The organism is Synechococcus sp. PCC 6717 (assembly GCF_022698185.1).
GTDB lineage: Bacteria > Cyanobacteriota > Cyanobacteriia > Thermosynechococcales > Thermosynechococcaceae > Thermosynechococcus > Thermosynechococcus lividus.
Genome location: NZ_JAKLTV010000005.1, coordinates 1 through 57,671 on the forward strand (window position 1 = coordinate 1; position 57,671 = coordinate 57,671).

At 53.0% G+C, this 57,671-nt stretch carries 56 protein-coding genes and 1 tRNA gene (1 of these 57 running past the window's edge); 26 read left to right on the forward strand and 31 right to left on the reverse strand.

What is annotated here, in order from left to right; genetic code table 11:
* Nucleotides 1-331: 331 nt before the first annotated feature.
* Together L5470_RS05245 and L5470_RS05250 are read right to left on the reverse strand one after the other, a co-directional pair.
* Nucleotides 332-1,495, reverse strand: a complete 1,164-nt coding sequence (locus L5470_RS05245) for a glycosyltransferase family 4 protein (RefSeq protein WP_499498615.1) — start codon at nucleotides 1,493-1,495, stop codon at nucleotides 332-334.
* A gap of 248 nt (nucleotides 1,496-1,743) precedes the next feature.
* Nucleotides 1,744-3,036, reverse strand: coding sequence for an efflux RND transporter periplasmic adaptor subunit (locus L5470_RS05250; RefSeq protein WP_099797659.1), 1,293 nt, complete (start codon nucleotides 3,034-3,036; stop codon nucleotides 1,744-1,746).
* 139 nt (nucleotides 3,037-3,175) lie between these two features.
* Between L5470_RS05250 and L5470_RS05255 the strand changes: the two genes are divergently transcribed.
* The 8 genes from L5470_RS05255 (at nucleotide 3,176) to L5470_RS05290 (ending at nucleotide 12,527) form a co-directional block, all read left to right on the forward strand.
* A tRNA-Val gene (locus L5470_RS05255) sits at nucleotides 3,176-3,249 on the forward strand.
* A 320-nt stretch (nucleotides 3,250-3,569) separates the two neighbouring features.
* Nucleotides 3,570-3,896, forward strand: coding sequence for a 2Fe-2S iron-sulfur cluster-binding protein (locus L5470_RS05260; protein ID WP_099797660.1), 327 nt, complete (start codon nucleotides 3,570-3,572; stop codon nucleotides 3,894-3,896).
* A gap of 303 nt (nucleotides 3,897-4,199) precedes the next feature.
* Nucleotides 4,200-5,435 (forward strand): response regulator, encoded by a 1,236-nt coding sequence (locus L5470_RS05265; protein WP_099797661.1) that lies wholly within the window; start codon nucleotides 4,200-4,202, stop codon nucleotides 5,433-5,435.
* Between the two features lie 78 nt (nucleotides 5,436-5,513).
* Nucleotides 5,514-5,876, forward strand: a complete 363-nt coding sequence (locus L5470_RS05270; RefSeq protein WP_448533551.1) for a response regulator — start codon at nucleotides 5,514-5,516, stop codon at nucleotides 5,874-5,876.
* Between the two features lie 2 nt (nucleotides 5,877-5,878).
* Nucleotides 5,879-6,385, forward strand: coding sequence for a chemotaxis protein CheW (locus tag L5470_RS05275; RefSeq protein WP_448513886.1), 507 nt, complete (start codon nucleotides 5,879-5,881; stop codon nucleotides 6,383-6,385).
* A gap of 31 nt (nucleotides 6,386-6,416) precedes the next feature.
* Nucleotides 6,417-9,227 carry a methyl-accepting chemotaxis protein gene (locus L5470_RS05280; protein ID WP_499498619.1) on the forward strand — a complete coding sequence of 937 codons (2,811 nt, stop codon included), beginning with the start codon at nucleotides 6,417-6,419 and terminating at the stop codon, nucleotides 9,225-9,227.
* 2 nt (nucleotides 9,228-9,229) lie between these two features.
* Nucleotides 9,230-12,037 carry a hybrid sensor histidine kinase/response regulator gene (locus L5470_RS05285; protein ID WP_499498621.1) on the forward strand — a complete coding sequence of 936 codons (2,808 nt, stop codon included), beginning with the start codon at nucleotides 9,230-9,232 and terminating at the stop codon, nucleotides 12,035-12,037.
* Nucleotides 12,027-12,527 carry a chemotaxis protein CheW gene (locus tag L5470_RS05290; protein WP_099797664.1) on the forward strand — a complete coding sequence of 167 codons (501 nt, stop codon included), beginning with the start codon at nucleotides 12,027-12,029 and terminating at the stop codon, nucleotides 12,525-12,527. Before L5470_RS05285 ends, L5470_RS05290 begins: the two co-directional genes overlap by 11 nt.
* A 17-nt stretch (nucleotides 12,528-12,544) precedes the next feature.
* Here the strand turns inward: L5470_RS05290 and rfbD are convergent, their stop codons facing one another.
* Genes rfbD through rfbB form a run of 4 tightly spaced genes read right to left on the reverse strand, consistent with a single transcriptional unit; the run spans nucleotide 12,545 to nucleotide 15,985 of the window.
* Entirely contained in the window at nucleotides 12,545-13,426 is an 882-nt protein-coding gene (gene rfbD, locus L5470_RS05295) for a dTDP-4-dehydrorhamnose reductase (RefSeq protein ID WP_499498623.1), read from the reverse strand.
* Nucleotides 13,427-13,434: 8 nt separating this feature from the next.
* Nucleotides 13,435-13,983, reverse strand: coding sequence for a dTDP-4-dehydrorhamnose 3,5-epimerase (rfbC, locus tag L5470_RS05300; protein ID WP_499498625.1), 549 nt, complete (start codon nucleotides 13,981-13,983; stop codon nucleotides 13,435-13,437).
* Nucleotides 13,976-14,863 (reverse strand): glucose-1-phosphate thymidylyltransferase RfbA, encoded by an 888-nt coding sequence (gene rfbA, locus L5470_RS05305; protein ID WP_099797667.1) that lies wholly within the window; start codon nucleotides 14,861-14,863, stop codon nucleotides 13,976-13,978. Before rfbA ends, rfbC begins: the two co-directional genes overlap by 8 nt.
* Nucleotides 14,864-14,905: 42 nt before the next feature.
* Nucleotides 14,906-15,985, reverse strand: coding sequence for a dTDP-glucose 4,6-dehydratase (gene rfbB, locus L5470_RS05310; protein ID WP_099797668.1), 1,080 nt, complete (start codon nucleotides 15,983-15,985; stop codon nucleotides 14,906-14,908).
* A 74-nt stretch (nucleotides 15,986-16,059) separates the two neighbouring features.
* Between rfbB and L5470_RS05315 the strand changes: the two genes are divergently transcribed.
* Nucleotides 16,060-16,530, forward strand: a complete 471-nt coding sequence (locus tag L5470_RS05315) for a nucleoside deaminase (RefSeq protein WP_499498627.1) — start codon at nucleotides 16,060-16,062, stop codon at nucleotides 16,528-16,530.
* A gap of 9 nt (nucleotides 16,531-16,539) precedes the next feature.
* Here L5470_RS05315 and L5470_RS05320 read toward each other — a convergent pair whose 3' ends face one another.
* The 4 genes from L5470_RS05320 to tyrS are packed head-to-tail and all read right to left on the reverse strand — an operon-like array spanning nucleotide 16,540 to nucleotide 21,616.
* A complete protein-coding gene (locus tag L5470_RS05320) occupies nucleotides 16,540-17,271 on the reverse strand; it encodes a cytochrome c biogenesis protein CcdA (RefSeq protein WP_448527428.1) in 732 nt (243 codons plus the stop codon).
* A 4-nt stretch (nucleotides 17,272-17,275) separates the two neighbouring features.
* Nucleotides 17,276-20,026, reverse strand: coding sequence for a M16 family metallopeptidase (locus tag L5470_RS05325; protein ID WP_499498630.1), 2,751 nt, complete (start codon nucleotides 20,024-20,026; stop codon nucleotides 17,276-17,278).
* Between the two features lie 12 nt (nucleotides 20,027-20,038).
* Nucleotides 20,039-20,347, reverse strand: coding sequence for a ssr2422 family thylakoid membrane protein (locus tag L5470_RS05330; protein WP_499498632.1), 309 nt, complete (start codon nucleotides 20,345-20,347; stop codon nucleotides 20,039-20,041).
* A 45-nt stretch (nucleotides 20,348-20,392) separates the two neighbouring features.
* Nucleotides 20,393-21,616, reverse strand: coding sequence for a tyrosine--tRNA ligase (tyrS, locus tag L5470_RS05335; RefSeq protein ID WP_099797672.1), 1,224 nt, complete (start codon nucleotides 21,614-21,616; stop codon nucleotides 20,393-20,395).
* A gap of 159 nt (nucleotides 21,617-21,775) precedes the next feature.
* Between tyrS and L5470_RS05340 the strand changes: the two genes are divergently transcribed.
* Complete coding sequence (locus tag L5470_RS05340; protein ID WP_499498634.1) at nucleotides 21,776-23,722, forward strand: transglycosylase domain-containing protein; 1,947 nt, start codon at nucleotides 21,776-21,778, stop codon at nucleotides 23,720-23,722.
* Between the two features lie 603 nt (nucleotides 23,723-24,325).
* Here L5470_RS05340 and L5470_RS05345 read toward each other — a convergent pair.
* The gene (locus L5470_RS05345; RefSeq protein ID WP_499498636.1) at nucleotides 24,326-26,143 is read right to left on the reverse strand and encodes an iron uptake porin; all 1,818 of its coding nucleotides are present in this window, start codon (nucleotides 26,141-26,143) and stop codon (nucleotides 24,326-24,328) included.
* A gap of 335 nt (nucleotides 26,144-26,478) precedes the next feature.
* Here L5470_RS05345 and radC point away from each other — a divergent pair, with 335 nt between their 5' ends.
* The 7 genes from radC to L5470_RS05380 all read left to right on the forward strand — a co-directional run bounded on the left by radC (nucleotide 26,479) and on the right by L5470_RS05380 (nucleotide 32,458).
* Complete coding sequence (gene radC, locus L5470_RS05350; protein WP_099799372.1) at nucleotides 26,479-27,225, forward strand: RadC family protein; 747 nt, start codon at nucleotides 26,479-26,481, stop codon at nucleotides 27,223-27,225.
* Between the two features lie 100 nt (nucleotides 27,226-27,325).
* Nucleotides 27,326-28,333, forward strand: coding sequence for a phosphodiester glycosidase family protein (locus L5470_RS05355; RefSeq protein ID WP_499498639.1), 1,008 nt, complete (start codon nucleotides 27,326-27,328; stop codon nucleotides 28,331-28,333).
* 72 nt (nucleotides 28,334-28,405) lie between these two features.
* Nucleotides 28,406-28,561 carry a photosystem II reaction center X protein gene (locus L5470_RS05360; protein ID WP_227517371.1) on the forward strand — a complete coding sequence of 52 codons (156 nt, stop codon included), beginning with the start codon at nucleotides 28,406-28,408 and terminating at the stop codon, nucleotides 28,559-28,561.
* A 125-nt stretch (nucleotides 28,562-28,686) separates the two neighbouring features.
* Nucleotides 28,687-29,538, forward strand: coding sequence for a Ycf66 family protein (locus tag L5470_RS05365; RefSeq protein WP_099799927.1), 852 nt, complete (start codon nucleotides 28,687-28,689; stop codon nucleotides 29,536-29,538).
* Nucleotides 29,539-29,608: 70 nt separating this feature from the next.
* Nucleotides 29,609-30,391, forward strand: coding sequence for a nuclear transport factor 2 family protein (locus tag L5470_RS05370; protein WP_499498641.1), 783 nt, complete (start codon nucleotides 29,609-29,611; stop codon nucleotides 30,389-30,391).
* A gap of 42 nt (nucleotides 30,392-30,433) precedes the next feature.
* On the forward strand, nucleotides 30,434-31,246 hold the full coding sequence (gene minC, locus L5470_RS05375; RefSeq protein ID WP_499498643.1) for a septum site-determining protein MinC: 813 nt from the start codon (nucleotides 30,434-30,436) through the stop codon (nucleotides 31,244-31,246).
* Between the two features lie 78 nt (nucleotides 31,247-31,324).
* Nucleotides 31,325-32,458 (forward strand): ABC transporter permease, encoded by a 1,134-nt coding sequence (locus L5470_RS05380; protein WP_499498645.1) that lies wholly within the window; start codon nucleotides 31,325-31,327, stop codon nucleotides 32,456-32,458.
* An 18-nt stretch (nucleotides 32,459-32,476) separates the two neighbouring features.
* Here L5470_RS05380 and L5470_RS05385 read toward each other — a convergent pair whose 3' ends face one another.
* Complete coding sequence (locus tag L5470_RS05385) at nucleotides 32,477-33,370, reverse strand: Sll0314/Alr1548 family TPR repeat-containing protein (protein ID WP_227517370.1); 894 nt, start codon at nucleotides 33,368-33,370, stop codon at nucleotides 32,477-32,479.
* A gap of 22 nt (nucleotides 33,371-33,392) precedes the next feature.
* Here L5470_RS05385 and L5470_RS05390 point away from each other — a divergent pair, with 22 nt between their 5' ends.
* Nucleotides 33,393-34,085 (forward strand): ABC transporter ATP-binding protein, encoded by a 693-nt coding sequence (locus tag L5470_RS05390; RefSeq protein WP_499498647.1) that lies wholly within the window; start codon nucleotides 33,393-33,395, stop codon nucleotides 34,083-34,085.
* 182 nt (nucleotides 34,086-34,267) lie between these two features.
* Here L5470_RS05390 and L5470_RS05395 read toward each other — a convergent pair whose 3' ends face one another.
* From L5470_RS05395 to L5470_RS05420, 6 genes are all read right to left on the reverse strand, one after another.
* On the reverse strand, nucleotides 34,268-34,486 hold the full coding sequence (locus tag L5470_RS05395) for a hypothetical protein (RefSeq protein WP_499498649.1): 219 nt from the start codon (nucleotides 34,484-34,486) through the stop codon (nucleotides 34,268-34,270).
* A 72-nt stretch (nucleotides 34,487-34,558) separates the two neighbouring features.
* On the reverse strand, nucleotides 34,559-35,191 hold the full coding sequence (locus tag L5470_RS05400; protein WP_499498651.1) for a Uma2 family endonuclease: 633 nt from the start codon (nucleotides 35,189-35,191) through the stop codon (nucleotides 34,559-34,561).
* 8 nt (nucleotides 35,192-35,199) lie between these two features.
* A complete protein-coding gene (locus tag L5470_RS05405) occupies nucleotides 35,200-35,781 on the reverse strand; it encodes a Uma2 family endonuclease (protein WP_499498653.1) in 582 nt (193 codons plus the stop codon).
* A gap of 33 nt (nucleotides 35,782-35,814) precedes the next feature.
* Nucleotides 35,815-36,039: a DUF2283 domain-containing protein gene (locus L5470_RS05410; RefSeq protein ID WP_247215636.1), complete on the reverse strand. Its 225-nt coding sequence runs from the start codon at nucleotides 36,037-36,039 to the stop codon at nucleotides 35,815-35,817.
* Entirely contained in the window at nucleotides 36,024-36,335 is a 312-nt protein-coding gene (locus L5470_RS05415; RefSeq protein ID WP_499498655.1) for a hypothetical protein, read from the reverse strand. The genes L5470_RS05410 and L5470_RS05415 overlap by 16 nt, the downstream gene beginning before the upstream one ends.
* A 4-nt stretch (nucleotides 36,336-36,339) precedes the next feature.
* Complete coding sequence (locus tag L5470_RS05420) at nucleotides 36,340-38,619, reverse strand: DNA methyltransferase (RefSeq protein WP_499498657.1); 2,280 nt, start codon at nucleotides 38,617-38,619, stop codon at nucleotides 36,340-36,342.
* Here L5470_RS05420 and L5470_RS05425 point away from each other — a divergent pair.
* Both L5470_RS05425 and L5470_RS05430 read left to right on the forward strand, forming a co-directional pair.
* Entirely contained in the window at nucleotides 38,603-38,809 is a 207-nt protein-coding gene (locus tag L5470_RS05425; protein WP_499498659.1) for a hypothetical protein, read from the forward strand. The genes L5470_RS05420 and L5470_RS05425 overlap by 17 nt on opposite strands.
* 9 nt (nucleotides 38,810-38,818) lie before the next feature.
* Nucleotides 38,819-39,178, forward strand: coding sequence for a transposase (locus L5470_RS05430; RefSeq protein ID WP_499498661.1), 360 nt, complete (start codon nucleotides 38,819-38,821; stop codon nucleotides 39,176-39,178).
* Between the two features lie 134 nt (nucleotides 39,179-39,312).
* On the opposite strand, the gene L5470_RS05435 is transcribed toward L5470_RS05430, so the two are convergent.
* From L5470_RS05435 to L5470_RS05485, 11 genes are all read right to left on the reverse strand, one after another.
* Complete coding sequence (locus L5470_RS05435; RefSeq protein WP_499498663.1) at nucleotides 39,313-42,465, reverse strand: type I restriction endonuclease subunit R; 3,153 nt, start codon at nucleotides 42,463-42,465, stop codon at nucleotides 39,313-39,315.
* 76 nt (nucleotides 42,466-42,541) lie between these two features.
* Nucleotides 42,542-42,796 carry a hypothetical protein gene (locus L5470_RS05440; RefSeq protein WP_099798621.1) on the reverse strand — a complete coding sequence of 85 codons (255 nt, stop codon included), beginning with the start codon at nucleotides 42,794-42,796 and terminating at the stop codon, nucleotides 42,542-42,544.
* Nucleotides 42,786-43,223 (reverse strand): type II toxin-antitoxin system VapC family toxin, encoded by a 438-nt coding sequence (locus tag L5470_RS05445; RefSeq protein WP_198406179.1) that lies wholly within the window; start codon nucleotides 43,221-43,223, stop codon nucleotides 42,786-42,788. The genes L5470_RS05440 and L5470_RS05445 overlap by 11 nt, the downstream gene beginning before the upstream one ends.
* Entirely contained in the window at nucleotides 43,223-44,542 is a 1,320-nt protein-coding gene (locus L5470_RS05450; RefSeq protein ID WP_499498666.1) for a restriction endonuclease subunit S, read from the reverse strand. Before L5470_RS05450 ends, L5470_RS05445 begins: the two co-directional genes overlap by 1 nt.
* A gap of 126 nt (nucleotides 44,543-44,668) precedes the next feature.
* Complete coding sequence (locus tag L5470_RS05455) at nucleotides 44,669-44,854, reverse strand: type II toxin-antitoxin system death-on-curing family toxin (RefSeq protein ID WP_499498669.1); 186 nt, start codon at nucleotides 44,852-44,854, stop codon at nucleotides 44,669-44,671.
* Nucleotides 44,841-45,032 (reverse strand): hypothetical protein, encoded by a 192-nt coding sequence (locus tag L5470_RS05460; RefSeq protein ID WP_499498670.1) that lies wholly within the window; start codon nucleotides 45,030-45,032, stop codon nucleotides 44,841-44,843. Before L5470_RS05460 ends, L5470_RS05455 begins: the two co-directional genes overlap by 14 nt.
* Nucleotides 45,033-45,047: 15 nt before the next feature.
* Nucleotides 45,048-45,659, reverse strand: a complete 612-nt coding sequence (locus L5470_RS05465; RefSeq protein ID WP_499498671.1) for a Uma2 family endonuclease — start codon at nucleotides 45,657-45,659, stop codon at nucleotides 45,048-45,050.
* A gap of 33 nt (nucleotides 45,660-45,692) precedes the next feature.
* Nucleotides 45,693-47,258 (reverse strand): class I SAM-dependent DNA methyltransferase, encoded by a 1,566-nt coding sequence (locus L5470_RS05470; RefSeq protein WP_499498673.1) that lies wholly within the window; start codon nucleotides 47,256-47,258, stop codon nucleotides 45,693-45,695.
* Nucleotides 47,259-47,391: 133 nt separating this feature from the next.
* Entirely contained in the window at nucleotides 47,392-49,443 is a 2,052-nt protein-coding gene (locus L5470_RS05475; protein WP_499498675.1) for a cation:proton antiporter domain-containing protein, read from the reverse strand.
* Nucleotides 49,444-49,507: 64 nt separating this feature from the next.
* On the reverse strand, nucleotides 49,508-50,746 hold the full coding sequence (gene trpB, locus L5470_RS05480; protein WP_499498677.1) for a tryptophan synthase subunit beta: 1,239 nt from the start codon (nucleotides 50,744-50,746) through the stop codon (nucleotides 49,508-49,510).
* A 53-nt stretch (nucleotides 50,747-50,799) separates the two neighbouring features.
* A complete protein-coding gene (locus L5470_RS05485) occupies nucleotides 50,800-51,576 on the reverse strand; it encodes a DUF1350 family protein (RefSeq protein ID WP_499498679.1) in 777 nt (258 codons plus the stop codon).
* A gap of 75 nt (nucleotides 51,577-51,651) precedes the next feature.
* Between L5470_RS05485 and L5470_RS05490 the strand changes: the two genes are divergently transcribed.
* Nucleotides 51,652-52,827, forward strand: a complete 1,176-nt coding sequence (locus tag L5470_RS05490; RefSeq protein ID WP_499498681.1) for a F420-0:Gamma-glutamyl ligase — start codon at nucleotides 51,652-51,654, stop codon at nucleotides 52,825-52,827.
* Here L5470_RS05490 and L5470_RS05495 read toward each other — a convergent pair.
* Nucleotides 52,811-54,181 carry a class I SAM-dependent methyltransferase gene (locus L5470_RS05495; RefSeq protein ID WP_499498683.1) on the reverse strand — a complete coding sequence of 457 codons (1,371 nt, stop codon included), beginning with the start codon at nucleotides 54,179-54,181 and terminating at the stop codon, nucleotides 52,811-52,813. The genes L5470_RS05490 and L5470_RS05495 overlap by 17 nt on opposite strands.
* A 336-nt stretch (nucleotides 54,182-54,517) precedes the next feature.
* Here L5470_RS05495 and L5470_RS05500 point away from each other — a divergent pair, with 336 nt between their 5' ends.
* Nucleotides 54,518-54,796 (forward strand): DUF7219 family protein, encoded by a 279-nt coding sequence (locus tag L5470_RS05500; RefSeq protein ID WP_227517602.1) that lies wholly within the window; start codon nucleotides 54,518-54,520, stop codon nucleotides 54,794-54,796.
* A gap of 1 nt (nucleotide 54,797) precedes the next feature.
* Nucleotides 54,798-54,974 (forward strand): hypothetical protein, encoded by a 177-nt coding sequence (locus L5470_RS05505; protein WP_198406176.1) that lies wholly within the window; start codon nucleotides 54,798-54,800, stop codon nucleotides 54,972-54,974.
* Here the strand turns inward: L5470_RS05505 and argC are convergent.
* Entirely contained in the window at nucleotides 54,971-56,023 is a 1,053-nt protein-coding gene (gene argC / locus L5470_RS05510; protein WP_099798611.1) for an N-acetyl-gamma-glutamyl-phosphate reductase, read from the reverse strand. The two genes, L5470_RS05505 and argC, sit on opposite strands and share 4 nt — an antisense overlap.
* Nucleotides 56,024-56,104: 81 nt before the next feature.
* Here argC and L5470_RS05515 point away from each other — a divergent pair, with 81 nt between their 5' ends.
* The 3 genes from L5470_RS05515 to L5470_RS05525 all read left to right on the forward strand — a co-directional run.
* Nucleotides 56,105-57,112: a hypothetical protein gene (locus L5470_RS05515; protein ID WP_499498685.1), complete on the forward strand. Its 1,008-nt coding sequence runs from the start codon at nucleotides 56,105-56,107 to the stop codon at nucleotides 57,110-57,112.
* 104 nt (nucleotides 57,113-57,216) lie between these two features.
* A complete protein-coding gene (gene psb27 / locus L5470_RS05520) occupies nucleotides 57,217-57,621 on the forward strand; it encodes a photosystem II protein Psb27 (protein ID WP_099799850.1) in 405 nt (134 codons plus the stop codon).
* A gap of 6 nt (nucleotides 57,622-57,627) precedes the next feature.
* Nucleotides 57,628-57,671 carry the 5' end (the start) of a M15 family metallopeptidase gene (locus L5470_RS05525; RefSeq protein WP_499498687.1) on the forward strand. Its footprint extends 670 nt past the window's final position, so 44 of the gene's 714 nt are visible here — the first part of the coding sequence; it begins with the start codon at nucleotides 57,628-57,630; its stop codon lies beyond the right edge, outside the window.

Genomic DNA, 57,671 nt, shown 5'->3' on the forward strand with positions numbered 1-57,671 from the left:
CGCCATTACAATCCGCGTTGAWAAACCTGATAGCTGGAAGTCATCGGGGAAGCGGACGAAGCGAGGCTTGTTCAGGACTGCTCAGAATTGGTACATCAACGCGGATTGTAATGGCGCTGCCAACATCCTGCGTAAAGTAGCGACGATGCTTGGATTGAGTCTGAGCGGAGTTGGTAGGGGGTCTTTGACTGCCCCCACCCGTATTAAGTTGTGGGTGACAGCTCAAGGGAAAAGCGAAGCAACGCGGCTTCAGCCCGTTGCGTAGCATCCTTTGGGAATCCCCTCTCTTTCAAGGAGGAGAGAAGTCAAGTCTAGTCTAGAGGGGCTTACTCTAAGCTGGCGATCGCGATGTTCCTACGGGATGCGCATAGGAATGCACAACCTCTTGATAGCACACCTCAAGGCGATCCAGATTGCGACTCAGGCTATAGCTTTCGAGCACTCGTTTCCGTGCTTTTTCCCCCAGTAGCCGGATCATCTCTGGATGGTGGTAAAACATGGGTAGTAAGGTTTGGAGTTGGGTCTTAACATACTGTGGATTCAGCACAATCCCTGCTCCCGTCAGAACTTCGCCATCAGCGCCTACATCCGTGGCCAAGCAAGCTAAACCACAGGCCATTGCCTCCAACAGCGACAGAGATAGCCCTTCAATTTGCGAAGGCAAAATAAAGACATCACAGCCGCGCAGGATCTCCAACCGTCGCTGATCGTCCACTACCGAGCCTAACCAGAGAATATTGTGTTCAGGACCATAATGTGCCATTAAGGATGGCATGAGGGAACCGCCACCTACCATCAGGAGTTTGCAATCCTCCGGCATATCTGCGGCGCACCACGATCGCAGGAGCGCCTCAACATTTTTTTCAATGGCGATTCTGCCCTGATAGACGTATAAATAGCGCGCCTTAAACTCGTCCTTGGCACCTGAATGTCCAGGGGTGTACTTGCAAGTATCCACGCCATTGGGAATGATCAGCAGCGTCTGCGCACCAACCCCAAGACGCATTAACAACTCTTTCTGTGCCTGCGAAAAAACGATTACACGGTCGTAATTAGCAAGAAACGGGGCATAGAGTTGATAGGTCATTAAGGCGGTGCCTGCCGAGAGGGTGCGATACTTTTCGCTATAGGCAGGGTGAAACGTTGCCACCAAAGGGATTTTTAACTCAGCACAAATATCCGGCAGAAAAAAGTCAAGGGGCGAGAGCGTTAACGAGGCATGGACAACATCCGGTTTGAGCTTTTTTAGGGAGTCTACCAATACCTTATTCGCCCGCAGAGACGGGAGCGTATAAACCTGTGACTTGTAGAGGCATGGCAGTGGAACATCGGGGCACTCGCCGTCTTGCTCCACTTCATTTTCATCCTCTTGGGCAAAGTGCAAAAAGCTGACCTGATATCCCCGGTCTAGCAGGCCGTTGGTAATTTCCCGACTGTAGGTAACGTTACCGCAGGGGGGAGATTTTTTGCCTAACCATGCAATATGAAGAGTCACACATTATTCCTTTTAGCTTATTCGGCGGGTAACCCCACACCTTTCCTTTACCCTATAGGAGTGCTGGACAATAGGCCACAGCGGAGATGGCATATTCTCAAGGCACCGTATGATTATGATAATGGCAGGGAACACCAGCCTTCTCAGGCCAGACGGAGAATGATAACTACAGTGGTGCTCAAGGATAACCGGTGAATATCGGTGGTGCGAATGGATACATGGTGCAGGGTCATCGCGTTTTCCCTTGGTTAGTTGGTCTCCTGCTTGGGACGCAGCTGATCTGGGAAATCTGTGAACACGCGCTCGCCAGCGGTGACACCCGTGATGATTTGGGTTTGATCTTGCCAGCTACTGCCGATGGTGACGGGGCGAAACTCCGGTTTGTTATCCGCACCCACGACGTAAACGCCGGTCTTGCCCTTTTCGACAGCGATCGCCACTGTTGGCACTAGGAGGGCATTCGCCACTTTTTGACCAAGGAAATCCAAATCGACATTCATCCCGGAGCGCAGTTCCGCTAGCCCCGACAGGAGGGACACCCGCACCTGAAAGAAGGTAACATTTTGCTCCACCACAGCTTCGGGAGCGATCAAGCGCACCCGCCCCTGAAACGTTCGCCCGGGGTAGGCATCGGCGCGAATTTCCACGGGCTGCCCCAATTGTACTTGGCCAATATCAACCTCTGGCACTTCTGCTAAGATTTCTAACCCTTTAGCGATCGCCACAATTGAGGTAGAAGTAGCCGATGTTGTTGTTGAGGCAGAGGTGGTTGGAGTCACAAAAGCCCCCGGAACAGCATATTTCTGGGTAATAATTCCATCGAAGGGGGCGCGGATCACGGTATCTTCCAAGGCCACCCGTGCAGCTTGGACTTGGGCTTGCGCTGCGGTTACTGCCGCCTCTGCTTGGCGGATATCTTCACTACGAGAGCCTCGCTGCAACAGTTGCAGACGCTTTTGGGCTTCGTTTAAGGTCGCGATCGCATTGTCGCGGTTGGCAATAAGTTCATCTAGGGTATCCCGCGGAATCACCCCTTCGGCAGCTAAGGCTTCATTCCGGTTCAGCCGTTCTTGGGCTAATTTGGCGCGGGAGGCGGCAGCACGGACTTGAGCTTGGGCTTGAGCAATTTCCTCGGCTCGGTTGCCAGCAACGGTGCGATCGCGCCGGGCAATGGCATCAGCTAAGTTGGCTTGGGCTTGGGCAAGCTGTGCCCGCTCATCACGGTTGTCCATGCGGGCAATCACCTGACCTGCCCTCACGGCATCTCCCTGCTCCACGTAGAGGTCTGTGAGTAACCCTGAGCGCTTAGGGCTGATGTTGACCGTTTGCACCGGTACCACCTTCCCAGTGGCAGCAACCCGGGCAACCAAATCACGGCTATCCATCACCGGCACCGTGTAGCGATCTACGTCAAGGGGGCTGTGGCGCGATCGCCACACAATCAGACTACCGCTGGCAATGAGGCCAGCCACAATGCCCCCAATCAGCAGCGATCGCCACCGTTGCAAGGGTTTACCAACAAAGGGGATAAAGGCCGCCATGGATATTTTTGCAATGTTTTACCCATTCTAACGTTATGTTACGGGTTTGCCGCAGTTCCCCCACCCTTAGCAGTTTAGAGAGTAGGGGCATTCAAGTGCTGGTAAGTGCTGGGTAGTCATGGTATAGTAATTAATCCAAGGACGCATAGCTCAGTTGGTTAGAGCACCACGTTGACATCGTGGGGGTCACTGGTTCGAGTCCAGTTGTGTCCATCAAGGTTCAGAGGCTACAGCCCAGTTCTCAGCAGCACTTATGGGATAGTTCCCTTAGATATTTCTAGCCGCTATTAGCTATCTTTAGGGACGCCCGCCGCTATGCCTTCGGCACGCTACGCAAACACCACCCCCCAAGCCTCAACGGTTATGGGCGGAGCATTGCGACGGATCTTAGTAGGGAGTTCTTTGCTAGAATAGGAACTGCGGCAAAAACTTGCCTAAAGTGAAAATGGCGAGATAGAAACTACTCTAAACTGCCAGCCAGCACAAGCTATTAGGCTCCTTGCTCTCAAAAAAAATTTTTCAGGAGAACACGAATGACAAAGCGTGATCATAGCAAAGTATATAACGTCACCTTAGTCAATGAACAAAAGGGTCTCAACAAAACCATTCGGGTTCATGCCGATGAATACATCCTCGATGCCGCCGAGGCTCAAGGTATTCCACTGCCCTACTCCTGTCGTGCTGGAGCCTGCGTCAACTGTGCAGGTCGCATCCTCAAGGGCACCGTTGACCAGTCTGATCACTCGTTCCTAAAAGAAAAGGAACTAAAAGCTGGTTTTGTACTGTTGTGTGCTGCTTACCCTACGTCTGATTGCGTCATTTCTACTCACGAAGAAGATAATTTACTTAACTTAACTTAAGTTTAATCAAATTAATCTTGAGTTGGTTTGTTGAGTTTTGTTGATGGTTTGAATTAGAAAGTTGTTGGCTATTTGTTCATTTTTTTCAAGTCATTAACTTTTCTGAAGTTTTCTTTCATAATTAGGTCGTCAAACCTTAATATAATCATCACATCACATCATTCTTGTAGTGGTGCAGGATATTTGCAGCCGTGTGGAGCCTTGTCGCCACAGCAGCCCAGCAAGGTGATGTCTTAACTTACGTGCTGGCGATCCTTGGGGTTCTGCGGATCTTGGGGCAAAGGCGGCAGTTTGGAGGTCGGTATGATGACATCAGATCGGGGGTTGAGCAGTAGCACGGAGCCGCAGTTTGTAGATGCGGTGCAGCCGGAGCGTCTTTTGCAACAACTGGCAACGTCGGGGGGGACAGGGTGCTTCAAGCTAACGGTACAGCAGCAGCAGTGGTTTTTGTATCTGCATCAAGGCAGTCTTATTTATGCCACCCATAGTATTGATCCGGGCGATCGCTTCGAGCGACACCTGCGGCGTTTGAGTCAGCAGGTGCCAAGACTAGATCGCGATTTACGAGCACAGGTACGACAGCAGTGGGAGTTGGCGAATACCCCCACCCCCATTTACGAATACGAAAGTCTGCGCTGGCTCCTCAAGGAAGGTATCATCACCCCTGAGCAGTTTCGCCAAGTGGTAGAGGGACTCATTCTAGAAGTCCTCGAATCATTTTTGCACCTGACGAAAGGGCAGCACCAGCTTGTCTCCTACTTTGATGTTCCCATCGCTACTCATTTTGATACAGCGCGTTTAGTCGCTGCTTGTAAAGCTCAGATTCAGCAGTGGTTAAGCTTAGGGCACAAAATTACATCCCCGTTTCAGCGGCCCTACTTTTTTAGCAGTGCCCAAGTCAATCTGACGCCGGAACAACAGCAACGGTTAGGGTCAATGCTGCGGGGGTTTAGCTTCCGTCATTTGGCGGTACTGATGAATCAGGATGAAATTTCTCTGGTGCGCAGTCTCCTGCCCTTGATTGAAAAGGGGGCTGTTGTGGTGCGTGAACCCCAGCGTCCCTTTGATCTTCTCCCTAACTTTGATGCCAGTCTATTGCAGGAACTGGTGACCACAGAGGATGCTGACAGCCAAGATCTAACCAGTGGCTTTTTCACCTCCCAAGTTCCCAACCGTACTTTTACCATTGTCTGCATTGACGACAGCCCTACCATGCTCAATGAAATCAAGCGGTTTTTGGCAGACGATGCGTTTCAGGTCATTGCCCTGAGTGATTCGGTTAAAGCATTAATGGAGGTGATGCGGCTCAAGCCTGATTTGATTCTGCTCGATGTGGGAATGCCTAACATTGATGGCTATAAGTTTTGTAAGGTCATTCGCAATCATCAACACTTTAAGTCTCTACCTATCATCATGGTTACGGGGAACACAGGGTTGATTGACCGGGCAAAGGCACGCCTTGTGGGGGCAACAGACTACATGACCAAGCCCTTTACCCAAGCAGAGCTACTGAAAATGGTTTTTCAGTACCTAACGTAGTGGTGGATTGCCTGACCACTGTATATTGACAACTGTATATTGACATTTACTGATGGTTTTTATTGTTTGGGAGGCGGCATGAGTACGGTCTTGGTTGTGGAAGATACCCCCTCAGAAATGGCTTTGATTGCCTCGTTTTTGAAGGACAGCGGCTATACGGTCATTTCAGCTACGGATGCGAAGGAGGCACTACAAAAAGTGACGCAGTACAAGCCGGATGTTGTGGTTACCGATGTGGTTATGCCGGGGATGAGTGGCTTTGAACTCTGCCGTAGTCTCAAGAAAAATCCGGAAACTGAAAAGTTACCGATTATTGTGTGTACGTCCAAAAATCAAGAATTGGATCGTCTCTGGGCGATGAAGCAGGGAGCAGATGCCTACATCACGAAGCCCTTTAATCGGGAGGATTTGTTGCGGGCGTTGAAATCAGTGGTGGTTTAGCTATGACCCAAGCAGTTGCTGATGTTCATGTTAAGGGTCTGAGCGGGAGCGATGCCTATCTACGGCTCATCGTGAACGATCGCCTCACCGCATTAGTTCCCATGGTGGATGCCCAACAGGTGATGGTCGTTGCCCCTGACCAATTGACCGTGATGCCCAATATGCCGGGGCTAGTGATGGGCTTGCTGAACTACCGCAACCGCGTGGTTTGGGTTATTGATCTGGGTCAGTTATTGGGGCTAGACCCCCTCAGCAGCGATTGCCCCTACTATACCGTTGCCCTCATACGGTTATCGGAAAAACGGCTAGGTGTTGCCGTTAGTGATGTCCGTGGCATTTTACGCCTAGCCCCCGGAACGATTCAGTCGCCGGTGGGTACCGTGAGTGCGGCTTTGGTGCCCTATCTGAAAGGGTGCTGTCTGGTGGACGGCCAGATGTGTTTCGTGCTCGATGCTCAGGCGATCGCCAGTGCGCCCCTCGGGGCGATGACTCCTGTTGATGCTGGATAGTTGACTATTTTGCCGTTAGGATGTGTGAACCATGACCACTGCTAAACCGCCCGTAGAGGTGCCTGAACTGCCCCCCTCGGTGATGAACTACCAGTTACCACCGCTGCCAGAGCAGCCAGCGTCAACACCGCAGGAGCACTTCAGCAAAGAACCAGTACCGCCCCCCAAGCCCAAGCAGTGGGGACTGCGGCCAAAGTTGATTACAACTGCCGTGGCTCTGGCAACCCTACCCATGGCGGTGGTGGGCTTCACGGCCAATGAACTGACGCGCCAGCAACTCAGCCAGCAAGTGTTACAGCTACAGCAGCAGGGCACTAGAAGTGCCGCAATCCAGTTTGAGGCGTTTTTGGCCGAGCGCCGTGGCGATGTTCGGGTGCTGGCGTCTCTATTTGCCAGTCGCTATGGGAGCGAATTACAGGCCGGGCAGCGACAACCCTTACAACAGGTGCTCAACCAGTTTTTAGATGCCTACCCCGCCTACGACAGTGCCGCAATTATTGCCAATGATGGCCGTGGCACAGTGATGGCACAATCCGCAGCGGGGAATAGATTAGCAAATAACATCCTACAGAATCACGAGTACTTTAAGCTCGCCATTCAAACCCGTGGGCCGGTGATCACCGTTGAGCCAACCCTTTCGTTGCCGGATCGTCCCTTAGGGATGTTTGTAGCGGCACCGCTGATCAACCCTCAGACCAATCAAATCACTGCGGTTCTGCGCTTACGGGTACCCCAAAGCAGTATTGATCAGTTTTTGAAAACCTATGGCCAAGGCGATCATCACGGATTTTACCTCGTGGAGCCAAGGGGGACAATCTTTGCGTCCTCGCTGCCTCAATTGCAGGGTCAGTCGCTGCAGAGCGTATTTCCCAAACTGGCTGAGCGACAGGCTACGGAAGCTGCCAATACCCTCACTGAAAAACGGCAGTCTGACGGGCGATCGCAAATGGTTAGCTCTACAAGCATCTCACAGCCCTTTGCCAGCATTGTTCTGAGTACCGATGAAGCCTACGCCCTCAGGCCACTGCAAAACCTGACGTGGTCGCTACTTTTGGGGATGGGGGGCACTGCCCTAGTAGCAGGGGCGATCGCCATCTACCTGAGCAACCGCGCCCTCAAACCCCTACTGCAAGCCACCAAAGCAGTGATCCAAATTGGCCAAGGGGCACTGGACACCCGCATTCCAGTGCAGGGCGATGACGAACTCGCAACCTTGGGGCGCACCATTAACCAAATGGCTGAGCAGCTACAGAACTCCCTTGAACAAACCACGGCTAACGCTCGGCGAGCGCAGCAACTGCGGGATATTTCCTTCCGCCTTGCCCAGCAGCAGGATCGTCCCGCCATTCTCCAGACCCTTGTGGACGATGCCCGCGAAAGCTTGCAGTGTGATCGGGTGATTGTCTATGAGTTTGATGACAATTACATCGGCACAGTCGTTGCAGAGTCGGTTGGTCGCGAGTGGCCCAAAGCCCTTAATCAGGTGATTGATGATCCGTGCTTCCGGCAAAATTGGGCTAAAGCCTATGCCAATGGCCGCATTCAAGCCACCACGGATATTCTCAATGCCAATTTAACAGAGTGCCACCTCAAGCAGCTTGCTCCCCTCAAAGTTCGTGCCAACCTAGTGGTGCCCCTACGGGTAGAGCAGAAGTTAATTGCCCTCCTGATTGCCCATCAGTGCAGCGAACCGCGCTCTTGGCAGCAAGTAGAAATTGACTTTTTCCAGCAGCTTGCCACCCAAGCAGGTCTGGTGTTGGAGCGGGCTAACTTTCTGGCTCAAACCATCGCTGCCCAGCAAAATGCTGAACGCCTTGCCCAAGAGCAGCGTGCACTCACCGAACGGATTCAATCGCAGCTCATCAACTTGCTGAGCGAGGTGGAGGCCGCCTCCCAAGGGGATTTGACGGTACGGGCAGACATCACCGCCGATGAAATTGGCACCGTTGCCGATATTTTTAACTCCCTGATTGAGAGCCTGCGGGACGTGGTGGTGCAAGTGAAGGCCACCACCGCAAAGGTGAACGCTCAGCTCATGGATGATGAGGCTGCCATGAAGCAGTTGGCCGAGGAGTCGTTGCGCCAAGCCAAGAAAGTGAAACGGATGCTAGAGGCGGTGGAGCAAATGTCCACTTCGATCCAATTGGTGGCCGACAGTGCCAACCAAGCAGCGGATGTGGCGCGGCAAGCCTCAGAGCGCGCCCTCAGCAGTGGGGAAACCATGGATGAAACGGTGCAGAGTATTCTGCATCTGCGCGAAACTGTCGCCGAGACCGCCAAAAAAGTCAAACGGCTCGGGGAATCCTCGCAACAGATTTCCAAGGTGATCTCCCTGATCAACCAAATTGCGCTGCAAACGAACCTTTTGGCCATCAACGCCAGTATTGAGGCGGCGCGGGCGGGCGAAGAAGGCCGTGGGTTTGCGGTGGTTGCGGAAGAGGTGGGGGAACTGGCGGCGCGATCGGCGGCGGCAACCCGCGAAATTGAGCAAATTGTGGAAACGATTCAGCAGGAAACAAACGAGGTGGTACGCGCCATGGAAACCGGCACCGCTCAGGTGGTGGAAGGCACCCGTTTAGTGGAAGTGACCAAGGAAAACCTTGAGCAGATTGTGCAGGTGTCGCAGCACATTGATGAGTTGGTGCAGTCGATTTCCCAAGCTACTATCTCCCAGTCGCGTACCTCGAATACGGTGAATACCCTGATGCACGATATTGCCAAGGTATCGGAGGGGATGTCCGCCACATCGAAACATATTTCCGAATCCTTGCAAGATACGGTGGCTGCTGCGCAGGAGTTACAAACCTCAGTCAACATCTTTAAGGTCAGCTCTGAGGTGTAGCAATGCTGGAACTCGGCCCTGACGAAGCCGTTCGCTTGCAGTTTTTAGAGGAGGCACAAGACTACCTACAAACCATTGAGGCAGGAGTTCTGGAACTGGTCGCCACACCTAGCACTCAAGTCATTGATGGGGTGTTGCGCGCAGCCCACTCGATTAAGGGTGGGGCAGCCATGATGGGCTTTACGCTCCTCAGTGACTTGGCGCATCGCCTTGAGGATTTTTTTAAGGTGCTGCGATCGCGCCCCTGTGACGATGCTGAGACCCAGCACCTGCTGCTGCGGGCAGTGGATCAACTGCAAGCGGTGATTGCCCTCAATCGGCAAGGACTGGAGCCAAATGCCGCATGGCTGCATACCCAAGCTGAGCCAATTTTTAACCAGCTTCATGAGCGACTGGGCGATCCGAAGGCAGAGGATGAACTGTCACTGCTGAGTGGTGATGATGGCCATGCCATGCGGGTGGTTCTCTTTGAAACTGAAGTCGAGGCGTGCCTGCAACGCCTAGAGGCGGTAATTCAARACCCCCAGCAGCCCTGTCTCAAGGAAGAGATGGCGATCGCCAGCCAAGAGCTAGAAGGCCTAGGGCAGATGCTAGAGATCCCTCAGTTTGCCCAGTTCTGTGCCACCGTTAGCGACTATTTGGCTCAGCCTGAGTGCGATATTTCTGCCACGGCTGCCAGCATTATCCAACAGTGGCGACGGTGCCAAGCCCTTGTGCTCACCGGGCAACTAGAGGCATTACCAACAGCCTTGACCCTAGACCTGCCCGAGGAGGCTGAGGAGCAAACGGTGTTTGATCTGGGTCTAGACGACCTCAACCAAGAACTTGGGGTCGAGGACTTTGCCAGTGCCGAGGTCAACGGCTTCTCCTTGGACGATGTGCTACCCTCACTAGAGCCACCTGTTCCCTCCACTGCCCCAGCTCCCACTGTCGTGAGTGCCCCACCTAAGCCGGACACCCAAGAGCCGAGGGAAATGACGGTGCGCGTGGCGGGGCATCACCTTGATGTGATCAGCGACCTGCTGGGGGAATTGTTGATTGAGTGCAATGGCCTAGACCTCCAGCGTACCCGTCTGCACCGATTACTCGATACCTTAAAGCAAAAGGTGCGCCTCCTTGAGCAGGCAAATTTTCGTTTGCGCACTGAGTACGATCGCGTCAGTGGGACGGTTGGTGCCACCCATCCGATTAGTGCTCAGACTCAGCATGGGTTTGACAGCCTTGAATTTGATCGCTATACCGATGTGCATCTTCTCTCCCAAGAGGTGATGGAAACCATTGTTCAAATTCAGGAGATTACCAGCGATCTTGATCTTGGCCTTGAGGATACCGAGCGCACGAGCCGTGATCTCAATCGCACCGCCAAGCAACTGCAAGTGCGCTTTACCCAAGTACGGATGCGCCCCTTTGCGGATCTGGCCAATCGCTATCCCCGCGTTATTCGCGAGTTGAGTCAAGAGCATGGCAAAACAGTTGATCTTGTCATTGAAGGCAGTCACATCCTAATTGATCGCACGGTGCTGAGCGTGCTTGCGGATCCGCTGATGCACCTTGTGCGCAATGCCTTTGACCATGGCATTGAACCCGCACCGGAGCGCGAGGCGCTTGGCAAGCCGCCGACAGGTACAATTTTGCTCAAGGCCGCCTATCGCGGCAACCAAACCGTGATTACAGTGGCCGATGATGGCCGCGGCCTTAACCCTGAGAAAATTCGCCAAACTGCCAGTCGTCTTGGGGTGCCCGCCGGATGGCTGGCTACCGCCAGCGATCGCGATCTGTTCGAGCTGATTTTTGAGCCGGGCTTTTCCACCGCAACTCAGGTGTCGAATTTATCGGGGCGGGGGGTTGGGATGGATGTGGTGCGTACCAACCTCAAGCAGATTCGGGGCGACATTCACATCAACAGTACACCCAATCAAGGGACGACCTTTACGATTACAATTCCCTACACCCTTTCCGTTGTACGGGTGCTGCTGGTGGAGGCTGCCCATATGTTGCTGGCTGTACCAACAGAAGCCGTGGCCGAGATGGTCTTAGCGGATCAGTATTCACCAGTTGAAACCCTTGGCCACCCCCTCATTGACTGGGAAGGCTATATGACCCCAGTGGTGGCGCTTGATGAGTACTTTCAGTTTTCCCGTCCCTATCGTCCTGTTGAGGCAGAAGGCACCCCAATCATTAACGACCCCACCCTGATGATTCTTGCCCAAGGAGACATGGCTCTTGCGGTCAAGGTGGATCGCTATTGGGGCGAGCAGGAGGTGACAATCCGGCACGTCGATAGTGACTTGGCGTTACCCCACGGCTTTAGTGGCTGCACGATTTTAGGAAATGGTCGCATTGTGCCCTTGATCGACCCGCTGGCTCTCCTCGATGGGTTTGAGCAGGGGCGCGATCGCCCCTTACGCACCACCGACGCGTTGCCCCTCTCGACCCAAGACACAATTCTAGTTGTTGATGACTCGGTAAATGTGCGGCGTTTCTTGGCCACTACCTTAGAAAAAGCAGGCTACCACGTTGAGCAAGCCAAGGATGGCCAAGATGCCATTGATAAACTAGAGGCGGGCTTACAGGTGAATGCCTTKGTCAGCGACATTGAAATGCCGCGGCTGGATGGCTTTGGCGTGCTGGCGCACATTAAACGCATTCCCCATTGCCACAACGTGCCGGTGGTGATCCTCACCTCCCGCACCGGACAAAAACACCGCCAGTTAGCGCAGCATCTGGGGGCAGCGGCCTACTTCAGTAAACCCTTCCGCGAGGCAGAACTCCTAGAAACCCTTGCCCAGTTGATTCGCCATGGTACTTAAAACCCGTCGCCGTCGCCAACCTCAGCCCGTTGTCATGGAGCAGTTCTTGACGTTTTTGATCCGTCAGGAACAGTTTGCCGTGCCCATGGCACAAGCCAATCGCGTCATTCCCCTGCCTCCCATCTACGGCGATCGCTCTCGCCGGGGGGTGGGTCTGGTCAATCATGGCGATCGCGAAATTTTAGTGATTGAGATTGGCCGCTGCCTCTTTGCCGAGCCGTTGTCTGCGGCTGAAACCGAGAAACTCAAGTTCTTGCTGATTTTGCAGCCAGACCTTGCAGGCGAGTGGCTAGGCTTTCCGCTCGTGGATCCACCAATTATTGAGCGGGTTCCCCAAGACCACATCCATCCCATTCCCAAAAACTATCTGCATTGGGGCAATATTCACCACGTCAGCTCCCTGATGGTCAGCAGCACTAATGACCCCAATCTGCCCCCCATCTTTATTGTGGATGTGCCCCAGGTGCTAGCCTCCCTCAAGACCCTGTAACGTGCCAAAACTAAGGCTCAATCAAGACAGTCTGCGGGGTTCAACTGTACCAGAATCGACTCTAAAACCTGCTCCCAGTGTGGTAAGGGTGCCCCTAACACCGCTGTGACTTTCTTGCAGTTAAGGGTGGAGAACGCTGGGCGCTGTGCCGCGGTCGGATAGTCACGACTGGGAATGGCTTCCAGTGTGGCAGTGGCATAGCCCTGAGCTTTGAGGTAGTCAAAAATTTTGCGGGCAAAGCCGTACCAACTGGTACTGCCTTGGGGGGTGAGGTGATACAGTCCCCTTGCCTGCAGCAGCAGCAGTTGATAGGTGAGGCGGGCAATGAAGCTGGCGGCGGTGGGCGTTCCAACTTGATCCGCCACAACCCGCACTAGCGGACGAGTTTGCGCAAGCCGTACCATGGTACGCAGGAAATTTTTGCCGCGGACATCATAGACCCAACTGGTGCGCAAAATTAGATAGTTAGCATTGACGGTGGCGATCGCCTGCTCCCCCAACCACTTGCTGTAGCCGTAGGCATTAATAGGAGCCGTAGCATCCGTTTCCCGATAGGGTACCGCTTGCTGGCCATCGAACACATAGTCTGTGGAGTAGTGAACGAGTACTCCCCCCAGTTCAGCCATGGTCTGTGCCAATGTCTTCACTGCCGTGCCATTAATTCGCTGAGCCTGCTCAGGTTCCTGCTCCGCTTGATCCACTGCGGTGTAGGCCGCTGCATTGATCAGCACATCGGGGCAATGAGCGCGCAGGAAGCTCGGAATTGCCTCTAGATCCGCCAGATCGAACGTCACCGCAGTTCCTTGGCGAGCGACGGGGATGACATTTATCTGAGGCGGAGCCTGCTGCACCAACTGCCAGCCCACCTGCCCCATCGCCCCCAAAATCATGATCCGCATAGTGCCTCCTAGGCAAAGTGTGGCACGCACCCAAAGGGTTTCCCCTGCTGATCCTTAGCCGAGAGGAGCGGCTCACCGCTCAGGGGCCAGTCAACTGCCACGGTCGGATCGTTCCACAGCAGGGTATGCTCATCTCCTGGGTTGTAGTAATCTGTTGCTTTGTAGAGCACCTGAGCCGTTGCCGACTTCACCCAAAAACCATGGGCAAACCCGGCAGGAATCCACAGTTGATGATGGGTTTCGGCGTTTAGCCAAACCCCCACCCACTGGCCATAGGTKGGGGAGGATTGCCGCAGAYCCACCGCCACATCAAAAATTTCTCCCTCAATCACCCGGATGAGCTTGCCTTGAGGTTGTTGGTGTTGATAGTGCAGCCCGCGCAATACCCCCTGCTGAGATGCAGAATGATTATCTTGGACAAAATTGACCTCTAATCCTGTTGCCGCCATAAACGCCCGCTGATTAAAACTCTCAAAGAAGAAGCCGCGCTGATCGCGAAAGATCTGCGGTTCTAGCAATAGCACCTCTGGAATGGCAAGGGGCTGTACCTTAAGCATAGGTGTCTCCTGTGACCTCGGCCCACACCTGTAGCAGGTATTGGCCATAGCTACTGTTGCGCAGCGGTTGCGCCAATTCGTAAAGCTGCTCAGGGCTAATATAGCCCTGCAAGAGGGCAATTTCCTCTAAGCAGGCAATTTTTACCCCTTGGCGTTCTTCGAGGGTGCGGATAAAACTACTGGCCTGCTGTAACAGGTCATGGGTACCCGTATCTAGCCATGCATAGCCCCGCCCCAACATCTCTACCCTGAGATCGCCTTGTTTAAGGTACAGACGGTTCAAATCTGTAATTTCCAATTCGCCACGGGCAGAGGGTTGAAGTTGTGCCGCCAAATCACAGACGCGAGCATCGTAAAAATAAATTCCGGGTACCGCGTAGTTGGACTTGGGCACTGCTGGCTTTTCTTCGATATCTAGCACGCGCCCCATCCTATCAAACTCAATGACGCCGTACTGTTGTGGGTTGGCAACCCGATACCCAAAAATCAAGGCACCGTGGTTCAGTTGCGCAGCCCGCTGTAATTTTTGCGGCAGATCATGGCCGTAGAGGAGGTTATCACCCAAGGTGAGACAGACAGGCGATCCCTGCAGAAAGTCACGCCCCAGCAAAAAGGCTTCGGCTAAGCCATTGGGGCTTGGCTGCACACAATAGCTCAGGGACAGCCCCCACTGAGACCCTGTTCCCAGTAATTTCTCAAAGAGGTACAGGTGTTCCGGGGTGGAAATAATGAGAATGTCACGGATCCCCGCCAGCATCAAGATAGAGAGGGGATAGTAAATCATGGGTTTGTCGTAGATGGGCATCAATTGCTTGCTGACCACCTGCGTGAGGGGATACAGCCGTGTCCCAGAACCGCCCGCAAGAATAATACCTTTCATCACTACCTCCGAGAGACGCTTTCCACTGGGCAGCAGCAGATGTTAATGGGGCGCGCTCAAGGTGCTGCCGTAGTGGCTGGCCAGCCAAGCGCTATAGTCGGCGGTGCGCACTGCCTGTACCCAGTCTTGGTGGCTGAGGTACCATTCCACCGTTTTGGTGAGGCCACTGGTAAAGGTTTCCTGCGGTTGCCAGCCGAGTTCTTGCTGAATCTTACTGGCATCAATGGCGTAGCGACGATCATGGCCGGGGCGATCGCCAACAAAGGTAATTAAACTGTGATAGTTGACATTGGGCTGGGGGTACCGAGTTTGTAGCAGGTCACAGAGGGTCTGCACCACTTCAAGGTTGGTTTTTTCGCAGTTGCCGCCAATGTTGTAGGTTTGCCCCGGTTGCCCCTTTTGCCACACCCTGTAAACCGCACGGCAGTGATCTTCAACGTAGAGCCAGTCCCGCACATTTTGGCCATCGCCGTAGATAGGCAGAGGCTGCTGCGCCAAGGCTTGGCAGATCATTAGGGGGATGAGTTTCTCGGGAAATTGGTAGGGGCCGTAGTTATTGGAGCAGTTGGTGGTCAACGTGGGGAGACCATAGGTGTGGTGGTAGGCGCGTACAAGGTGATCTGAGGCAGCTTTCGAGGCGGCGTAGGGGCTGTTAGGGGCATAGGGGGTGTTTTCCCGAAACGGCGGATCTGTGGGGCCAAGGCTGCCATAGACCTCATCGGTAGAAATATGAATAAAGCGGAAGGTGTCTTGCTCCCTGCTCGGTCGCTGCTGCCAGTAAGCCTTAACTTCTTCTAGGAGGTTGGCGGTGCCTACGACATTGGTTTGAATAAAATCTTGAGGACTGTTGATAGAGCGATCCACATGGCTTTCTGCGGCAAAATGGATTACGGCATCGGGTTGAATGGTCTGTAACAGGTCGGCCACAAGGGCGCGATCGCCCACATCCCCATGCACAAACTGGTAGTTGGGGTACCGCCGCAGCATGGCCAGCGTGCCAGGATGGCAGGCATAGGTCATCTTGTCGAGGTTCAGCACCGCTCCCCAGCCTTCCGTGAGGGCTAGCCGCACAAAGTTTGCCCCGATAAACCCACCACCACCCGTCACGAGGAATTTGATCATCTGCCTGTTGAGAAATGCATTAGGTTCTGGCTTGCATAATACCAATAACTCACCACTGTTCTGGTAGAAGGGCTTTGCTAGACTCAGAAGAGGTGGTGGAGCAGAGTCCTATGGATGACTTTATGCAGGCGGCGATCGCCGAGGCCAAACAAGGGCTGCAAGAGGGCGGCATTCCCATTGGCTCGGTGCTGGTGCAGCAGGGAAAAATTATTGGCCGGGGTCATAACCAGCGGGTGCAGCAGGGCAACCCCATCCTCCACGCCGAAATTGACTGCCTCTCTAATGCAGGGCGTATTGGCAGCTACGCTGACACCGTACTCTACTCAACCCTCATGCCCTGCTATTTATGTGCTGGCGCAGTGGTTCAGTTTGGCATCAAAAAAGTGATTGCGGGCGAATCCCAAACCTTTGCGGGTGCCCGAGCCTTCATGGAGAGCCATGGGGTTGAGGTCATTGATCTCAATCTAGAGGTGTGTCAGCAGATGATGGCAGACTTTATTACGCAGCATCCCCGCCTCTGGTTTGAAGATATTGGGAAACTGTAAACTTCCCCGCTAAAGTCGAATTGCCAAGGAAATAACCCCAAAGGCAATCAATAGCACGCCACTGAGGGTCGTAATCCAACTCGACCACTGCCGCAGTGACAGAAGCGTTTGCAGGGTGCTACTAAAGGTGCCCACCAAGATGAGGGGCACGACATAGCCGCTAGTATAGGCCAACAGCAGCCCTGCCCCGACCACCAGTTTTTGGGTGCTGGCCACCCATGCTAGGAGGGTTGCCAATACGGGGGTGCTACAGGGGGCAGCTACCAAGCCAAAGGTTGCCCCTAGGGTGTAAGCTTGCAGGCTAGCAGGAACGCGATCGGGAAGCTCTTCGAGAAACCGGCTGCGGGGAAAGCTGAGGGGGAGTGCATTTAAGAGGTTTAAGCCCATGAGAATAGCAATTAAACTGACCACAATCGTCAGTCCTAAACCCACTTGTCCGTAGATACGCCCAGCGATCGCCGCGACCATCCCTAGCCCTGCTAAGGTGGTGGCCAAGCCCAAGGCAAACCAGATAGATTGCCGTGCGGCTGATCCCTTTTGTTTGGTTTGTCTGGCAGCGTAGCCTGCAATATAGCCCACAGTAATGGGCAACATTGAGAGGGTGCAGGGGGTGAGGCTGGTCAACAGTCCCGCCAGGAAGACAACGCCAAGGCTGAGCAGGGTTAACTCACCAAGTTGGCCGATCACCCACTGATTCACCCATTGCTCAAGCTGGTAGATGTACACACTGAAATTACTCATGCGGTTATGGCTGAAAGGCAACAGGTGGGCCAGCAGTGACGATTACGAGCCGATCGGGATCGATGATCTCCCGTAGCACGTGGTTCACGTCCTCAAGGGTGACAGCAGCTAGGCGATCGCCAAACTGCTGCAATTCCTCTGGCGGTAAATCGACGCTGGCATTTCCCAGTACGGTTCGCGCTAGAACATCGACATTTGCCAGCTCCACCACATAGCTATTCATTAAACTACGCTTGGCAGTGGCAAGCTCGGCGGCAGTAAACCCATGGGTGCGGGCATCACGCAACAGTTTCAGGGTGGCTTGAATGGCTTGGGCAGTGTCTTCCGGTGCGGTTTGCAGTTGAATGAGGAACGGCCCCGCTTGGCTACTGGCGGTAAAAAARCTGTAGATGCCGTAGGTTAACCCTTGGCGATCGCGAATTTCGGTACCGAGGCGACTGGCTAAGGTATCGCCCCCTAGGATATGGTTCATCACCATGGCAGCATAAAACTGCGGATCGCGGCGATCCAGCCCCGGTGCCCCGATGTAAGTAATGGCCTGGGCTTTACCGGGGATGACGGCGTTCTTAAAAAGGGTTTGCGGCGGCGGACTCACGGGGGGAACGGTTAAGTTTAGGGGGGCTATCTCAGGCTGCCACTGGCCAAAGAGTTCATTGAGGAGCGATCGCACTCTTGTGGGGTCAAAATCCCCCACAAGGGTGAGAATCGTCTGATCAGGGGCATAGGCGGCACGGTAAAAATCCACTAACTGCTGCCGTTGAATTCCCTGCACCGAGGCTGGCGTGGCAAAGTGATGTAGCGGATGATCACTGGGGTAGAGAGTTTCTTGGAAGACGCGGCGACCCAATCGTACCGGGTCATCGGCTTCTAGACTCAGCGCTGTCAGATAGCGTTGTTGGCTGAGGTTAAAATCTGCTTCAGGAAAGGTGGCGTTTTGCAACACGTCCGCAAGGGTGCGCAGGAGGGTAGGTACTTCGCTGGCGAGGGCATAGCCTTCAACATCCACGCCATCGCGAAAGGCACTAAATTCAAGGCTAATGCCGCGATCTTCTAGGGTTTGGGCAAGGGCTAAGGCATCCTTATCGCGGGTGCCGTTCAGCAGATTTGCTGCTGTCAAGTTTGCTACCCCGGGTTGGGTGAGCACATCGTAAGCAGTACCCGCATTGATGCGCCCAGCAAGAGTCACTGTGGGGGTACTGCGATCGACCAGTAGCAGCACTCGCAAGCCATTTTTGAGGGTAAAGGTTTCTACGGCAGTTGCGGGGGCGATCGCCCCTTGGGAACGTGTTGTTTTAGGCAGGTAGGTGGCAACAAGTGCAGGATCGACCGGATCCCCGACTAAATGATGCTCTGTGGTTTGGGTACCCCCCCGCCCAGACAACTCGACGTCGGCAAATTCACTGGGGATAAATTCCCCCACAACCCAGCGATCGCCCCCTAGGTAGGTTTGCACCACCCGCTGCACATCCGCCGCCGTTACCCGGTCAATGGCAGCGAGCAGGCGATCGCTAAACCGATAATCCCCCGCAACAGTTTCATCATTGGCCAATTGTGCCGCTTGGGCATCGATATCGCGGTTGCGCAGCACAAAATTGGCCTTTAGTTGTTGTTTGGCACGGGCTAGGGCTGGGGCGCTGAGGGGCTGCTGTGCCAATTGGTCTAAAATCTTGGTGATAGTGGTCTCGATGGTTGCTAAAGACTGATCGGGAGCAGCGATCGCCCCGATCTCAAACCACCCCCCCACTTGCAGCGCCGCACTATAGGAGTAGGCGGAACTGGCCTGTCCCGTCTCCATAAGAGACTGATAGAGCAGGGAACTGCGCCCCCCACTCAAGAGCATATCCAACACTTCAAGGGCAGGAATATCGGCATGGGTGAGGGCAGGAATCGGTGCCACCATCTGTAGTAAAGGAGCACTACCCGGCTCGCGCAGCGTAACCCGCTGTGAGGTAAATGAAGCGCCCGCCGCTCTGGCATTGACGGGCAGCGGCTCTGGGGGAGTGGGAACTTGACCGAAGGTTCTTTTCACTAGGGCAAGTGCCTCAGAGGGTCGCACATCGCCAGCAATGACCAACACCGCATTATCAGGACGATAGTACTGGCGGTAAAACGCCTTAACCTCACCAAGGCTAAATTGCTCAACATCGGTGGCGGTGCCGCCAACCGGCAAGCCGTAGGGATGGTTGGCATAGAGCGCACCCATCACCGCACGACTGAGGCGATATTCGGGACTGTTTTCGTAACCCTGTAGCTCAGAAATCACCACCCGCTTTTCACTCTCAAGGGCGGTAGGGGTAATGGCCGTATTCCGTAGGCGATCGGCTTCAAGGATCAGCAATGCCTCTAACTGATCAGCGCGCACCGTGTGATGGTAGGCAGTCATATCGTAACTGGTAAAGGCATTTGAGACACTGCCCAAGGCATTAAACAACTGGCCAAACTGCACAGGACGGGTGTCGGTTCCCTTAAACATCAGGTGTTCAAGCTGGTGGGCAATGCCGTTTTGTCCTTGGGGTTCATGGCGAGAGCCAACGCGGTACCACACCTGAAGGCTAACCACCGGTGCGGTCGGAATCTCCTTAATCAGAACCGTTAGGCCATTGTCGAGAACTGTTTTTGTCACACCACTACCCAGTCCTTGTACTGCATTAAGGGACATGATGACGGCCAAGCCAATACTCACCACCAGCAAAAAAACTCGCGAGACACTCTTAAGCCACTGCCGGTTTCCGGCTAGAACGCGGAGCACAGCCATCTCTGGAACGCCTTAGCTGCCTTGGTGGGCGATCGCGCTCACCAACGCTGTAATCGCCGGTGAAAGACTTGAAAGCACCACCACTGCAGCCGCAGGAATAATGATTGTCGTTGCCATGCGCACCATCGCTTTAGCCCCTCGCTGATCCACTTCAAACTTGTAGTCTTGGGCTTTAACGTAGTTACTGAGGCCGCTGACATCAAGTTGCAGCTTTTCGACATCGGTTTGCAGCTTGTGGACATTCGTCTGTAGCTTCTCTACGTCTGTGCGTAGTCCCTGTAGCTGACTGAGTACCTTGGTTTGAAACTCCTGCTCACCCATAGGATACATGCCTACTGCTGTGTCCCTTCTATCCTGACACAGGACTTAGGCCACAAAGCGCAGGAACTTTTTCTTGCCCACCTGTAACACTTGGTTAACGTAGGTCTCTGGGCTGTTCAGGGTAAACTCCACATCACTAATTTTTTCACTGTTGAGGCGCACCCCGCCTCCTTGAATCTGCCGTCGTGCTTCACTACTGCTGGGGCACAGTCCCGTCTGACTCAGAACGTAGGTGAGTTTCACAGGAAAGCTAAATTGACTCAGGGAATACTCAGGAATGGAACTCGCCTGCGCGGTTTGCCCTTGGGTGACAATGGCGGCCAGTTCTGCTTGGGTTTGCTGGGCTAGCTCGCGGCCATGGTACTGGCTGACAACCTCGAGAGCAAGGGCTTTTTGGCGCTCGCGCGGATTCGTGGGCAAGGCCTCAAGGGGTAGATCCGTCAACAGTTCGATGTACTGATTGACCAAGGCATCAGGGACTTTCTCGAGTTTGGAGTACATACTGGCAGCGGACTCTGTGAGCGCTACGTAATTCCCTAAGGATTTTGACATTTTCTGCACGCCATCAGTGCCAATTAAAATTGGCATCAACAGGCCGAACTGCAATGTTGGTCGCTGAAAGTGACGCTGCAGATCCCGCCCCACGGCAATATTAAATTTCTGGTCAGTGCCTCCTAGCTCCACATCGGCATCGACCGCCACGGAGTCGTAGCCCTGCATCAGCGGATAGAGAAATTCGTGCAGAAAAATGGGGCTTTCCTTGGCATAGCGTTCGGCAAAGCCTTCCTTGGCCAGCATTTGACCAACGGTCATTGTGCCCAATAGTTCGAGAATCTGCCGCAGGTCTAGGGTAGCCAGCCACTCTGAATTATAGCGGATTTCCAGCCGTCCGGGTGTCTCAAAGTCTAGAATGGGTCGCACCTGATCAAGATAGGTTTGCACATTCTGGGCGATCGCTGCAGGGGTTAATTGCTGGCGCACCTCCGATTTACCGGTGGGATCGCCAATTTGAGCCGTAAAGTCCCCAATAATGAGCACAGCACAATGCCCCGCATCCTGAAACTGGCGTAATTTACGCAGGACAATACTGTGGCCGAGGTGAATGTCGCTGCCGGTGGGATCAATCCCTAGCTTGATGCGCAAGGGGCGATCGCCCAAGGCAACCCAGAGATTTTCTTGGGGGTTATTGGAATCGGGGACATGGGGAAACGTTTCCACAACCCCCCGTTGTAATCGGGCAATGGTTGCTTCAAAGTCTGCTGCACACATCTTCATAGATCACATCGATCACGGTAGATCACATTGGCTGGAACATTTCTGGCCTAGGATGGCTATGATAACAATCAATGGCGATCGCTGGGCATAGTACTGCCGTATTCTTCGATGCCCTCTGCCAGCCCCTCAGTTAGGAGTGAGGACGTTACTGCCGTGTCAACCACTACCCTTGGCAAGCAGCGCCCCCAAACGCGCCCACAGGATGACAACTTTTGGCGTGGCGTTCTGCGAATTGCCAATCGCACATTTTTAGTGGGGATGACCCTCGGTTCAGCAGCGTTGGGAGGCAGCCTCCTTGGCTTGGCCGTCAGCTTTCGTAATCTCCCCGATGTGCGATCGCTGCGGGGCTATATTCCCAGTGAAACCACACATATCTATGATGCTAAGGGCACCTTACTGGTGAGCCTGCACGATGAAGAGAATCGTGAGGTTGTTCCCCTTGACAAAATTTCCCCAAACCTCAAGTTAGCCGTGATGGCGATTGAAGATAGCAATTTCTACCAACATCGCGGCATTAACCCCATTGGTATTTCCCGTGCCTTGGTGGTCAACCTAACCTCTGGCCGCACAGCCCAAGGCGGATCCACCTTGACTATGCAACTGGTGAAAAACCTGTTTCTCTCGCCAGATCGCTCCTTAAGTCGCAAAGTGGCCGAAGCCGTTTTAGCCATGCGCCTAGAGCAAATTTTTACCAAAGATCAGATTCTGGAAATGTACCTCAACCAAGTTTATTGGGGGCACAACACCTATGGGGTACAGACCGCAGCCCAAAGCTACTTCAAAAAATCAGCGGCGGATCTCACCCTTGCAGAAGCCGCCATGATGGCCGGTATTATTCAGGCACCTGAGGCCTTTAGCCCCTTTGTAGATATGGAGACCGCCAAACAGCGACAACAGCTTGTGTTAGATCGCATGGTTGAACTGGAGTGGATCACCCCTCAAGAGGCTGCTGCCGCTGCCCAACAATCCCTGACACTCGGCGAAATCACCTCCTTTCAGCGCAGTCGCAGTCCGTGGATTACCGATGCTGTACTCCAAGAGCTAACGCAGCAATTTGGGCGTGAAGCTGTCATTCGCGGCGGGATGCGCGTGCAAAGTAGCTTGGATGCAGATCTGCAAAAAATGGCAGAGGCAGCAGTGCAGCGGGGGTTTGCTACCCTGCAAGCAAGCGGCATCCGCGCTGATCAGCTCGCTTTGGCCGCTGTTGATCCTCGCACCCACTATGTCAAAGCCTTAGTGGGGGGGGTGGACTACAATCGCAGTCAATTTAACCGCGCCACCCAAGCGATGCGCCAGCCCGGATCCGCGTTTAAGCCCTTTGTGTTCTATGCCGCTTACGCCAGTGGCAACTACACTCCGGACTCTGGGATTAACGATTCACCCGTAAGCTATCGCGATGGCATGGGGCGGTATGTTCCCCAAAACTACGATCGCTCCTTTATGGGACCGATGTCAATGCGGATGGCCTTAGCCACCTCCCGTAACATTCCGGCCATTGTTTTGGGGCAGGAGGTGGGGATTGACCGCGTGATTGAAATTTGCCGTACCCTTGGCATTACCAGCCCCATGCTACCGGTGGTCTCTTTGCCCTTGGGTGCAGTGGACTTAACCCCCCTAGAAATGGCGGCTGCCTACGCTACTTTTGCCAACAATGGCTGGCAGTCTCCCACAACAACCATTATTCAGGTCACCGATAACAGCGGTCATTTGTTACTGGATCATACACCGCGACCAAAGCTGGTTCTAGACCCTTGGGCAGCCGCAGCAATCAATAATACGATGCAAAGTGTCATCACTAGCGGTACCGGCACCGGAGCCAGTATTGGCCGTCCCGCAGCGGGTAAAACCGGCACCACCTCCTCGGAACGGGATATTTGGTTTGTGGGCTATGTGCCCCAATTGTCAGCAGCGGTTTGGGCAGGAAATGATAACTATGCACCCTTGGGCCAAGGTGCCACCGGTGGAGGCTTCATGGCACCCATCTGGCGAGATTTTATGACCCAAGCCCTCAAAGATGTTCCTGTCCAAGACTTTACGCCAATGTCGAAGTTTCAGCGACCGAAGCCTCAACGGCGTGATAGCAACCAGGGAGCCGTCTGAGGCTCCCCTTTTGTGCCTTAAATTTGCTGCACACAAAGGAAGATGTTATTGCCTAACCGCCCATGTCTGGAGTCTGCAAAATCGATATCGCTGAATCGATTGATTTGACTTCTCTCCTCCTTGAAAGAGAGGGGATTCCCAAAGGATGCTACGCAACGGGCTGAAGCCGCGTTGCTTCGCTTTTCCCTTGAGCTGTCACCCACAACTTAATGCGGGTGGGGGCAGTCAAAGACCCCCTACTCACCTCAAGCATTTCTGCTATTGGGACTACGTTTATGTTTCGGTTCGTGGTTTCGCGCTTTTCAACACTAGCCAATTCGATACGCTCAACATCCTGCCATTGCTTGCAGTGGTTTAGGCTTGCCGCCAAAGCGGTAGAGACTTACTTGCCGGGATTTCTCCGTACTAGGATGTTTCTTCGCGTAGTTGATACGCCTACTTTCCACGTCTCTAGTTTAACACATAGAGAGGGCTAAAGCCCCCTGAGTTGGCTGTATCCCCTCGCTAAAGCGGAGGGGTTTTAGCCCGCCCACATCACTCCTATAACTATGAAAAAAGGAGCCTCCTTGCGGACAGGCTCCTGATACTCTCGCTAGAGAACCCTTAGAAGGTAAAGGTGGTGCGCACCACCCCTAAGATGATGGGGGAATTGTTGCTGTTGCTGTTGGGGTTCACCAACGCAATGATCCCTGGGGTAATAGCAATGTTTGGCGAGACCCGATAGCGGTATAACCCTTCAATGTGGTAGGAATTAAATGCCGTCGAGGGGGCAAACCCACCAAACGTATTTCTGACATTGATCGTTTGCGGCGGCTGACCAAAGATAATCCCCAAGACATCCCCTTTGCTCAGCAGATCAGGCACAGCAGCACTAACCGCCCAGTTCAGCACCTCCGCATTTCTGGCACCTGCAACAAAATCAGCCTGATTTTGCACAATACGCACATCTGAGTACCCGACCCAACCAGCCACATTAAATTTCTGGATGGGGCGATAGGTGAACTGAAAGCCAAAGCTATCGGCGGCAGTATTGCGGTCATTGACCCCCGTGGGGTTGGCCGCAGACCCAGCAAAGCCACTGCTCCCCGTGCCTCCAGCAACGTTTGTGCCAAAGGATCGGACATAGGTGAAACCAAAGGCCATATTTTTTGCTGGCCGCAGGTCTAACTGAGCTAGGGCACCGTAGGCACCATTGAAGAAGCCATTGTCATTACCTAGGGCATTATTGGGGCCTGGAGGATTAACCGACCGATCAAACGGTAGATTAGCCCGTGGGGCTTGGTAGCTAAGGTTAAAGTCTATCCCCGTTCCTCGCTCTTTATTTTCAAGAATTTTGTAGCGCAGGGACAGACCCGCACCACCACCCGCAATGCGATAAATGGGATTAAAACGACCAAAGCGCGTCAGAGAACCGGTTTCATCGGATTGCAGTAGCGGGTTAAAGACAAACACGTTCTTATCAAAGTTACCCGCATTGGCATCAAAGGCCAGAAAGAGGCGATCGCCAAGGGGGGTGCGGTAATAGAGATCATCAACGCGAAAGGCACCTGCGGTATTGGTGTCGTAGGCTAGACGCGCCATGTTTGTGCCAGTAACCGCCTGATAGGCTGGCATATTAGCTGCCTGAAGTCGCACCCGCAACACGTCTTTCCCTGAAAAACTCGTATCAAAGTTAAAACGAGCGCGGTAGGTAACAACGGGATTGTCATTGATGCTGGGGCCACTCAGAGGTGCAGGAACGGCAAAAGTCCCCGATAGAACATCGGACACGTTGACCAGCACAGAACTACGCAGCACCGTCATCGTGGCAAACTGGGTGGCCTCTAGGTTGGCAACCCGGCCTTCTAGGTTGGTGACCCGACCCTTCACTAGCGCCAGTTCGTTGGCAAATTCCTGCATCAGTTTTTGCAGGGTGGCGAGGTCTTCCTTCGTCGCAAAGCGATCGCTGATCACATCGAGGCACGCATTTACAGCAGCAGCCAGCTCATAGCGAGTCGCCGCGCGGTTCCCGCGGAAGGTGCCATCCGGATAGCCCGCAATGCAACCGTATTTTTCGACCAAGGAGGCTAAGGCTTGATAGGCCCAGTCGGTCGGGCGCACATCCGACAACTGGTTGACCGAGGTCACCTGGGGTAAGTTGCGGCGAATGCCAAGGCTCTGATCTTGAGGCTGCGATGGAGTGGGAAGGACTGCACCAGAGTCTAGCTCTGCCACCGAGGGCACGGGAGCCGCCGGGCGCCGATTTTGGGCAATCACCGTCACAGGCTCAGGAACCTGTTGATTATTAGTCTCAAAATATTCTGCTGAATTTGGTGACACACTTTCTAAAGTGTATTGCAATTTATTAGCAGCTAGTGCGGGCAATGTCCAACTGACTGGAACCACTGCCAGCCCTAGACAAGCCCATAACGGTCGTGCCATAACTCACTCCTCAACTGATGATTTTGTTGGATCTAGCAACCTCAAAGACACTTTTTAAGGGGATTTTGGCCAAACAGGCAGTATCTGCCTCCCTAGGTTGGCAGCAGCAAGAGACTGCCCCTTGACCAATGAAAGCAAGGAGATGATTCGCAGCAAGTTCATTGAGGATAAACAGAGTAATTCTGTTCTTTGCTGTCCCTAGTGTTGATCAAATGCAAATGAAAGTCAACTAATTGTTGATCTATTTGTGCCAGTCAATTAGGCGACACACCCATGGCATCCCTTGGTATGCTGTGGGAAGTAATTCTTACTGCCGTTGCTGACCCCGCTTGGCGATGTCCTACTCATTGCGTGTTACCGATCTACCCACGGGCGATCGCCCCCGCGAGAAACTCTTGAGTCATGGCTCTCGCCACCTGAGTTCCGCTGAATTGCTGGCCATTCTATTGGGCACCGGTCAAGGTCCGGGTAAACTCTCTGCTATCGGCTTGGGGCAGTTTATTCTCAAGCACCTAGCGCAGAATAGTAGTGAAGGAACCGATGCCGTCAGTGGGCTGCGGGACATCACCCCCGAAGAGCTCATGGCAATCCCTGGAGTGGGCCCGGCCAAAGCAACGACCATTTTGGCCGCCGTTGAGCTAGGAAAACGCGTCTTTCAATCGCGGCCTAGTGAGCAAACCCTGATTAACGATCCGGCGCTGGCTGCTGCCGTCCTTAGTGCTGACTTAATGTGGCAGGCCACGGAGCGCTTTGCTGTGCTCTTGCTAGACGTGCGGCATCGTCTGCTCGGCAGTCATGTGATCAGTGTCGGGACGGCAACCGAGACCCTTGCCCATCCCCGCGAAATTTTTCGGGAGGCCGTTCGCCGTAATGCGAGTCGGCTGATTATGGCGCACAACCATCCCTCTGGGAATCTAGAGGCAAGTCAGGCAGATCTTGAGCTAACGAAGCAGATGTTGCAAGCAGGCCAACTCATGGGGATTCCGGTGCTGGATCACCTGATTCTGGGGAATGGTGACTACCACAGCTTGCGAGAAAGCACCCAATTGTGGCAGCAATATCCCCAAGGGGATACCCCCTAGGCGGATTCGCCCTTTGCTGTTGTATTTGCTAAGAGCGTAGAGTAGAACCAAGAGCGTCTAACCTACGTCAGCTAGGGTAGCCCTGTCACTGGAGACCACCATGCTCAGCCTCCCGTTTGTGTCTGTGTTGGCAACAGTGCACTACTCCACCCACATGGTGGATCAAACACAGGTGTATATGGTGGCTGCCCCCATGGCTGAGTACGCGGTGGTCATGACCGAAGCCACCCCAGGTCGCCAAGATACCTCCCTCGAAACCACTGCTGCCTTTGCCCGGCGCACTGGCGCAGTAGTGGCGATGAACACGAACTTTTTTCGGTGGCTGGAGACTCGTTCCCTCAGCTCATGGCGGGACTATCAAGCGTGGGTAATGGGGCAGGTAACCCCTAACGGTATTGGCTATAGCGCTCTGCGCGAAACCTGCTTGACAGGACGGGGGAGTATTCCAGCAGGGGTCTTGGGGGCCTATGTGGTCAATGGCAAGGTGGTACGTCCCTACGAGGGCGGCTATCCAGCCCTTGTTCACTTTCCTGCCGCAGGGGGAATGGAATTCTATCGGGGGAAGTTGCCCCGCAATCCCTTTAATGTTGTCAGTGGTTCCCAGCAGCTCTTAGAGCAGGGCAATAAACTGCCGGTAAATGCTAGCGATCGCACCTCTCCCAAGGCCATTTTGGGACGACGCAGCAATGAATATGTCTTTGTTGTCAGTGATGGTCGAGGAAATGGCGGCTCAGTGGGGCTTTCGTTCCTCCAACTACAGGAGTTTTTACTCCAGCAGGGGGTCACCGATGCCACGGCGGTGGATGGCGGTGAGTCAGCCACGCTAGTGGTGGAAGGCGCCGTCAAAAACTATCCCAACGATCGGTTCTGTGCCTTGGCTCGGGTTCTACCGGCACCGACTCTTTCCTTTGTGAACCCCCAGGAGCAGGCACGGGAAGCGGCAATGGCCATGGGGCGATCGCTACGACCCACTGGCGCAAACATTGGCCTGGTGCCACGCAACCACGCCCAAGGGATGCCGGTGATCTCCTTGTGGGAGCGGCTGCGCAGTCGGGGATGGTGGAGCAAGATCATGGTGCGGCTGCGGGCGTGGCGCAATTGGGTATAGCCCCTTAGGAATCCCAACCACATTTTGTTAAAATCCTAATGTTGCTTTGACGTAGGGATTGGATCGGACGCCATGATGCACTCGCTGTCTGCTTACTCATTGTTGTTGACCATTACCCCTTCGCTGAAAGGATTCTTCATTGGCCTGTTGGCGGGGGCAATTGTGCTGGGGGCTGCCTTTGGTGCACTATTGATTTTTAGCCAAGTGGATAAAGTCCAGCGCTCCTAGGCGAGACATTGCGCCGTCTGCGCCGCGCACAAGATACCTAGCGCTATTCGTTAAAATAAGGGTCATAGTCTAATCATTAGGCTATGGCTCTGTGCCCTACCTTGCCCCTTCGCCCTCCGGCTGGAATGACACACGTTTTCTTTTCCCCGCTCCTTGGCCAAATTGTTAATGTTGGACTCGGCCCTGCTGGCATTCTGGGCATCGGTTTGGCAGTTGCAGGGGCACTCCTATACTTCCTGCGCTCAATTCAGCCAGAGTTAGCCCGGGATCACGATATCTTCTTTGCTGCGGTGGCGTTGCTGTGTGGCGGCATTCTCTTTTTTCAGGGGTGGCGGCTCGATCCCATTCTGTTGTTTGGTCAATTTTTACTCACGGGAACCGCTGCGTTCTTTGCCTACGAAAGTATTCGCCTGCGGCGCGCTGCCACGGAACAGGCACGGCGCAACACCCCCATCGTGGATGAAGAACGGCCAGTGAGTCGTAGCTACAGCTATCGGGCAGAATTAGAAGAGCTTGAACCCTACGATGACGAGGAGGAAGACGACTATCCCCCTGTTCGGCGTATTCGTGGTAGCCGGGACGCTGCTCGCTCTCGCTACGACGAGGACGACGAGTTTGACGATAGCCCACCCGTGGGTCGGTTGCCCTCGCGCCGCAGTAGTTCTAGCTCCCGTCCTGCCTCACCGCCAGAGCGATCGGTGCGCCGTCCCCCCTCCCGTCGCCCCCGCCCTGCACCCCCTATCTCCCCTGTGGATGATATTGTGGATGAACCCTACCGTCCACCATCTCGTCCGCCAAGTCAGCGCCCCCCCACGACCCCTTCCCCAGAAACGACCGATCGCCCACGGCGGCGGCGTCCTCCCCGTCCGCGTCCCGACGTAACCAATGACGGTAGCGAGTACGTGCCTTACCAGCCCATCGATCGCCCCCCGGTGGATGAGCAGGATAACTCAGCTAATTTTGATGACGATAAATAGCGCCACGCTAGAGCCAAACAACGATAGTTCTGTGTAGGGTAGAGCAAATGACTGATAAAGGCGGTAAAGGATGCGCAGGGGTTTACTCGTTCCACTCATTGGGTTGACCGTATTACTCGGTGCCGGGCACAGCCAGAGTTGGGCAGCACCCACTGCTCAGGCGACTACTGCTGTTCCCGAGAGTGTGCAAGCGGTGGTGACAGGTCTAGATAGTGCCGCCAGTCAAAAAAATATTGACGCGGTGATGGCCTTTTATGACCCGAGCTTCAGTACGCCAGACGGTCTAACAGCTCAAATTTTGCGGCAGCAGTTGCCTTTGTTTTGGCAGCCCTACGCTGAAATCCGCTACAGTACCCGTGTGGATCGCTGGCAGCAGCAAGGAGAGGATTGGGTTGTGGAGGTGACCACCACTATTGACGGCAAGGGCGGCTCTGGCGATCGCCCCCAAACGATTCGTGGCACCCTCCAAGCCACCCAGACCATCCGAAATGGCAAAATCCTGCGTCAAGACATTACCAGCGAAAAGACCACCATTAGCATTGGCAGTACGCCGCCCACAGTGCAGTTTTCACTACCGCAGCAGGTACGTCCCGGAGAAGACTTTAGCCTCGATGCCATTGTGCAGGAACCTATCGGCAATGCCATTTTGCTGGGGGCTGCCAGCGATCAGCCCATTAATGCCCAAACCTACACAAATCCTGGGCCAGTCAAGCTTGAGTTACTGGCGGCGGGGGGAATTTTCAAARTTGGCCGCGCCCCTCAGCAGCCGGGCAATCGCTGGATTTCCGTGGCTCTAATCCGTGACACTGGCATGGTACTCATTACGCAACGGTTGCGGGTGGGCAATCCTTGATATCGACGCCTCTTGCTAAGACGGAACCGGACGGCGAATCTCATGAGTGAGATTGCAAGCACACCAACGCCTGAGCACCAAGAGCCTGTGGTGCCGGATCTGACCGAGACTCCAGACACGTTTGCGGGACTCGAGCCAGCCCAACTGCCTGAGATTGGCCTTGAGTACGCTCAAGAATGCTTGAAAATGACGTTACCCGCTCACTTGGAATGGGTGGATCTATGGCCGCAAATCCAGATTCGCCTAGATTCCCAAGAACCGCTCTGGGCTGGGATGCTAGCGGTGGAGTGTCACTGTGGCCAGCGGCTGATGGATCAAAGCCAGATTCAACAATTGGCGGAGGCTCTTGGGGAGAAGCGCTTGCAACTGGTGCAAGTGATAACAGAGCGGCGGCAAACGGCGATCGCTGCGGCGACCCTCGGTTACAGCGTTCAGCAAGGCGCTCCGCCGGTTCCCCCTCTAATTGCAGCAACGACTGACGAGGAGGCTGCTGTCAGTCCCCTCTACCTGAAAACGACTCTGCGCTCAGGTATGGAAATTTGCCACGGTGCCAGTGTCATCGTGCTTGGCGATGTCAATGCGGGGGCGAGTGTAATTGCTGCGGGTGATATTATTATCTGGGGTCGTCTGCGAGGGGTTGCCCATGCGGGGGCAAAGGGAAATAGCAGGGCGTGGATTATGACCCTAGAGATGGCGGCAACGCAGCTGCGGATTGCTGACTTTGTCGCGCGCACCCCTGAGCCGCCCAGTCCACCCTATCCTGAAGTGGCCTATGCAACAGACCAAGGGATTCAAATTGCCCCTGCCCTTCATATGTTGCGCTCTAGTGCATTCCATACCACAGACCTCGGCTAAACTGGAAGCAGTGGCTCCATATATAACATTCCTTGCGGGAAGTCCCTAGGTGAAGTCTGGGGAGTTTCGGAGGTGTGGATGACTCCATGGCAAACATTACGCCGCAATCCCCTAGTGATATTTGGCTTAGGGGTTTTAGTGGCGTTTTACCTGTTAGCGATCGCCGCTGATTTTGTTGCTCCCTATAACCCCTACGCCTTCCAAGAGGATGGTGCCCTTTTGCCACCGACCCGAATTTACTGGCGATCGCCGGCGGGGGAATGGCTCGGTCCCCACGTCTATCCCACCCGCTTGGGGCCTGTCAGTTTGGAAACAGGAGAGCGTCCCCTCATTGTGGATCGACAAGCCCCCTCCCCCATCCGTCTCTTTGTCAAGGGCAGTCCCTACCGCTTTTTAGRGCTGMCCCTGCCGTTGCCTACCCGCTGGAGCCTTACCAATCCAGCCATTGAGCCGCGTACCATTTTTGCAGGCTTCCCTAGCGATCGCCACTTGTTTGGAACGATCGGGGCTGGCTATTGGAATATTCTGGGCACGGATGACCAAGGGCGAGATCAGTTCAGCCGTCTTTTGTTTGGGGCGCGCATCAGCCTCAGTATTGGTTTAGTGGGGGTGGCGATCGCCTTCCCCATCGGCATTTTAGTCGGGGCAATCTCTGGGTATTTTGGTGGCTGGTTAGATGCTATCCTGATGCGCGGCGTGGAAGTCCTGATGACCTTACCCACGATCTATCTGCTGGTGGCCTTGGCCGCCGTGCTTCCCCCAGGACTCAGTAGCGCCGAGCGGTTTTTACTGATTACCATTATCACCTCCTTTGTGAGCTGGGCTGGCCTAGCGCGGGTGATTCGCGGTCAGGTACTAGGGCTAAAAGCAATGGGCTTTGTGCAAGCAGCTCAGGTCATGGGCGGGCGATCGCTGTACATTATTGTTCGCCACATTATCCCGCAGACCGCCACCTATGTGATTATTGCTGCCACCCTGTCTATCCCCAGTTTTATTGTGGCTGAGTCTGTCCTGAGCTTAATTGGCTTAGGCATTCAGCAGCCGGATCCCTCCTGGGGAAATATGCTCTCCTTGGCAACCAATGCCTCGATTTTGGTGTTACAGCCGTGGCTAGTATGGTCACCCGCAAGCCTGATTATCATCACCGTTCTTTGCTTTAACCTCGTTGGTGATGGCCTCAGAGATGCCCTGGATCCGCGCCGCTCTCAGTAATCACGCCATCTCCTCTGATCAGCCTTGGGGGAGCACCCGCCGACTGCGCCGCTGAATTTCTTCGCGGATTCCCCGTGGTAGCTGTTGCTCTTTAGCCAGTGCCTGCTGAAAGTAGTGCCGACTTTGGGTCGTGTCACCGCTGGCCATCAAAATCTGTGCCTTTAGATATAACAGTTCCGGGTTGTTGGGAGCTGCCGCCAAGGCCTGATTCACCGCATCCAAGGCCGCTGACCATTGACGGCGATCGCGGTAAACTAGTGCTAGCCCCCGATACCGCAGATAGGAAGGAGCGGCATAGGTTTGTAGGGTTTCAATGGCGCGATCCATACTCACAAACCCCACATTGCTGGCAATGCCCCATTCCATAAAGCCACGGATGAGGTTTAGCTCTGGGTCTTGGGGGTTAACAGCCTGAGCACGGTTGATGTGATCTAGTACCCGCTGCACCCGTAACAGGGCGGCTGAAGCCCCCAGCACCGGCCCCGAGCCGGCATCGGAAATTTCATAGCCAGCAATTAGAAAATGCCCCACCGCTTGGTAGAGATTGCCCCGCAGTGGATCACGACTGGTCAAGGTTTGGGCAACCCGCAGGGTATCTTCGGCATAGCGCTTGTAGGCAGCCCAATCCTCATTGAGGTAGGCAATGGTGGCGGCTAAGGCGAGGGTGAGGGGTTCTTGGCGATCGCGCTCAAGGGCAGCAGGCAAGAGTTCTTTACCTTTCACATAGTTGCCATCGCGGAAGAGGGCTAAAAAAACCGCCTCGGTTTGCTCGGAGATAGGGCGTGCTTGAGTGCCACTGCGGAACGGATCACCAGCTAGCGCCGCTGTACTGAGTACCCAAGGGGCGATCGCCCCACTAAGATAAAGAGCAAGACGTTGCCATAACCGCTGTTTGCGTATTGGTTGTACCATTATTCCCTCCGGAGTCTGCATCTTGTTTACTATTCGCCATCTCAGCTATCATCCTGCGGCTACACCACAGCCCATCTTAAGCGATGTCAACTTAGACTTAGACATGGGCGAATTAGGACTCATTATCGGCTCGAGTGGTTCCGGCAAAACCACGTTACTAGAAATTTTAGCGGGCTTAGCCCACCCAAGTCGGGGGGTGATTCAGTGGCACGAGCAGGTACTCACGCCTGAGCAGTTACAGCAGTTGGCAGGATTAGTGTTTCAGTTCCCCGATCGCTATTTTTGCGGCAGCACCCTTCTTGAAGAACTCCGCTTTGGCCATCCCGAGATTCCCTATGAGAACGTGTATCGCGCCCTTGCAGATGTTGGCCTCGATCACTTGCCCTTGCACACTCGCCCCGAGTCTCTCAGTGGGGGGCAACAGCGCCGCCTTGCCCTCGCTGTGCAACTCATCCGCCAACCCTACCTGCTGCTGCTCGATGAACCCACCGCTGGCTTAGATTGGTCAATGCGCCAGCAACTGGTACAGGTGCTGTGCCGCCTCAAGGAGCATTGGAGCTTATTAGTGGTGACCCACGAGGCCACGGAATTGCAGGAGATTAGCGATCGCTGTTGGCAACTTGAAGACGGCTGCCTTGTTCCCATCAGTTCGCCTTTGACACTCCCACCGACTAAAGTCGGGGGATTCTTACGTAGTCCACAAACGAACTCGTAAAGGCGTGAGCAAACCGCCCCTACACAGTTCCTAGAGGCAAAGCCCCAAGGTTCTGCTTACTTGTAGCAACTGTCGCCGATTGGGTTTTTCACCAAGGATGGCGACCAAGTATAGTTTAGCACAGAGCGACTAAAGTCGCTTGCGGGCTTTTCCACCCCGTACTTTAGTACGGGGCTACCAAGCTATCCCTCTGTGTCGCTGGCGCCGATGTAGAAGGCTTCTCGCCATTCCCGCACCGCTGCCCGCAGGTTATTCACCACCTCGATCGGCGAAGCTCTGCGTCCTTGCCTGACCACAGCGGGGTCGCCGGATTTCTCTGCCCGGACGCGATGGGCGTTGGGTTCTTGCCAGGGGGCAAACAGGGGTTCGAGAACGGCGGGATTGAGGGTGGAGGAGGTCATAAGCTAGGCCGCTGCGTATCCACTAAAGCTCGCATTTACAGTGATCAAGGTATCCCAGAGGTTAGCTCATCATTAGCGCATTAATTGTTGGCGCAAGTTGCGGAGCGCAACGCCTGTACCTTGTTCAGCGGCGGTAGCGAACACTTGAGCAATGAGTTCAGGCAGATCCACCCCTGGAAAATAGCGACTGCGGGTTTGAAGTGCATAGGTTTCCCCTTGCAGGGCATACATCTTTAAACCACTTTTTTCGAGCAGCCAGACTTCAGAAACACCGTAAGGGGCATAATCTTCAGCAGCGGTATAGGTGGTCACGTCAATTTCAATCACCAGATCCGGGGGCGGATCGGTCTGCCAATTGATGCGGTCTTTGCCGACGGCTGCCTGCCAGTTATCGATGTAGAAGCAGTAGTCGGGTTCAATGCCCCCTACTTCAGGAATATCCATTGTGATGGGGGTAAAGGCTTCGTAATTTCGATTTTCGCTATCGAGGAGGATTTTAACCACATCAGCCAGAATATTAGCTTCGCGTCCGTGGCGGGGTAGGGGACTCATCAGCAAAATTTCTCCGTCGCGATACTTGATGCGGGGGATGGAGCCGTCGCCGCGACTATCGCGTAGGGTGCAGTAGTCTTGCCAGGTTCCAGGCATTCGCATGACGCTACCGGGGGGCAGATGGATTTTTTCACGGGAGATGACAGCATACATAAGCCAACCTAGAATGAGAGCTTTTGAAACAGTTCGGCGACGGGCAGCGTGAATCCGGGAATTACGTCCTCCCCATCGAGAGAATCAGTGGATTTGAGTAGGCGATCGGGTTCTTGGGTAGAGCGATAAACAAGTATATAGTGTTGAGTTGGGCTAATCACCCAAACTAAACGGGCACCATTGTCAAAATACTCAGTAATCTTTGTTTCTATTTCCTCTACCGTATTGCCGGGGGATAAAATTTCCACCACCAGATCAGGCGCACCATCTAGAAATCCCGTAGGCAGTTCGGTCATGCCTTGCAGGCGTTCTTTGGCAAAGAAGGAAATATCGGGCGATCGCCGATTTCCACTCTTCATTTTGAAGGCAGTACTGGAGTCTAAAATCACTCCTAGTTTTTGGGGCAAAACATAACTGGCTAAGGCTGCTACTAGAAGGCTACAAACATAGCCATGCAGTGCCCCTGAACTTCCCATATCAACTAATTCTCCATTCACAATTTCATAGCGATGACCGTCCTTGGGCAGTGCCATGAATTCTTCATCGGTCCAAACCTTTTTATCCGTTTTTAATTCAGTTGACGTAGACACGAATGCCCCCTTTATTCAATTGATGCTGATCTTCTAAGCCGCACTTCCTTTTCCTGATAACAGCTCCGCAATCAATGGTTTTGACTTAGCAAGTTGACTCACTGCCATAATGGAGAAGCCGAGAAGGTTGCCCTCCAAATCTACCCGTTCCATAACGGCATCGTTTTCTGTTTCCCGCATATAACCGGGAGCATCCGAGAAAATAACCTCTAGAAAGTCAGCTTCCGGGTCAAACCAAACTTTTACTCGCTCTGCCATAGAGTTTCTCCTTTTTTGGGTTTATCAGTGAAATAGGCGGTGACAATAAAAGCATCATCGGGGAGATATTTCACCACCACACAAAGCCATTTATCTCCAATCGCCGTTTGGGTATAGAACCGATAAAGCAGTGCCACGCTTTCATCACTGCGAGATTGACGTACCAGTTTTGGCTGCTTCAGAGTGTCAACGATTTGAGCCTCCATGCCGACCATTTCAGGGTGACCGAGAATATGTGCTAACCGTTCTTCGGTCAAACGTACTTCTCGGTTCTGATAGTCGAGCAGGATGAGCACCAGGCTACACCTCCACCTCTACGGTAATCGAGGTGTCGCAACCGAAGGTGTCTACTACCTTAACGCAAGCAGTGTATTTCCCGGGTTGCGGGTAAATGTAACCTGCATCGCTGATGGTTTTAAGGGAGCGGTCTTTGCGGGTGCGATAATCTTGCCAGTCGTGGGTGAAGGGCTTGCCCGGTTGCCAGTTAAAATCCACTGCCCAAAAGTCAATAAAATCAAAGCCGCTTTTAATAGCTCGTTCCCTGATCGCTTCCAGTTCTTTGGTGGGCACTTCAGCAAGCGAGGGGATGAACTGGGTGAGTTTGATGTCTACGGTGCGGAGTCCCTCACCCCCGGCCCCCTCATCCGCCCCCTGCAAGCGATCCTTTTGCCACCACTGCCGCTCGTAGCGCCCTAGGTTATAAACATCAAAAACGCGATAGGGTTTGCCTTCACGGTACAGTTTGCGCTGTAGCTCAATCAGCCGCTTGCGGGAGGTGTGGCTGGCAAACCGTCCCAAATCACACATAATCCACCGGCGCCCCAGCCGCTCGGCAACGGCTCCAGTGGTGCCACTGCCACAGTTATGAATGGCACAAACCTCTGTGAGATAGGAATGGACTGCTTCCACTTCTAGATCATAAACTTCTTCTTCGCTGGAGACTGTTGCTACCCTAGTCAAAGGCACGCCCTCTAGGGTGGAACCCCAAAAGACGATATCACCGGCTTTGAGATCGCTTGCCGCAATCCACTCAGCCCCTTGGGGACTAAATTGTTCCGCACTAATCGCTTGAATCCAGGCTGTGACACCTTCCAGGTTGGTTATGACGTCCTTGGCAGGAATACGCACAGTCCGCAACCCCAACGATCGCAAGTAGGCATCCCGGTTAGCGTCATGGGCGATCGCTTCTGGACTGCTGTGAAAAGAAGCTCCATCCACTTCGATGATGAGGTGTGCTTCACGGGCGTAAAAATCGGCAATGTAGGGGCCGATCGGGTGTTGACGGCGAAAGGAAATCCCTAGCTGCTTGTTCCGTAGGGCACTCCACAGTTTGCGTTCTGGAGGGGACATATTCTGACGCAACTCACGACTGCGCCCTCGCATGTGGGGTGGAATGCCTGACCAGTCGGAGTTACCACCAAGGGTTCGGGGGGCTGTTTTAGCCAGAACTTTGTGATCGGCGGTGAGCCMAAGGGKTGTGTCTGAACGGGAATGCTGTAAGCCAATCATCTGACCTTGATAGGGGCGATGAATGGTGCGAAGAACGCGATGAGCTTTGCCGTCATGGACGAGTACGAGGTCTCCAGGCTGGATGGTCTCGATGGGAACGAGAGCGGAATTAACCCCYCCCCAGCCCYCCCCGCCTGCGGAATTAGCCCCTCCCCAGCCCTTCCCGTAAGCGGGGAGGGAGTTGGAGCCAGAGTCATCGTCATTTCCCCCCGCAAGCCGAGGGTTAGGGGGGCTAACTCGCCACACCCGTGTACCCTTCCGGACACAAAAGAAATCGGCCACCAAATCGCCTTCGTTGGAAGAGGCTTGAATGATGCGTTTTAGTAAGGCATTGGGCTTTTGAGTAGCATAGTCAGTTCGCTCAGGATGATTGCCTCTTAAAAACTGTAAGTCTGACCAAACATCACTTATCGGCTTACCTTGAGATATTATTTCATCCACATAGCGTTTGTATGGTTCTTGTCCAGCAGCCTGTCCTCTAGTTTCCCACACCCATTCCCTTCCATCTTCGTCTGTATATACCTTCCTCCTAAGTGTTTTGATTCTTTCTTCTTTGTAATAAGGAACAGCAATTTGTTCCATTTTTATCTTTGCGTTCTCACTTTTTACATAGAAAAGGATAGTGTCATGTTTTGCATTGAATTTGCTTGATATGTGCATCTCCCGACCTGGATAATGCCATACGATTTCATTTCTGAAGTTATCGAATCCAAAAATCTCATCTAAAATACTTCTTAAAAAACTATTGACTGGCCAATCACAATGAACGTAGATGCTACCTGTATCGGTTAAAAGTTCTTGCATGAGAGTTAAACGTTCATACATCATGTGGAGATATGAATCTGTTCCTTTCCCCCAAGTGTCTCGATAGGCAACCATCTCCAGAGCCGATTGCTCTTTTGTAAAAGCATCTTCATCTTGTCCAATGGGCATTTTCATGGTGAAATCCGCACCCACATCAAACGGCGGGTCAATATAAATCAGGTCAATCTTGCCCTTAAATTCCTGCAACAGCGAAGCCATCACCAGCTTGTTGTCGCCCCAAATCAGCCGATTGCGAAAATCATCCACACGTCGCAGTCAACAAGCCCAGAGCGATGAGGCGCAGCAGCAGCGACTCGACTATTGGCAGCAGGTGAGCCACATTGAGCGGCATAACCTGGTTTTTCTGGATGAAATGAGCATGTTGTTGGGTCTAATGCGGCTGATGGGACGAGCGGCTAAAGGGCAACGAGTATATGACATCAAGCCGTTCTATTGAGGCACTCGGGTGAATGTCATCGGAGCCATCTGTGCCTGGAAAGTTCTGGCGCTCAAAGCGCTAGATCGTTCCCTGACGGGTGAGCAGTTTAAGCAGTTCTTGCAAGAAGACCTAGGGTCTCAACTGTGGCCAGGAGCCGTGGTGGTCATGGATAATCTGCCGGCCCACAAAGTTCAAGGGGTGCCGGAAATCCTGGCCCAAGTGGGTGCCAAACCTTTGTATTTATCACCCTATTCCCCAGAGTTTAATCCAATTGAGCACTGGTGGTGGGAGTTAAAAGCGTTTATCCGGCAATTTGTACCCAAGACCAAAGAAACCCTGGTTAAACTGCTATACCTGGCAAAATATTGTCTTCCTCTGAGACATTGAAGAACTACTTTGTTCACTGCTGCTACTGTGCCAGTTAGTTATGTAAAGCGCTGTAATCTATCGATGGTCGGTTCCATCGATCTGTTATCTTGCTTTGTGAGATCTTGGGTGTATTGTCTTCATATTTAGGACTTCTAGGTAATTTGAACCGAACTACCAGCCACCCATGCAGCCGATAGCGCTTCTGCTTGCTTTAGTACATTCTGAACAGCAGCAGTCTGGAGATCGGGCGGATAACCATACTTCCTCAAAATGTGTTTAACCGTCCTCCGCAGTTTGGCTCTAGCACTCTCACGATGCGCCCAATCAACGGTGATATTCGATCGCAGGCTGTTGAGTAATTCATGGGCGATCACTTTTAACTGGTCATTCCCCATGACTTGTACGGCACTTTCATTCTCTGCTAGGGCATCGTAGAAAGCGATTTCTTCAGTCGATAGTCCCTCCTCTTGCCCACGCTGACGGGCGTTACGAATGTCCTTAGCAAGTTCTATGAGTTCTTGGATCACTTCAACGGTACTAATGGCGTTGGTGTGATAGCGCGCGATCGCCTGCTCCAGCCGTTGGGAAAATTTCTTCTCCTCTGTTATATTTATCCGAGTACGGGAGTGTATCTCATCATTCAACAATCGTTTCATGGCTTCAAGGGCGAGGTTTTTCTTTTGCATCTGCTGAATTTCCAGCAGGAAGTCATCGGAGAGAATGGAAATGTCAGGGGAGGATAACCCAGCCGCACTGAGAATATCGACAATTTCGGTAGAGACTACGGCGCGATCGATGATTTGTTGGACAGCCAATTCCCGCTCTGCTTTTGACTTACCATTAGGGGTGCGGGAGCCAACCAAAGCGGCACGGATAGCCTGAAAGAAGCCGACTTCATCGCGAATTTGACGGGCTTCATCACTGGCAGAGGCGAGAGCAAAGGCTTTAGAGAGTGCCAGCACTGCATCTTGATAGCCGCGGTGTGCTTGCTTTTTGGCGTTGTCGTCCGTTTCCCGTTGGGCGGCTTGGTGTTGTTGTTCCAGAATCCACTCGATCGCTTCTGCCATCACCGCTAGGCGTTCTTGGGGCGTACCCACCAAGCCCCGCTGGTAATTAAAACCATGAAACATGGCGCGCACCACATCGTATTTTTCCAGCATCAGGGCGATCGCCTCTTGCTCATCAATCCCCACTTGTCCTTGGTCTAGGGGGGAATAGTCCCGCAGGGCTTCTTTTAGCCGCTGGGCAATACCAATGTAATCCACTACTAAGCCCGCAGGTTTATCCCGAAAAACGCGGTTCACACGGGCGATCGCCTGCATTAGGCTATGCCCTTTCATCGGCTTATCCACATACAGGGTATGCAGTGCGGGGGCATCAAACCCCGTGAGCCACATATCCCGCACAATTACCAGTTGGAGTGGGTCGTTAGGGTCTTTTAATCGCTTTGCCAATAGCTCGCGGCGGGCTTTAGTGCCAATATGGGACTCCCATTCTTGGGGGTCGCTGGCAGAACCTGTCATCACAATTTTAATTTTGCCCTCATTGTCGTTGTCAGAATGCCAATCGGGACGGAGAGCGATAATTTGATGGTAAAGTTTGACGCAAATCGCCCGACTCATACAGACGATCATGGCTTTACCCGCGAGGGCGGCGACTCGGTTTTCAAAGTGGCTGACCAGATCGGCGGCGACCAGCTTTAATCGGTTTTCTGACCCAACGAGGGCTTCCACCTTTGCCCATTTTTGATTGAGTCTCGCCTGCTCTGTTTGTTCTTCGTCTTCCAAAAGTTCTTCGATCTCTGCATCAATTTTGGGCTTTTGGTCTTCGGGCAATTCAATCCGAGCGAGGCGGCTTTCGTAATAGATAGGAACTGTTGCGCCATCTTCTACCGCACGGCTGATGTCGTAGATGTCGATGTAGTCGCCAAACACAGCGGGGGTGTTGACATCGGTGGCTTCGATCGGCGTGCCTGTAAAGCCAATAAAGGAGGCATTGGGTAAGGCATCGCGCAGATATTTAGCGAAGCCGTAGGCAATTTCTCCAGTTTTTTGATCTACTTTTGCCCTGAAGCCGTACTGGCTACGGTGGGCTTCATCAGCAATCACGATCACATTACGCCGATCGCTTAGCAGGGGAAAGCGGCTTTCTCCTCGCTCTGGTAAAAGCTTTTGTATGGTGGTAAAGATAACCCCACCAGCGGCTCGACTGAGAATCGCTTGCAGGTCTTGCCGATTTTTGGCTTGCTCGGGATTTTGACGAATTAAATCGCGGCACATGGTAAAGGTGGCAAACAGTTGATCGTCTAGGTCGTTGCGATCGGTGATCACTACGAGCGTGGGGTTCTCCAGTTCGGGACGGCGCACCAACTGCCCAGCATAAAATGCCATCAATAGGCTTTTGCCAGAACCTTGGGTATGCCAGATCACCCCCACTTTGCGATCGCTCTGAATTGCGGCAATGGTTCGTGCTACAGCTTTTTTAACAGCGTGGAATTGGTGGTATCCGGCGATGATTTTGTAGATGCCAGAGCCTGTATCGCCAAAAACGATGAAGTTTTGCACGAGGTCGAGCAGTCGCTGTTTGGCAAATACGCCCTCAATCAATACCTGCATTTCTGGTGTGCCTTTGGGGGCGATGCGTTCTCCGTCAATGGTGCGCCAAGGCATAAACCGCTCTAGGTCAGCAGTGAGAGAGCCGATGCGAGCGGTCAGACCATCGGTAATAACGAGCAGGGCATTGGTGCGGAAGAGGGAAGTAATCTGCTTTTTGTAGGTTTGCAGTTGGTTATAGGCGGCGGTAAGGGTAGCGGATTCACTGCTGGGATTTTTAATCTCAATGACAGCGATCGGCAGTCCATTGATAAACACTACGACATCGGGGCGGCGGTTGTAGCTATTTTCGATGATGGTAAATTGGTTAAGTACCAGCCAGTCGTTATTCTCTGGGTTAGCAAAATCGATCGCATAGACTTTATCGCCGCGAATAGTGCCGTCTATTGTGTACTCGACATCAACCCCTTCGACGAGGGCTTGGTGCAGGCGGCGGTTTTCTTCGATTAAATTAGGCTTAGCGGTGGCGATGAGTTTCTTAAAGGCATCGTCGCGGGCGTCTGGGGGGATGGTGGGATTCAGACGAGCGATCGCTTCCTTGAGTCGGCGGGCGAGGATAACATCGCTATAAGATTCCCGTTCGGGCTGGGAACCGTCGGGGGAGGCGATGACATTGGGCAGGTAGGTGTAACCGAGATTTTGGAATTGCTCAATTAGCAGTTGTTCAATATCGGCTTCGGATAGATAACTCATGCAATTAGTGGGTTAAGGCATGGATGCTTTCTTCAATAGTAGGTTATTTGCCAAGCGAATCAAGCCGTCAATATCCCTAATCCGAATCTGCCCTGACATCAGCTTGGGTGCAAGGATTGTTTTGTTTTTCTTTTGTGAAGGCTTGGATTTTTTCGTACAAACTATCTACTGTTTCGCCTGCAAATAGTTCATCTTTGGTTTGGAGATAGTCGCCACTTCCTAAGCCTAAAGAGGCAACAAAACGGGCAACTTTCCAAGGCTCCATTTCTTTGACTAAAATTTTTAGAGCTTCTGCTAGGATTTGTTGATCGGATGCTAAGTTAACCCTCATTGCCCAACTCCAAAATAAAATCTACTGGATTAAGAACGGAAATAGTCAAGCTAGTACAACGGTTGATGAGCCGTCTATCACAGGTTAGCATATAGTTGCAGTTTGCGGCTTCAGCACAAGCAACATGTAAGGCATCTAATAATTTTATGCCACTTTCTTGTAGTTTTTTAGCACGATCTTTGATCGCTGGTGTAAGTGTCTGGTTGTGAGTAGCAAACCGAAAGTATGTAAGGACAAATAAGGTTTGCTCTTGCTTGGGATTGCGGCTGATTTCATATTCCAATACCTCAGAAACGACAAGTTCTATTTGTCGACTCTCAATGACTTGAAAAATCAATATAGTAGCCTGAGTTTCTAAAAAGATTTTGGCTTGGGATTGGTCATCAAATGGACGGTGAAAAACGCTAGTGTCTAGGTAAACCCTCACTATAACACTTCCTCTACTATTTTCTCAGCATCTTTTACCCGAATCTGCCCTGACATCAGCTTGGGTAATAGGCGATCGCGCATTTCCGCCAGCGTGCGTGATTCGTGATTGTTGTGTTGAATCTTCAATAAAAGATTCTCTACGAAAGCAAACAATCCAAATCTTATCTCTTGGGGAGGAAAAATCACATATGTACCTGACAAAACCGATAGGCTTAAATTTGCTTGAACAGCATGAACTATTTTTGAATGCAGTTTTTCTTGGAAACTTTTGTCGCTAATTAGTAAGTACAAAAATAGATGGGGAATTGTCTCTGAATCTGGTCGAATGATTGCTATAGCTTGATTTGTGTTTGCTGGCAAAATTGCTTCATCGATAATTGCCACTCTTCCTATCGTTCCTGCGATCGTATAAAGAATATCGTTCTTTTGAAGAATAGAGCGTTTCAAGGAGCCAAGATGAACTGATTCTGGAATTTTTTCGAGTTTATCCCAAATAATTGAGCCATTATCAGAGATAGCATTTACTCTTAGAAAGTTCACTAATTTATCTAAGTTAAAAACTGGTAGATAGTCAGCTTTTCGAGGAGTTGTTCCTTTTGTTATTTTTGTTGAAACTTCACCTAAAGTTCTTTTCATCCAACCTTCTGGTAAACCTGTTTCCTCATCGATCGCATCAGGGAACAGCGACCAGATCGGCTCTGGTAGGTAGGGGGCGCGACCCTCGATTTTGGCGCGGGTGGGTCCAAAGTCCACAAACCAATCTTTGAAGATCSCCCTTGCCATTGCCTCCAGCGTTTCGTTCATCCGCCGATTCAGTTCGATCTTGTCGTCGAGACTGCCCAAAATGTGGGCGATCGCTTTTTGTTCAGAAAGTGGGGGAACTGGAATATACATATAATCAAATGATGAAGCTGTAACTCTCTGTCTTCCTGATGTACCAGACATTTGACTTATTGCATAACCTCTTACTTTCTCCCATTTAACGAGATAGTAAGCATAGTCATTTAAAGTAACGCCTTCACGACCTCTAATAACAATAAATTCAGTTGAGCCATGAGCCTTTGAATTAGCTACTCCACAAAATCTTGCTATTTTCCCATTTTCAAGGCATGGAGTAATTCTTGCCATGAGAGTATCTCCCACTTCAAATCGAGACCCTCCACCATTGAACACTCTAAATTCCTTTGCAAATACACATCTTGACGATGGATCAATTGATGACATATCAACGAATGGATAGTTTTTACCTCTAAGTAATGAAACAGAGGGATTTATACAGACCGCATTACTAAAAACCATTTCTATCCACTCACTCATCGTTCGCTCAGCGTCGGCTTTGCCGAATCGCCACCTCCACTTGCTCTAACTGCCGATTGCAAAACCTCGATTAGTGCTGATTTACTCACCATCAATAAATGGATGATTCATTGCCAAATGATACAACTAAGTTGCCGCTTGCTCGTGGATTGTCGGATGCAATAAAGCACCATCAAATGTTGCTTGAGGCTGAGCTAAAGCAGAATCCAGCAATCCTTCATCTCGTAGCCCTAGAGACCCGCCAAAACTTTGTATTTGATCGGTATGAATCAGCAAGACATCCTCTCTGGTTAAAAATTTAGGACTCAGCAAGGCGATGATAAACCTCCCCTCGTTCCTGCTTGGATTCTTGGTAGGCTTGCCACACTGGGGTATCCATCTCCTCCTCCAGCAAAGTTACGATCGCCCTAGTCGCAACCTTAACTTGCAAAGGCTCTAATGGGCGAATAGTACCGTCTGGTTCAACGATCGCTTCCACGCTTTTTAACATACCTAAACCTCCTGTTTATTGAAAAGACTCCAAGCTATTCTCCTCTTTGAGCGGTGATGACTCAAAAGTCACCCCTTCATAAAACTGCTCGATCGGTAAACTTAGATTGATACTCTTCAAATCTACGCGATCGCCCTCTCTATAACTCAGGATTACCCATTCGCCCGTATCTTTTCTATGATAAACATCAATCGCCATCTCATCAGAACTGACCAACACATAATCAATTAAATTAGGATTGCGACGGTACCGATCAAACTTTTTGCCGCGATCGTAAGCCTCGGTACTTGGTAATAAAACCTCTACAATTAGGCAAGGATAGGTAATATAGAGCGGATGCTCGCGATCGCGATCGTCACAAGTTACGCTCAAGTCTGGATAGGTGTAGTTGGCTGTATGGAGAATCCTAATCTTCAAATCCGAGTTGAAAACCTGACATTGACTTCCTCGCAAGTGCGATCGAATCAACAACAAGGAATTTATGGCAATCACGCTATGATTTTTTGTCCCACCACTCATCGCATACACAAAACCATCGATCAGTTCGTGCTTTTCTAACTGTTGTTCCTCCCAAGCAAAATACTCTTCAGGGGTGAAGTAGCGATCCTGTTTTTTGACAGCAATCATAGGATTCTCCTAATTCCCAGTTGTAATACTATCTTATGTCTCCCAGCCCAACCACTCCAAGTTTTTCCGAATGGTATCCTCCAACCGTGCTGACTCCTTGAACTGTTCCGCTAACTTTGCCGTCAGTTCTGCCATCTTTTCCTCAAAAGGCACATCGTCCTCTTCAGCCGCTGCTGCCCCCACATACCGCCCCGGCGTTAGCACATAGTTATGCCGCCGAACTTCTTCTAGACTTGCTGACTTACAAAAACCTGGTACATCCTCATAGCCGTTTCCTTCCCGCCAAGCATGATAAGTATCGGCAATTTTGGCTATATCTTCATCGCTCAATTCCCGCCGTGTGCGATCGACCATGTGTCCCAGCTTGCGGGCATCAATAAATAAAATTYCCCCCCGCCTATCCCTTAATTTCTTATTCCGTGCGATGCCGTTGGACTTATCCTTTGCCAAAAACCACAAACAAGCGGGAATCTGGGTAGAATAAAACAACTGTCCCGGTAGGGCAACCATGCAATCGATCGCCTCACCCTCAATCATTGCCTTGCGGATTTCCCCCTCCCCGCTGGTCTGGGATGACATCGAACCATTCGCCAACACTACCCCCGCTGTCCCTGTCGGTTTCAAATGGTGCCAGATATGCTGTAACCAGGCATAGTTTGCATTGCCTACCGGCGGAATGCCAAACTGCCAGCGGGCAGATTCTCTCAGCCTTTCCCCGCCCCAATCCGAGGTATTAAACGGTGGATTCGCCAAGATAAAATCAAACCGCAAATCGGGGAATTCGTCCTTGTGAAATGACCCGTCCGAGTTCCAGCGAATATCCGCATCAATCCCCCGCACTGCCAAATTCATCTTGCACAAGCGCCAAGTGGTGTAGTTGCTCTCCTGTCCATAGATGGCAATATCCCCAATCCGTCCCTGGTGATCCTGCACAAACTTTTCTGACTGCACAAACATTCCCCCCGAACCACAGCAGGGGTCATACACCCGTCCCCGATAGGGTTGCAACATCTCCACCATCACCCGCACCACCGATCGCGGCGTGTAGAATTCACCCCCCCGCTTGCCCTCCGACCCGGCAAACTGGCTTAAAAAATACTCATACMCCCGCCCCAATACATCCCTGGCGGTATCCTGTGCCTCTCCCAACGCGATGTTAGAAATCAAGTCAATCAACTCCCCCAACATCACCGCATTTAAGGCAGGACGGGCATATTCTTTAGGCAGAACCCCCTGCAGCGATGGATTATCCTTTTCAATCGCCAGCATCGCTTCGTCAATTAGTTTACCGATGGTTGGCTGTTTGGCGTTGGCTTGCAAGTGCGACCACCGCGCCGCCTGCGGAACCCAAAACACATTTTCTGCTAGGTACTCATCGCGATCTTCCAAGATGTCTGGGTCATTGGGAAATGATGCCTCTAATTTGCGCCGTTGCGCCTCGAAGCGATCGGTGATGTGCTTGAGAAAGATTAGACCCAAGACCACATGTTTGTAATCTGACGGCTCCATGTTGCCCCGCAACTTGTCCGCCGCCTTGAAAAGTTCGGCTTCATAACCTAGGTTGGCGCCATTCGTTTGGGATGAAGAGGAGTTGGGCATCGGGGTACAGAGCGATTGTTCACATCCACCTTACCCTTAAACGATCGCATCCGCCCTCAGCCCCAGCCCCTCTCCTAGAACGGGAGAGGGGAGTTGAATCGATTAGACAACCAGTTTTGACGGCAGCAACGGTTCATTTATGAGGCTCACCAAATAAAATCACTGATGTGTGCAATTGTTGAACCACTTGAGTTGTAATATCACTTACGGTTAACCCCCCAGCAGTACCGCGACGAATAGAGCGCATTAGCACTAGGTCACACTGTTGTGCCTCTTGCAAAATTGCAGCGGCAATATCGTTGCTAACCAGAGTCTTAATAATAGTCGTGATCTGTGGGGCTTGCTCTTGAGTGATGCTCCCTAAATCGTCTTCAAACTGAGAGGTTTGCTCTTGGGGAGTGTTGGGCAGCACCACATGCAACAAAATCACTTTGGCGTTACTCACTCCCGCCAAGGCTTGGGCAAAACGAACAATCCGCAGGGTCGTGGGGGCTAAATCCCGCGTGGGTACTAGGATGGTAGCAATGTTTTCTGGTGCATCCAACAGGCGCGTAATGGCCACAGGGCAAGGGCTTGACCAGAGGACGCTATCAATCATGCTGCCAAACAACCGTGCCTTGAGACTGCTGGTTTCTGACCAGCCCATAACAATAAGGCTGGCATTTTGTTCACGACTGAGGCGGGTAATGCCCAAGGCAATATCATCATCAATGCGAATGGCCGGAGTTACTTCCACTCCGTAGGCATCCGCTAGCTCAACTGCACGACGGATTAACTTACGACTGCGGATCAACTCACCCTCGAGTCGGGGATCGTCCATGTGGACTTGACCACGTACAATCGCTACCGAGACGACTCGTCCTGACTCATAGCGGGCTAGCAATGCCGCTAGTTCAATGAGCGATCGCTGAGTTTGGGGATTGTTGACCGGCACAACCACCGTAAACGGCGGCTGCGGATCCTCAGCGTCCCCATGGGAGCTATCCCACCATGCCGCCACTTCATCAATGGCCTCCTGTTCCGGCTGTGGAATGGGAATGCGATTGGCGGTGCGGGCGGTAATAATGGGGCCCAGAATTGAGGTCACCACCATCAGCACCAAGACACTGTTCAGGATGTCTTTGGTGAGAATCCCTTCTTGAAACCCCACTAGGGTGGCGGCTAGGGTGGCTGCCACCTGCGGCAGCGAAAGAGACCACATCGTCAGCATCTCTACCCGTGTGTAGCGGTACCATAGCGCAGCGAGCCATGCGGCAATAAACTTGCTGCCAATGAGGCCAACCACAATGGCCACCGTAATCCCAATGGATGCTAAGGTCTTTACAAAGGCCGGGATGTCAATCAGTAACCCCATATCGACGAAAAAGAAGGGGATAAACAACACCCCGCCCACAAACTCCACCTTTTCTTTGACGGGGCTGTCGCCTAAAACGTCATTGACGGCCAACCCTGCCAAGAACGCACCGACAATCTGCTCAACACCAATGACTTGCGCACCCACCGATGCCACAAAGAGTGCCAAAAGGGTAAACAAAAATTGATTCCCTTGATCGTCGCGCGATCGCCGGAAAAATTCCTTCCCAGCGCGGTCAAACCCCCACAGCACTAAGACACAGTACAGCCCTAAGGTGATGAGTTGATTCACCAGCGTTAGGGCGGTAAACTCCCCCTGGTTAATCCCCACGCAGATGGCCAAGACAACCAGTGCGGCTGTATCCGTAAAAATGGTGGCACCAATGGTCACTGTCACTGCTTCGTTTTGCACCACCCCCAACCGCCGCACAATGGGGTAGGCCAAAAGGGTATGGGAGGCCAACAAAGAGCCAATGAGCAGTGACGCATTCCAGCCAAAATTAAACCAACGGCCAATGGTAATACCGGTGAAAATTGGCACAATAAACGTGAGAAAGCCAAAGGCCATCGAGCGTTGGCGAGTTTTGCGAAACTGACTGAGATCAATTTCTAAACCAGCGACAAACATCAGATAGACTTTGCCAATGTCTGACAGCAGCTTCATTGTCTCGGTCTCGTGTGAGAGAAACCGCAGGCCATTGGGGCCAAGAATCACGCCGGCCAACAGCAATCCCACTAGACCCGGAAGGTGCAGCCGTTCAAAGACTGGGGGAATCAGCAGAATCACCGCCAGCAGAACCGTAAAGACAAAAATGGGGTTGCTGACATCCATTGGTGCTTACCCTGCTATGCAAAAGAGTGTTGATTCAGATCATCTGATGAATCATCGGAGCAAATTATGCTTGCTGAGCCTCGAAGTAACGACCAATGGTTTCCACATCCTTGTCACCGCGCCCCGAGCAATTGAGGACAATCCGTGGTTGGCCTGTAAGTTGCGGGCACAGGGTTTCAAGGTAGGCAAGGGCATGGGCGGTTTCTAGGGCAGGCAAAATGCCTTCGAGTTCCGCTAAGCGCACACAGGCGGCGATCGCCTCAGCATCGGTCACGCTATAGTATTCCGCCCGGCCAATGTCTTTTAAGTAGCTGTGCTCTGGCCCCACCCCCGGATAATCTAAGCCCGCACTGATGGAGTGAGCCTCAACCACTTGGCCATCTTGATCTTGGAGCAGGTAACTCATGGCACCGTGCAGCACGCCGACCTGTCCTTTGGTGAGGGTGGCGGCATGGTGAGAGCTATCGACCCCTTCGCCAGCGGCTTCAACACCAATGAGGCGAATCTGGGTATCGGGGACAAACTCGTGGAACAGTCCCATGGCATTCGAGCCACCGCCAACACAGGCTAGGAGAATATCCGGTAGGCCGCCCCACTTTTGCTGACACTGCTGCCGTGTTTCCGCCCCAATAATGGCATGGAACTCCCGCACTAGCATCGGGTAGGGATGGGGGCCGGCCACAGAGCCAAGGATATAGTGGGTGGTTTCCACATTGGTCACCCAGTCGCGAATTGCTTCAGAGGTAGCATCCTTGAGGGTGCCTGTTCCGGCACTCACCGGCGCAACCTCTGCACCCAGCAGCCGCATCCGTAAAACATTCAGCCGCTGGCGCTCCATATCCTGTACGCCCATATAGATCACGCACTGTAGGCCAAAACGAGCGCAGACAGTCGCCGTGGCCACACCGTGCTGTCCGGCACCGGTTTCGGCAATAATGCGCCGCTTGCCCATGCGCTGAGCAAGGAGTACCTGTCCCAAGGCATTGTTGATTTTGTGGGCACCGGTGTGGTTTAAGTCTTCGCGTTTTAAGTAAATTTGGGGTTGAACGTAGGAATTGGCGTAGTGGGCACTGAGGCGCTCAGCAAAGTATAGGGGGCTAGGGCGACCCACATAATCGTGGAGGAGCTGCTGTAGTTCCTGCTGAAAGCTGGGGTCTTGACGATAGTGATTAAAGGCCGCTTCTAGCTCTGCCAAGGCCGGCATGAGGGTTTCGGGGACGTACTGACCACCAAAGCGACCAAAGCGGCCACGATGATCGGGGCGGGCAGCGGTACTCAAAGCATCAGTAGAAGCAGCAGTCACAGGCACAATCCTTCACGAGTAATGTTGAGGGGGTCTTATAGGATTGTGCCACGTCACGGCAGACGGCGGCTGAGGGTGCGGCTTGGGTTCAGCCAATCATCTAGGCACGCCTCTAAAACCTGCATTTCGGGAAAAAGGCTTTGCCGCAGCCATTGCCCGATCGCATCTAGAGGGGAAAATTCTGCCCCCACTTGCCAGTTGAGTCCTTGGCTGAGGGGGGTCAGGTGATTGCCCGGTAGGCTTAAGGCAGTGACCAGATCGGCAAATTTGGCTTTTAAGAGGCTACGCAGGCGGGCTGTTTGGTCAATGTCATCCTCTTGAAAGCGAATGAGGAGGTTGCGGCGGACGGGGTAGCGCTGTTGGATCAGGTGTTCGGTTTCTTTGGGGCTGGGGCTGAATTCAACGCCCACCGGCGCAAGGTTCTCCATCCAAGGAATGGATTGACTGGCGGCGTAGTTATTGAAGGCCATAAATATATTACCGGCGCGATCGCCATCGTAGAGGCTATTAAGGAGCAGGTGGAGCTTACAGCCCATACTGTGTCCCAACCCGTAGATGGGCAACCCGGGGGGGTGGCCTTGGCGGTACTCCAGCCAGTCAAGGGCATAGTCAAGTTTGTTGAGCACCTCAAGGGCGATCGCCGCGTGATCAAAGGTATTCACAAAGGGGGTAGCGATAATGCCATAGCCAACGCTGGCTAAGTGCTCCAGCAAGCGCCGATAGGTCAACTGGGGGGCTGCCGCCACAAAGGCTCCCCCAAGAAAATGAATCCAGCCCACGGGACGACGTGGCACCAACAGCCAGTTGCCACGCACCTCTTGCCACTCCAAAATGATTGACCTCCAAACGTGCGCAATTAACTGTAATGTAACGAATACGCAGACAACGGTGTAATAGGAGACGGTATGGTCGCTCAACTGATTGCCCTTGGCGCAGCCGGAGTTGGGGTACTGGCAGCACTAGTGGCTCTAGGGTTGGAATGGCGCTATCGTAAGCGGCCAGCCCATCCCTTAGAGATTATTCCTGCCGTGTGGAACCTTGAAATTTACGAGCCGCAGCACTATCGCTTTGTCGGCCAGTTGGGGCTGAGCAATCCGCACCGTGGGCTAGAAGTCATGGTGCCGAATCTCACGGCTGAAGTGGTTCTCTTGGCCGACAGCGCCGTGGACACCATTCAAACAGAGGTGTACGTTACCCCCCGGCACCCAGAACCCGAATTTGCCCCCCGCGCCGATGGCTATTGGTTTGCCTATATTGTGAAATCCACAAAGCAAACCAGTGTTGAACTGCGGGTGGATCTGCGGGGGGTGAATGTGGCAGACGTGCAGGCAGCTTGGGTTAAGGTGCATTACGTTGCCTATGGTCCCCATGGTCGCTTTGCCAAGACCCACCATGAATTTATCCCCCTGAAATTTCCAGCCAAGGGGGAAAGCGGTGTGTGGCGGCCGGCGGAAGGCTGTCAAGTGCTGCCCATTCGCACCCACTTACTCACACCCCTAGATGTGCCGCTGGAGGTTGTCAATCGCTACGTGCTCCCCCACGCCCAAGCGGGAGATATTGTGGCCATTGGCGAAACACCGATCGCCATCATCCAAGGTCGCCTCAAGGATCCGGCGCAGTTAACACCGGGCTGGGTGGCTACGCGGGTGTGTCAGTTCTTTTTGCCGACCTCTAGTCTTGCCACGGCCTGTGGGATGCAAGCCCTTGTTGAGGAGGTAGGCGAGCTACGGGTGCTGCTGGCCTTCTTAGGCGGGGCGATCGCCAAACTATTTGGCTATCGGGGCGGATTTTACCAGTTGGCCGGAGAGCAAGCGCGACTCATTGATGATGTCACCGGCACCTTACCCCCCTACGATCAATTTATTGTCATGGGGCCTGCCAACCCCCAAGTGGTAGTGGATGACCTCGCGGCCAAAACAGGTCTTGGGGTAGCCATTGTCGATGTCAACGATCTCGGTGCGGTCAAAGTTCTGGCGGCAAGTGCGGGCGTATCATCACAGCTATTGACCGCTGCCCTGCGTAAAAACCCGGCCGGTAATGCCGATGAGCAAACCCCCATCGTTCTCATTCGCCCCAATTAGGACTGACAAGAACAAATAAGCCTGTTTCTAAACGGGTCAGCAGTGCCCGTAATTGCTGTTGCGCAGCGGCAGGCTCAAGGGGGTCAAGGGTGACAGGATCACGGGGTGAGAGTTGCCGGTAGCGATCGCATAGCGCTGGAAAGGGTAGTGATCCCTCAAACAAGGGTAGGAGAGTGGCCAACCCAAGAGGATCGATGTACACCGGGCTAGGGCTAGCAGCACTCATGAAGGTGCCTAAATCCACAATCAGGCGATCGCTTAAGTAATTGAGCCATTTCTCCTTGATCTCGGCGGTTCGCAACTGCGGGTGGAGGTGGATAGTGGCCTGCTGCCATTGCGTTTCTGACCACTCTTCAAGGGGCGCAACCTCAGCCTTAGTGCCACCATGCCCACACCAAAAATCTAAAAGGCGATGCACTGGATGAATCAGTTCGTACATCTCTAGCTGTACCTGTAAGGGCACATCTGGCAAGCTCAAGGCTAAAAAGGTCGGTAAATTCTCAGGATCCCTAAACAGATCCAACAGGTTCCAATGGCGCCAGTTGACCATCGAAATGAACTCCAGATCAGCCGCCGCCAAGTAGGCAAACATCTCAGGGATCGTGCTGCCCTTATCCCCAACGAGAAGATGATTGGCCAACAGGGCTTCATTGCTGGCATCGTTGACATCGTTGTAATGGGGGTTCCATGCCCGTGCTTTTAAGTCCACGCCATCTTTGAGTTCCTGCATCACCTCCCGCACGATTTCCATTTCTAGGTCTTCGGGGTTGCCATCCATCAATCCCATCAAACGAAAGAGGCCTTGAGCGCGATAAAAGGGAAACCGTTGGAACGCACTGTGCAAATTAGTGCGCAGAATGCCCTCTGGCTTGAGGACACTTTTAAGCGCCTGTAACCCCTCTACGGCATCGGGCAATAGGTACAGCACCTCATCGCAGTTAATGTAATCAAATTGCTCTGCCCAGGTGGGTAACTCTAAAATGGAGCGGGTTTCAAAGAAGACATTCTCAATGTTGTGAAACTTCAAGCGCTCCGCCGCCAATTTGACGGATTCCGCCGACAAATCAATGCCGACAATTTCTGCCCCCGGATTGGCGATCGCCAGCACCAAGGACTTATAGCCTGTCCCACACCCCGCATCAAGAATGCGTTTGCCACGGGTCTCGGGGACACGACGATCCCTCAGATAAAAGGCGGTGACCAGATCATGAACAAACAGAACATTGGGGTTATCCTTAGGCGACTTGTCAAGGGCAATGCGTGGATACGGACCATAGTCAAACTGGCGGCGAACTTTCTCTAGATCAGCATCAGTGGCCATCAACCAACACTCCATAAATAAACGAAATTTCACCAATTGACCCTCCTCATTGGCGTGAGGGAGAAGAGCCTTGGTGGTATGAGGCAACTGGTTCAAACCGAGTCACCTTTACCCAATAATTTCGGCTATCACGCAGATGATTTCCAACATATTCTTGGTATTGAATGCCACCTGCCCTATGTTGATTGCCACGTTTGGGTCTCGGTCTAGTTTAGCCCCACATGCGCAGCGATGGGGGTGCCGCCCCAACCCACCAAAAAGAAGGGCGATTTTTGTATTTGCTAAGCCCTGTCGGAACCCTACAGCGCCAGTGATCCCGCAAGTGTTGATAGAATAGTTAGTAGATTCATTTGCCAAAGGGCTACTCCTGTGTCTGAACTGCCCCAACCAGAATTTGATAAAGACAAGTTTTTGTACCCTACCAGTCGCTATCACGGTAACTTTACGCCGCAAAATTTGGCATTTAATGCCAATTTGCAGGAGTTTGCTCAGCGGGTGAGTTACATCTGTGGGTTGGAAACGGGTGGTAAGTTGCCCCCTCAAGAGGCCTATAACGAAATCAAAGCGCTCTGGAAGCAGTTAAAAAAATCCCGCGAAATGTTGTTGGACTATGAGCCTAACCCACCCGATGAGACCGCTGGGGACTAAAATGCCGCGATCGCCCCATTATCCCACGACCCTACTACTGAGCTTGGGCACAGCGCCTTTTCTGGTGGGGGTGTGTGTTGGCCGTGTCCTGTGGGCGTTCAGCTTAGACCTCAGTGCTGCGAGTACCGAACTCCTCCGAGGGGAGTGCCTGCCCCTAGTGAATGCTGACGAGGTTTAGGGGTAAAAGGCTACTTGAGGTAGGCCAAGGGTTTCCGGCCACCCCATCATGATATTCAAACACTGGATTGCCTGCGCTGCTTGCCCCTTCATCAGGTTGTCGATAGCCGACATAACGATCACCCGTCCAGTGCGTTCATCCACCTCAATGCCAATGAAGCAGGCATTGGTGCCCCACGCCCACTTGGTTTGCGGGTAGATGCCTGGCGGCAAAATACTGACCCAGGGCGAATGACGATAGAACGCTTGATAAATGGTGATTAAGTCCTCCCGTACCAGACCTGGATCCCGCAGAGTCGCGTACACCGTGGCAAGAATCCCCCGCGGCATCGGGATAAGGTGAGGGGTAAACTGTACCAACACCGACTGCCCTGATAAATCGCTACAGATGGCTTCAATTTCAGGGGTATGGCGGTGGCGGGCAACATTGTAGGCGGCTACAGAATTATCGGCTTCCGCCAGCAACAAATTCACTTTGCCTTGACGCCCGCCGCCGGAGGTGCCGGATTTGGCATCGATAATTGCGGTATTCGGTTCAATGAGCCCCTGTTTGATCAAGGGGGCAAGCGCCAGCAGACTGGCTGTGGGGTAACACCCTGGACAGCCAATCAGGGAACTTTTGGCAATGCGATCGCGATAAAGCTCCGGTAGGCCATACACCGCCTGTGCGGCAATCGCAGCATCATCCCGCTCGGTGCCATACCACTGGGTATAGGTTTTGAGGTTCTGAAAGCGATAATCCGCCGAGAGATCCAGTACCTTACAGCCCCGCGCTAACAGTTGCGGAGCGAGGGTGAGGGCAAGACCATTGGGGAGGGATAAAAATACAACTTGGGTGCGATCGCCAATAGCGGCAACATCCACTGGCTCAACCGTTAAATTCACCCGTCCTTGCAAATGGGGATACAACTCAGTGTAAGGGCGACCCGCGCTACCTTCGCCCCCCAGATAGGTAATGTCCGCGTAGGGATGATCTAGTAGTAAACGCACCAGTTGAATGCCACCATACCCCGATGCCCCAATAATGCCAACCGCAATGCGATCGCCCATACCTCACTCCCTTGTTGTTGCCCTTAGTGTACCGTTTTTTCACCAGTTCGCTTATACTGCCGGATCTGTCCTCAAGCATTCATGTCGATGGAGCCAACCCCTGATTTTGTCTTGCCTCTCCCTGCTGCGGATGCCTCTCTCACTGAAGCGGAGTTTTTACAGCAGGTGCGCCAAGCGTGGCAGGTGTGTGAACGCTTTGATCTGCAAACGGAGATTTGGCGGGGGCAAATTTTACGGGCGGTGCGCGATCGCTACCGCCATCAAGGCGATGAACGGGGAGTAGGCTTTAGCCACTGGCTACAGGAACACGACATTAGCAAGCGCCGTGCCTACGATCTGATTCAGTTGGCCGATCGCGCCGATGAGCTACTAACCCAGCGTCCCCTTCCCCCCGAAGCTATTTCTCGCTTTAGCAAACGGGCTTTTTTAGAAACCGCCGCTGCCGACCCCGAAGTCCAAGCCCTCATTACCGATGCGGCGCAACAGGGCGATCGCATTACCCATCGCGAGGTTCGCCAACTACAGGAGCAGTGGACTGCCCTCAACTCCGACCTGTTACCCACCATTGTTCGCGAAAAAGCGAGCGATCGCACCCTTGCCCCCCGCTATGTAGCGCCATTGGTCAAAGAACTCCGTAAACTCCCCGCGGATCAGCAGCAAGAACTCACCCAGGAATTGGTTAGAGATCCAAGTGTTGACACCGTCAAACAGGTCACCGCTACAGCGCGGCAGTTGGGGCGTTACCTCGAGGCAGCCCCACACATTCAAGCCCTGAATGCCACCCCCGTGGATCTACAGCAGGTACTGGCAGAAGCCCAACGGCTTGGCCAACTACACACCCTCGCGGATCTCCTCCAGCAAGCCGCACAGTTAGAGAGCGCCATTGCCCGTCTTTATACCACATGGCAGCGGGTCAGTCAGTTAAGCGATCGCCTCTACACCGAGGCTGGCGCCAGCACGCCCCACCTACAGGCACTATTAGAGGCACTGGATTTACTCTCCGGTGATATGGTGCAAATAGACCTAGGCGGCAAAGCGGTGCGTTTGCATATCCTTGCGGCCTCAGACACCCCAGCCCATTGCTCGTGATCCCTAGGCCAGAGCGTTGTGGATCGTTCTCGAAACCGTCATGGGTTAAAATCAGCATTGTGCATAGCTACGATGGCTGTGCAGATCTCTTGTTGGGGTTTGCTATGAAGCGTTTTTGGGTCGCCGTTTGCGTCATTTTCCTGAGTTTTTCCCTACTGCTCACCAGTTGTGCCAATGTGCCAGCGGGCTTGAGCGGTAACTTTCGGCAGGATACATTAACCTTGATTGGGAGCTTACGCGAGGCGATCGCCCTACCGGAGAATGACCCCGGCAAGAAAGCGGCTCAAGCCGACGCCCGCAAGAAGCTCAACGACTTTTTCGCCCTGTACCGCCGCGATGAGTCTCTGCGCTCCTTAGCGTCCTTTACAACCATGCAGACGGCGCTGAACTCCCTAGCCGGTCACTATAGCTCTTATCCCAACCGCCCCCTCCCTGAAAAATTAAAGGCCCGCCTCGAACAGGAATTTAAGCAAGTTGAACTGGCGCTTGAGCGGGAAGCCAATAGCTAGTGCCGTATGGGGCAAAAACCCTACACCTGTGTTCCCATTCATGAGTGTGG

Coding starts and splice junctions, on each gene's coding strand:
- L5470_RS05345 (WP_499498636.1), bottom strand. CDS start 26,143: ATGGCACGACCGTTATGGGCTTGTCTAGGGCTGGCAGTGGTTCCAGTC.
- rfbB (WP_099797668.1), bottom strand. CDS start 15,985: ATGATCAAATTCCTCGTGACGGGTGGTGGTGGGTTTATCGGGGCAAAC.
- L5470_RS05465 (WP_499498671.1), bottom strand. CDS start 45,659: ATGATTGCTGTCAAAAAACAGGATCGCTACTTCACCCCTGAAGAGTAT.
- L5470_RS05435 (WP_499498663.1), bottom strand. CDS start 42,465: ATGAGTTATCTATCCGAAGCCGATATTGAACAACTGCTAATTGAGCAA.
- minC (WP_499498643.1), top strand. CDS start 30,434: ATGAGTGAGATTGCAAGCACACCAACGCCTGAGCACCAAGAGCCTGTG.
- L5470_RS05440 (WP_099798621.1), bottom strand. CDS start 42,796: ATGAGGGTTAACTTAGCATCCGATCAACAAATCCTAGCAGAAGCTCTA.
- L5470_RS05490 (WP_499498681.1), top strand. CDS start 51,652: ATGGTCGCTCAACTGATTGCCCTTGGCGCAGCCGGAGTTGGGGTACTG.
- L5470_RS05475 (WP_499498675.1), bottom strand. CDS start 49,443: ATGGATGTCAGCAACCCCATTTTTGTCTTTACGGTTCTGCTGGCGGTG.
- L5470_RS05280 (WP_499498619.1), top strand. CDS start 6,417: ATGACCACTGCTAAACCGCCCGTAGAGGTGCCTGAACTGCCCCCCTCG.
- L5470_RS05320 (WP_448527428.1), bottom strand. CDS start 17,271: ATGAGTAATTTCAGTGTGTACATCTACCAGCTTGAGCAATGGGTGAAT.
- L5470_RS05330 (WP_499498632.1), bottom strand. CDS start 20,347: ATGGGTGAGCAGGAGTTTCAAACCAAGGTACTCAGTCAGCTACAGGGA.
- L5470_RS05290 (WP_099797664.1), top strand. CDS start 12,027: ATGGTACTTAAAACCCGTCGCCGTCGCCAACCTCAGCCCGTTGTCATG.
- rfbA (WP_099797667.1), bottom strand. CDS start 14,863: ATGAAAGGTATTATTCTTGCGGGCGGTTCTGGGACACGGCTGTATCCC.
- L5470_RS05250 (WP_099797659.1), bottom strand. CDS start 3,036: ATGGCGGCCTTTATCCCCTTTGTTGGTAAACCCTTGCAACGGTGGCGA.
- L5470_RS05505 (WP_198406176.1), top strand. CDS start 54,798: ATGCCGCGATCGCCCCATTATCCCACGACCCTACTACTGAGCTTGGGC.
- L5470_RS05275 (WP_448513886.1), top strand. CDS start 5,879: ATGACCCAAGCAGTTGCTGATGTTCATGTTAAGGGTCTGAGCGGGAGC.
- L5470_RS05260 (WP_099797660.1), top strand. CDS start 3,570: ATGACAAAGCGTGATCATAGCAAAGTATATAACGTCACCTTAGTCAAT.
- L5470_RS05400 (WP_499498651.1), bottom strand. CDS start 35,191: ATGTATGCTGTCATCTCCCGTGAAAAAATCCATCTGCCCCCCGGTAGC.
- argC (WP_099798611.1), bottom strand. CDS start 56,023: ATGGGCGATCGCATTGCGGTTGGCATTATTGGGGCATCGGGGTATGGT.
- radC (WP_099799372.1), top strand. CDS start 26,479: ATGTCCTACTCATTGCGTGTTACCGATCTACCCACGGGCGATCGCCCC.
- L5470_RS05365 (WP_099799927.1), top strand. CDS start 28,687: ATGACACACGTTTTCTTTTCCCCGCTCCTTGGCCAAATTGTTAATGTT.
- L5470_RS05385 (WP_227517370.1), bottom strand. CDS start 33,370: ATGGTACAACCAATACGCAAACAGCGGTTATGGCAACGTCTTGCTCTT.
- L5470_RS05410 (WP_247215636.1), bottom strand. CDS start 36,039: ATGGCAGAGCGAGTAAAAGTTTGGTTTGACCCGGAAGCTGACTTTCTA.
- L5470_RS05265 (WP_099797661.1), top strand. CDS start 4,200: ATGATGACATCAGATCGGGGGTTGAGCAGTAGCACGGAGCCGCAGTTT.
- L5470_RS05355 (WP_499498639.1), top strand. CDS start 27,326: ATGCTCAGCCTCCCGTTTGTGTCTGTGTTGGCAACAGTGCACTACTCC.
- tyrS (WP_099797672.1), bottom strand. CDS start 21,616: ATGTGTGCAGCAGACTTTGAAGCAACCATTGCCCGATTACAACGGGGG.
- L5470_RS05515 (WP_499498685.1), top strand. CDS start 56,105: ATGTCGATGGAGCCAACCCCTGATTTTGTCTTGCCTCTCCCTGCTGCG.
- L5470_RS05460 (WP_499498670.1), bottom strand. CDS start 45,032: ATGTTAAAAAGCGTGGAAGCGATCGTTGAACCAGACGGTACTATTCGC.
- rfbD (WP_499498623.1), bottom strand. CDS start 13,426: ATGCGGATCATGATTTTGGGGGCGATGGGGCAGGTGGGCTGGCAGTTG.
- L5470_RS05395 (WP_499498649.1), bottom strand. CDS start 34,486: ATGACCTCCTCCACCCTCAATCCCGCCGTTCTCGAACCCCTGTTTGCC.
- psb27 (WP_099799850.1), top strand. CDS start 57,217: ATGAAGCGTTTTTGGGTCGCCGTTTGCGTCATTTTCCTGAGTTTTTCC.
- L5470_RS05360 (WP_227517371.1), top strand. CDS start 28,406: ATGATGCACTCGCTGTCTGCTTACTCATTGTTGTTGACCATTACCCCT.
- L5470_RS05270 (WP_448533551.1), top strand. CDS start 5,514: ATGAGTACGGTCTTGGTTGTGGAAGATACCCCCTCAGAAATGGCTTTG.